Annotated in this window: 49 protein-coding genes (1 of these 49 running past the window's edge); 24 read left to right on the forward strand and 25 right to left on the reverse strand. The window is 64.3% G+C overall.

Annotated features, from left to right (window positions below; all coding sequences use genetic code 11):
* Positions 1-133 precede the first annotated feature (133 nt).
* From B7449_RS00590 to B7449_RS00620, 7 genes are all read left to right on the forward strand, one after another.
* Complete coding sequence (locus B7449_RS00590) at positions 134-877, forward strand: TlyA family RNA methyltransferase (protein ID WP_039735403.1); 744 nt, start codon at positions 134-136, stop codon at positions 875-877.
* A gap of 105 nt (positions 878-982) precedes the next feature.
* A complete protein-coding gene (gene rlmN, locus B7449_RS00595; protein WP_039735402.1) occupies positions 983-2,236 on the forward strand; it encodes a 23S rRNA (adenine(2503)-C(2))-methyltransferase RlmN in 1,254 nt (417 codons plus the stop codon).
* Between the two features lie 109 nt (positions 2,237-2,345).
* Complete coding sequence (locus B7449_RS00600; protein ID WP_039735401.1) at positions 2,346-3,575, forward strand: argininosuccinate synthase; 1,230 nt, start codon at positions 2,346-2,348, stop codon at positions 3,573-3,575.
* A gap of 48 nt (positions 3,576-3,623) precedes the next feature.
* Positions 3,624-4,121, forward strand: coding sequence for an FKBP-type peptidyl-prolyl cis-trans isomerase (locus B7449_RS00605; RefSeq protein ID WP_010513995.1), 498 nt, complete (start codon positions 3,624-3,626; stop codon positions 4,119-4,121).
* Positions 4,122-4,200: 79 nt separating this feature from the next.
* Positions 4,201-4,689 carry a c-type cytochrome gene (locus B7449_RS00610; protein ID WP_039735399.1) on the forward strand — a complete coding sequence of 163 codons (489 nt, stop codon included), beginning with the start codon at positions 4,201-4,203 and terminating at the stop codon, positions 4,687-4,689.
* Between the two features lie 48 nt (positions 4,690-4,737).
* On the forward strand, positions 4,738-5,733 hold the full coding sequence (gene trpS / locus B7449_RS00615; protein ID WP_039735405.1) for a tryptophan--tRNA ligase: 996 nt from the start codon (positions 4,738-4,740) through the stop codon (positions 5,731-5,733).
* Positions 5,734-5,750: 17 nt separating this feature from the next.
* Positions 5,751-6,170: a secondary thiamine-phosphate synthase enzyme YjbQ gene (locus B7449_RS00620; RefSeq protein ID WP_039735398.1), complete on the forward strand. Its 420-nt coding sequence runs from the start codon at positions 5,751-5,753 to the stop codon at positions 6,168-6,170.
* A 20-nt stretch (positions 6,171-6,190) separates the two neighbouring features.
* Here the strand turns inward: B7449_RS00620 and fghA are convergent, their stop codons facing one another.
* Positions 6,191-7,045 (reverse strand): S-formylglutathione hydrolase, encoded by an 855-nt coding sequence (gene fghA, locus B7449_RS00625; protein ID WP_039735397.1) that lies wholly within the window; start codon positions 7,043-7,045, stop codon positions 6,191-6,193.
* A gap of 3 nt (positions 7,046-7,048) precedes the next feature.
* The gene (locus tag B7449_RS00630; RefSeq protein WP_039735396.1) at positions 7,049-8,164 is read right to left on the reverse strand and encodes an S-(hydroxymethyl)glutathione dehydrogenase/class III alcohol dehydrogenase; all 1,116 of its coding nucleotides are present in this window, start codon (positions 8,162-8,164) and stop codon (positions 7,049-7,051) included.
* 240 nt (positions 8,165-8,404) lie between these two features.
* Between B7449_RS00630 and B7449_RS00635 the strand changes: the two genes are divergently transcribed.
* The gene (locus tag B7449_RS00635; RefSeq protein WP_039735395.1) at positions 8,405-9,280 is read left to right on the forward strand and encodes a bestrophin family protein; all 876 of its coding nucleotides are present in this window, start codon (positions 8,405-8,407) and stop codon (positions 9,278-9,280) included.
* Between the two features lie 142 nt (positions 9,281-9,422).
* On the forward strand, positions 9,423-10,019 hold the full coding sequence (locus tag B7449_RS00640) for a CarD family transcriptional regulator (protein ID WP_026018640.1): 597 nt from the start codon (positions 9,423-9,425) through the stop codon (positions 10,017-10,019).
* A gap of 112 nt (positions 10,020-10,131) precedes the next feature.
* Here the strand turns inward: B7449_RS00640 and B7449_RS00645 are convergent, their stop codons facing one another.
* From B7449_RS00645 to B7449_RS00655, 3 genes are read right to left on the reverse strand one after another with little or no spacing between them, the layout of a single operon-like run.
* The gene (locus B7449_RS00645) at positions 10,132-11,337 is read right to left on the reverse strand and encodes an MFS transporter (RefSeq protein ID WP_039735394.1); all 1,206 of its coding nucleotides are present in this window, start codon (positions 11,335-11,337) and stop codon (positions 10,132-10,134) included.
* Between the two features lie 30 nt (positions 11,338-11,367).
* Positions 11,368-15,576: a translocation/assembly module TamB domain-containing protein gene (locus B7449_RS00650; protein ID WP_039735393.1), complete on the reverse strand. Its 4,209-nt coding sequence runs from the start codon at positions 15,574-15,576 to the stop codon at positions 11,368-11,370.
* On the reverse strand, positions 15,576-17,534 hold the full coding sequence (locus tag B7449_RS00655; RefSeq protein WP_039735392.1) for an autotransporter assembly complex protein TamA: 1,959 nt from the start codon (positions 17,532-17,534) through the stop codon (positions 15,576-15,578). The genes B7449_RS00650 and B7449_RS00655 overlap by 1 nt, the downstream gene beginning before the upstream one ends.
* A gap of 411 nt (positions 17,535-17,945) precedes the next feature.
* Between B7449_RS00655 and miaB the strand changes: the two genes are divergently transcribed.
* The 6 genes from miaB (at position 17,946) to B7449_RS00685 (ending at position 27,285) form a co-directional block, all read left to right on the forward strand.
* Positions 17,946-19,352 carry a tRNA (N6-isopentenyl adenosine(37)-C2)-methylthiotransferase MiaB gene (gene miaB, locus B7449_RS00660; protein ID WP_039735391.1) on the forward strand — a complete coding sequence of 469 codons (1,407 nt, stop codon included), beginning with the start codon at positions 17,946-17,948 and terminating at the stop codon, positions 19,350-19,352.
* Positions 19,353-19,441: 89 nt separating this feature from the next.
* A complete protein-coding gene (locus B7449_RS00665; RefSeq protein ID WP_039735390.1) occupies positions 19,442-20,497 on the forward strand; it encodes a PhoH family protein in 1,056 nt (351 codons plus the stop codon).
* A gap of 52 nt (positions 20,498-20,549) precedes the next feature.
* Entirely contained in the window at positions 20,550-21,062 is a 513-nt protein-coding gene (ybeY, locus tag B7449_RS00670) for an rRNA maturation RNase YbeY (protein ID WP_039735388.1), read from the forward strand.
* The gene (locus B7449_RS00675; RefSeq protein ID WP_039735387.1) at positions 21,059-21,973 is read left to right on the forward strand and encodes a hemolysin family protein; all 915 of its coding nucleotides are present in this window, start codon (positions 21,059-21,061) and stop codon (positions 21,971-21,973) included. Before ybeY ends, B7449_RS00675 begins: the two co-directional genes overlap by 4 nt.
* A 133-nt stretch (positions 21,974-22,106) precedes the next feature.
* Positions 22,107-22,730 carry a thioredoxin domain-containing protein gene (locus tag B7449_RS00680; protein WP_039735386.1) on the forward strand — a complete coding sequence of 208 codons (624 nt, stop codon included), beginning with the start codon at positions 22,107-22,109 and terminating at the stop codon, positions 22,728-22,730.
* Between the two features lie 16 nt (positions 22,731-22,746).
* Positions 22,747-27,285 carry an AAA family ATPase gene (locus B7449_RS00685; protein WP_039735385.1) on the forward strand — a complete coding sequence of 1,513 codons (4,539 nt, stop codon included), beginning with the start codon at positions 22,747-22,749 and terminating at the stop codon, positions 27,283-27,285.
* 193 nt (positions 27,286-27,478) lie between these two features.
* Here the strand turns inward: B7449_RS00685 and B7449_RS00690 are convergent, their stop codons facing one another.
* Positions 27,479-28,996 (reverse strand): acetyl-CoA hydrolase/transferase family protein, encoded by a 1,518-nt coding sequence (locus B7449_RS00690; RefSeq protein ID WP_039735384.1) that lies wholly within the window; start codon positions 28,994-28,996, stop codon positions 27,479-27,481.
* 548 nt (positions 28,997-29,544) lie between these two features.
* On the opposite strand from B7449_RS00690, the gene B7449_RS00695 reads away from it, so the two are divergent.
* The 4 genes from B7449_RS00695 to gltA all read left to right on the forward strand — a co-directional run bounded on the left by B7449_RS00695 (position 29,545) and on the right by gltA (position 32,756).
* Entirely contained in the window at positions 29,545-30,312 is a 768-nt protein-coding gene (locus B7449_RS00695; RefSeq protein WP_082084709.1) for a metallophosphoesterase, read from the forward strand.
* Between the two features lie 50 nt (positions 30,313-30,362).
* Positions 30,363-30,680 carry a chorismate mutase gene (locus tag B7449_RS00700; RefSeq protein ID WP_039735590.1) on the forward strand — a complete coding sequence of 106 codons (318 nt, stop codon included), beginning with the start codon at positions 30,363-30,365 and terminating at the stop codon, positions 30,678-30,680.
* A gap of 6 nt (positions 30,681-30,686) precedes the next feature.
* A complete protein-coding gene (locus tag B7449_RS00705; RefSeq protein WP_039735591.1) occupies positions 30,687-31,238 on the forward strand; it encodes a SixA phosphatase family protein in 552 nt (183 codons plus the stop codon).
* Positions 31,239-31,457: 219 nt separating this feature from the next.
* On the forward strand, positions 31,458-32,756 hold the full coding sequence (gene gltA, locus B7449_RS00710; RefSeq protein ID WP_039735592.1) for a citrate synthase: 1,299 nt from the start codon (positions 31,458-31,460) through the stop codon (positions 32,754-32,756).
* 162 nt (positions 32,757-32,918) lie between these two features.
* On the opposite strand, the gene B7449_RS00715 is transcribed toward gltA, so the two are convergent.
* Positions 32,919-33,173, reverse strand: a complete 255-nt coding sequence (locus B7449_RS00715; RefSeq protein WP_010508037.1) for a hypothetical protein — start codon at positions 33,171-33,173, stop codon at positions 32,919-32,921.
* 226 nt (positions 33,174-33,399) lie between these two features.
* Here B7449_RS00715 and B7449_RS00720 point away from each other — a divergent pair, with 226 nt between their 5' ends.
* Positions 33,400-34,161 (forward strand): orotate phosphoribosyltransferase, encoded by a 762-nt coding sequence (locus B7449_RS00720; protein WP_039735593.1) that lies wholly within the window; start codon positions 33,400-33,402, stop codon positions 34,159-34,161.
* A 15-nt stretch (positions 34,162-34,176) separates the two neighbouring features.
* The gene (gene murI, locus B7449_RS00725; protein WP_039735595.1) at positions 34,177-35,007 is read left to right on the forward strand and encodes a glutamate racemase; all 831 of its coding nucleotides are present in this window, start codon (positions 34,177-34,179) and stop codon (positions 35,005-35,007) included.
* Between the two features lie 213 nt (positions 35,008-35,220).
* On the opposite strand, the gene B7449_RS00730 is transcribed toward murI, so the two are convergent.
* Entirely contained in the window at positions 35,221-36,225 is a 1,005-nt protein-coding gene (locus B7449_RS00730) for a polyprenyl synthetase family protein (RefSeq protein ID WP_039735596.1), read from the reverse strand.
* A 199-nt stretch (positions 36,226-36,424) separates the two neighbouring features.
* On the opposite strand from B7449_RS00730, the gene B7449_RS00735 reads away from it, so the two are divergent.
* The gene (locus B7449_RS00735) at positions 36,425-37,177 is read left to right on the forward strand and encodes a tRNA1(Val) (adenine(37)-N6)-methyltransferase (protein WP_048883119.1); all 753 of its coding nucleotides are present in this window, start codon (positions 36,425-36,427) and stop codon (positions 37,175-37,177) included.
* Positions 37,178-37,287: 110 nt separating this feature from the next.
* Here the strand turns inward: B7449_RS00735 and B7449_RS00740 are convergent, their stop codons facing one another.
* From B7449_RS00740 to uvrC, 7 genes are all read right to left on the reverse strand, one after another.
* Positions 37,288-38,295, reverse strand: coding sequence for a ribonucleotide-diphosphate reductase subunit beta (locus B7449_RS00740; RefSeq protein WP_039735615.1), 1,008 nt, complete (start codon positions 38,293-38,295; stop codon positions 37,288-37,290).
* 210 nt (positions 38,296-38,505) lie between these two features.
* Positions 38,506-40,437 (reverse strand): ribonucleoside-diphosphate reductase subunit alpha, encoded by a 1,932-nt coding sequence (locus B7449_RS00745; RefSeq protein WP_039735598.1) that lies wholly within the window; start codon positions 40,435-40,437, stop codon positions 38,506-38,508.
* A 225-nt stretch (positions 40,438-40,662) separates the two neighbouring features.
* Positions 40,663-41,127, reverse strand: a complete 465-nt coding sequence (locus tag B7449_RS00750) for a molybdenum cofactor biosynthesis protein MoaE (RefSeq protein WP_039735599.1) — start codon at positions 41,125-41,127, stop codon at positions 40,663-40,665.
* A gap of 7 nt (positions 41,128-41,134) precedes the next feature.
* Positions 41,135-41,389, reverse strand: coding sequence for a molybdopterin converting factor subunit 1 (moaD, locus tag B7449_RS00755; RefSeq protein ID WP_039735600.1), 255 nt, complete (start codon positions 41,387-41,389; stop codon positions 41,135-41,137).
* A gap of 49 nt (positions 41,390-41,438) precedes the next feature.
* The gene (locus B7449_RS00760; protein ID WP_235721070.1) at positions 41,439-41,936 is read right to left on the reverse strand and encodes a hypothetical protein; all 498 of its coding nucleotides are present in this window, start codon (positions 41,934-41,936) and stop codon (positions 41,439-41,441) included.
* A 92-nt stretch (positions 41,937-42,028) separates the two neighbouring features.
* Positions 42,029-42,628: a CDP-diacylglycerol--glycerol-3-phosphate 3-phosphatidyltransferase gene (pgsA, locus tag B7449_RS00765; RefSeq protein WP_039735601.1), complete on the reverse strand. Its 600-nt coding sequence runs from the start codon at positions 42,626-42,628 to the stop codon at positions 42,029-42,031.
* A 92-nt stretch (positions 42,629-42,720) separates the two neighbouring features.
* A complete protein-coding gene (gene uvrC, locus B7449_RS00770) occupies positions 42,721-44,607 on the reverse strand; it encodes an excinuclease ABC subunit UvrC (protein WP_048883120.1) in 1,887 nt (628 codons plus the stop codon).
* A gap of 379 nt (positions 44,608-44,986) precedes the next feature.
* Here uvrC and B7449_RS00775 point away from each other — a divergent pair, with 379 nt between their 5' ends.
* Positions 44,987-45,781 (forward strand): exodeoxyribonuclease III, encoded by a 795-nt coding sequence (locus tag B7449_RS00775; protein ID WP_199858387.1) that lies wholly within the window; start codon positions 44,987-44,989, stop codon positions 45,779-45,781.
* Positions 45,782-45,860: 79 nt separating this feature from the next.
* Here B7449_RS00775 and B7449_RS00780 read toward each other — a convergent pair whose 3' ends face one another.
* Complete coding sequence (locus tag B7449_RS00780; protein WP_039735604.1) at positions 45,861-46,580, reverse strand: response regulator transcription factor; 720 nt, start codon at positions 46,578-46,580, stop codon at positions 45,861-45,863.
* Positions 46,581-46,800: 220 nt separating this feature from the next.
* On the opposite strand from B7449_RS00780, the gene B7449_RS00785 reads away from it, so the two are divergent.
* Positions 46,801-47,256 (forward strand): L,D-transpeptidase family protein, encoded by a 456-nt coding sequence (locus tag B7449_RS00785; RefSeq protein ID WP_039735605.1) that lies wholly within the window; start codon positions 46,801-46,803, stop codon positions 47,254-47,256.
* On the opposite strand, the gene B7449_RS00790 is transcribed toward B7449_RS00785, so the two are convergent.
* The 9 genes from B7449_RS00790 to B7449_RS00830 all read right to left on the reverse strand — a co-directional run.
* Complete coding sequence (locus tag B7449_RS00790; RefSeq protein ID WP_039735617.1) at positions 47,243-49,108, reverse strand: cation:proton antiporter; 1,866 nt, start codon at positions 49,106-49,108, stop codon at positions 47,243-47,245. The two genes, B7449_RS00785 and B7449_RS00790, sit on opposite strands and share 14 nt — an antisense overlap.
* A gap of 113 nt (positions 49,109-49,221) precedes the next feature.
* A complete protein-coding gene (locus B7449_RS00795; RefSeq protein ID WP_039735606.1) occupies positions 49,222-50,517 on the reverse strand; it encodes an RsmB/NOP family class I SAM-dependent RNA methyltransferase in 1,296 nt (431 codons plus the stop codon).
* Between the two features lie 37 nt (positions 50,518-50,554).
* Positions 50,555-52,057 carry an IMP dehydrogenase gene (gene guaB / locus B7449_RS00800; protein WP_039735607.1) on the reverse strand — a complete coding sequence of 501 codons (1,503 nt, stop codon included), beginning with the start codon at positions 52,055-52,057 and terminating at the stop codon, positions 50,555-50,557.
* A gap of 207 nt (positions 52,058-52,264) precedes the next feature.
* Positions 52,265-53,050 carry an MBL fold metallo-hydrolase gene (locus B7449_RS00805; protein ID WP_039735608.1) on the reverse strand — a complete coding sequence of 262 codons (786 nt, stop codon included), beginning with the start codon at positions 53,048-53,050 and terminating at the stop codon, positions 52,265-52,267.
* Between the two features lie 3 nt (positions 53,051-53,053).
* Positions 53,054-53,851, reverse strand: coding sequence for a TatD family hydrolase (locus B7449_RS00810; protein ID WP_039735610.1), 798 nt, complete (start codon positions 53,849-53,851; stop codon positions 53,054-53,056).
* The gene (gene metG / locus B7449_RS00815) at positions 53,848-55,386 is read right to left on the reverse strand and encodes a methionine--tRNA ligase (protein ID WP_048883123.1); all 1,539 of its coding nucleotides are present in this window, start codon (positions 55,384-55,386) and stop codon (positions 53,848-53,850) included. The genes B7449_RS00810 and metG overlap by 4 nt, the downstream gene beginning before the upstream one ends.
* Positions 55,383-56,345, reverse strand: coding sequence for a DNA polymerase III subunit delta' (locus B7449_RS00820; protein WP_039732638.1), 963 nt, complete (start codon positions 56,343-56,345; stop codon positions 55,383-55,385). The genes metG and B7449_RS00820 overlap by 4 nt, the downstream gene beginning before the upstream one ends.
* On the reverse strand, positions 56,338-56,982 hold the full coding sequence (gene tmk, locus B7449_RS00825; RefSeq protein ID WP_039732637.1) for a dTMP kinase: 645 nt from the start codon (positions 56,980-56,982) through the stop codon (positions 56,338-56,340). Before tmk ends, B7449_RS00820 begins: the two co-directional genes overlap by 8 nt.
* A gap of 3 nt (positions 56,983-56,985) precedes the next feature.
* A protein-coding gene (locus tag B7449_RS00830) for a D-alanyl-D-alanine carboxypeptidase family protein (protein WP_039732635.1) crosses the window boundary here: on the reverse strand, positions 56,986-57,671 show its 3' portion. The gene runs 592 nt beyond the window's last position; 686 of the gene's 1,278 nt are visible here — the last part of the coding sequence; the start codon falls outside the window, past its right edge; it ends in the stop codon at positions 56,986-56,988.

Consider the following 57,671-nt stretch of genomic DNA (forward strand, 5'->3'; position numbering starts at 1 on the left):
CACAACACCCAGGCCGCCCAGTACCATGAGGCCGGGCTGGATGCGCCCGCCATTGTCGCCACCGCGCTGTCCGCCCTGGGCGTGCCGCAGTCGCGCCAGATGGCCTGACCACGCCGGAAAGCAGGCACCACGCATGGCAAAACGTCGCGTTGACCAGATGCTGGTGGATCGGGGGCTGGTGGAAACCCGCACCCGGGCGCAGGCGCTGATCATGGCCGGTCTGGTCCACACGCCCGACCGGCGCATTGCCAAGGCCGGGGAGCAGATCCCCGAGGAGACGCCCCTGACGCTGAAGGGGCAGCACCATCCATGGGTCTCGCGCGGCGGGATCAAGCTGGCGCATGGGCTGGAACATTTCGGCCTGTCGCCCGCGGGCCTGACCTGCCTTGATGTCGGCGCGTCAACCGGCGGCTTTACCGATGTGCTGCTGCATGAAGGGGCGGCGAAGGTTTACGCCGTCGATGTCGGGCATGGGCAGCTGGCATGGAAACTGCGCAGCAATACCGAACAGGTTGTCGTGCTGGAAAAGTGCAATGCCCGCGCGCTGGACACCACCATCATTCCCGACCCCATACAGGCGCTGGTCTGTGACGCCAGCTTCATTGGCCTGCGCACTGTCCTGCCCGCGGGGCTGGAACTGTGCGTACCGGGTGCGTGGGCCATTGCGCTGATCAAGCCGCAGTTCGAGGCCGGACGCGATGCGGTCGGCGCAAAGGGCGTCGTGCGTGACCCGACGGTACATGACGCCGTATGCGCCATGATCCATGAATGGTGGTCCGGCCTGCCGGGCTGGAGCGTGCTGGGTATTGACCCCAGTCCCATTACCGGGCCGGAAGGCAACCGGGAATTCCTGATCGCGGCGCGTAAGGACGGCTGATCGAAAGTCGCCCATCCGCCCCCTGCCGTGATAGACAGGGGATGGCAAATGGGGATATTCCTCCCCTCCCCCATAAATGACACGACGAACATAGGCAGCACCGGTATGTCCGCAGCCCCTGCAACTTCACCTTCCCGGTCACGCGACGGGACGGCGGCCTCGCTTCTGAATGATGAGGAACGCACGCGTATCCGTGCGAAATCCGCCCAGTTCGCCCCGCCGCCTGCCGCCCTGCCCGATGGCAGGCGCGACCTTGTTGGCCTGTCGCGTGAGGAACTGACGGACATCTTGGTCGAGATTGGTGAAAAGCCATTCCGCACCAAGCAGCTGTGGCACTGGATCTACCATCAGGGCGCGACCGATTTCTCACGCATGAGTTCCATCGCCCGTCCGTTGCAGGAAAAGCTGGCCGAACGCTTCGTCATCGGCCGCCCCGGCGTGGTGACCGAACAGACATCGCAGGATTCCACGCGCAAATTCCTGTTCCGTTTCCGCGACGGGCAGGAAGCCGAAACCGTGTACATTCCCGACCGACAGGAAGACCGTGGGGCGGTATGCATTTCCTCGCAGGTGGGGTGCACGCTGTCATGTACCTTCTGCCATACCGGCACGCAGGCGCTGGTGCGCAACCTGGGGGCCGCCGAAATCGTGGGCCAGTTCATGGCCGCGCGCGACAGCTACGGCGAATGGCCCAGCCCGAAGGGCGAGACGCCGCGCCTGCTGTCCACCATCGTGCTGATGGGCATGGGCGAACCGCTGTACAATTACGACAACGTGGCCAAGGCCATGCGCATCATCATGGATGGCGAGGGCATCGGGCTGTCACGACGGCGCATCACGCTGTCCACATCCGGCGTGGTGCCGATGATGGACCAGTGCGGGGCGGAACTGGGCATCAACCTGGCCGTGTCACTGCACGCCGTGCGCGATGACCTGCGTGACGAGATCGTGCCGCTGAACCGCAAATATCCCATCCGGGAAGTCATTGCCGCCTGCCGCCGCTATCCCGCTGCCAGCAACGCCCGGCGCATCACGTTCGAATACATCATGCTACGCGGCATCAATGACAGCGAGGCCGATGCGCGTGAACTCGTGCGCCTGATTTCGGGCATACCGGCGAAGGTGAACCTGATCCCGTTCAACCCATGGCCGGGCAGCAGCTACCGCCCGTCCACGCGTGAACAGCTGGACCGGTTTGCGAAGATCGTGATGGACGCGGGCTTCGCCTCCCCCATCCGCATGCCGCGCGGGCGCGACATCCTGGCCGCGTGTGGCCAGCTGCGCACCGAAAGCCAGCGCCTGCGCCGTGCCGCAGGCCAGCCGGACGCCGCGCCGGGACCACAGGACGCGGGGTCGTAAAAATCCGGCCTTAACTTCTGGTCGGCCACGCCGTGGGATGCTAGGAGGACAGGCCGCCGGTTCACCCGGCAAAGTATTGTCCAGAGTTTTTCGACAGGAGCGTTCTCCCATGGCCGCCAGGGATGTCAAAAAGGTCGTTCTCGCATATTCGGGCGGTCTTGATACTTCCGTGATTCTGCGCTGGTTGCAGACCACCTATAACTGTGAAGTCGTGACGTTCACGGCCGACCTTGGCCAGGGCGAGGAACTTGAACCCGCCCGCCGCAAGGCCGAAATGTTTGGCGTGAAGGAAATCTTTGTCGAGGACCTGCGCGAGACCTTCGTCAAGGACTTCGTCTTCCCCATGTTCCGCGCCAACGCGCTGTACGAGGGGCAGTACCTGCTGGGCACGTCCATTGCCCGTCCCCTGATCGCCCAGCGCCAGATCGAGATTGCCGAGCAGGTCGGCGCCGACGCCGTGGCCCATGGCGCCACCGGCAAGGGCAATGACCAGGTCCGTTTCGAACTGGCCTATTACGCGCTCAAGCCCGACATCACCGTGATTGCGCCGTGGCGTGAATGGGACCTGACATCGCGCACCCGCCTGCTGGCCTTTGCCGAGGAACACCAGATCCCCATCGCGAAGGACAAGCGCGGGGAAGCCCCGTTCTCGGTCGATGCGAACCTGCTGCACTCCTCTTCCGAAGGCAAGCTGCTGGAAGACCCGGCAGTCGGCCCCGAGGAAATCGTGTTCCAGCGCACCATTTCCCCCGAAGCGGCCCCTGACAGGGCCACCGAAATCACCATCGATTTCGTATCGGGCGACCCGGTGGCGATCAATGGCGTGGCCATGTCGCCCGCTACGCTGCTGACGCGGCTGAACGAACTGGGCCGTGACAACGGCATTGGCCGGCTTGACCTGGTGGAAAACCGCTTTGTCGGCATGAAGTCACGCGGCATTTATGAAACGCCGGGCGGCACGATCCTGCTGACCGCGCACCGCAGCATCGAAAGCATCACGCTCGACCGCGAGGCCATGCACCTCAAGGACAGCCTGATGCCGCGCTATGCCGAAATCATCTATAACGGGCTGTGGTTCTCCCCCGAACGGCACATGCTGCAGGCGCTGATCGACCGCAGCCAGCATTCCGTGACCGGTCGCGTGCGGCTGAAGCTGTACAAGGGCAACGTGATCTGCGTTGGCCGTGAAAGCCCCAACAGCCTGTACGACACCCGTGTCGTGACGTTCGAGGATGATGAAGGCGCCTACAACCAGGCCGACGCGCAGGGCTTCATCAACCTGAACGCGCTGCGCCTGCGGCTGGGGGCCAAGATTGGCCGACGTGGCGGCGCGCTGTAATCTTTCACCCGATCCTTCGTGTTCATTCCAACGACCTGCCGAGGTGTCATGAAACGATTTTCCCGTGTCATTCCCCTTCTTCTTGCAACTGCCGTGGCGTTGCCGCTGGCGGCATGCGGGGGCAGCAAGAAGGATGACCAGCCGGAACTGACCCCGGCAGAGTTCATGGACAACGTGCGCAAGCAGCCCGGGGTCAAGACCCTGCCGGACGGACTGGCTTACAAGGTCCTGAAATCCGGGCCGAAGGACGGCGCGCAGCCCACCATCAATGACAGCGTGATGGTCATTTACGAAGGCCGCCTGCCTGATGGCGGCATTTTCGACAGTTCCGAGCAGCACGGGCATGGCGCATATATGCAGATGCCGCTGGAAATGGTGATCAAGGGCTGGCAGGAAGCCGTGCCGCTTATGCATGTAGGCGATACATGGATGCTGTATGTGCCGCCCGAACTGGGTTACGGACATAAGTCCATGGGCATTATCCAGCCCGACAGCCCGCTGATCTTCAAGATACAGCTTCTGGGCGTCGCACCCGGCGGCCATTAAGGAATGCACAGGGCCATTCATCCACCGGGTGAATGGCCTTTTTTCATGACATAACGGGACAGGAAACCGGATAACCGACATGGGTACTGGGACCGGGCGCATGGCGTCCGTACTGCGCGGGGCCTGCATGGTGGGCACGATGGCGCTGCTGGCGGCCTGCACGCGCCACGGCCACGAAGGCTATGCACGATACCGCACCAATTGCGGCATATGCCACCATGGCGGGGAAGGCATGAAGGGGGAAATCCCGCCTGTATCGGGCCGCGTGGACAAGATCGCCTCCACCCCCGAGGGCAGGCAGTACCTCATGCATGTACTGCTGAACGGGCTGAATGGTCCGCTGCAGATTGACGGCGTGCGCTACAATTTCTCCATGCCGCCATTCCGCGCCCATCTGTCGGATGAGGAAATCGCCTCCATCCTGACCTATCTGGCCACGCGTGGCGACACCCGCCCCGCCCCGGTGTTCAGGGCCGCGGATGTCGCCGCGGAACGCGCCCACCCGATGACCACCACCATGGTGGCGGAAGAACGTCGCCGCCTTGACGCCATCCACCCCCTGCCCTGACAACCTGGCATCTTGACCACCACGGGCAAAAAAACGGAAAACGCTTTCATGCAACGCCTATTTTCCGGCATTCAGCCGACCGGTATCCCGCAGCTTGGCAATTACCTTGGTGCAATACGCAACTGGGTTGCGCTGCAGCGTGATCATGAATGTATCTTCTGCCTGGTGGACATGCACGCCATCACCACGTGGCAGGACCCTGCGGTGCTGCGCCAGCAGACACTGGCGCAGACGGCGGTCCTGCTGGCGTCGGGCATAGATGTGCAGCGGCATATCCTGTTCAACCAGTCCGCGGTCAGCGCGCATGCGCGGCTGGGGTGGATTTTCAACTGTGTCGCCCGCATCGGCTGGCTCAACCGCATGACGCAGTTCAAGGACAAGGCTGGCAAGGACCGCGAGAAACATTCCGCGGGCCTGTATGTCTATCCCGACCTCATGGCCGCCGACATCATGGCGTACAAGGCTACGGTCGTGCCGGTGGGCGATGACCAGAAGCAGCACCTTGAACTGACCAACGACATTGTCCAGAAATTCAACCATGACTACGGGACGGAATTCTTTCCGCAGGTCGAAGCCCTGATCCCGCCGCAGGGCGCGCGCGTCATGAGCCTGCGTGACGGCACCAAGAAAATGTCAAAGTCCGATCCCTCCGCACAGAGCCGGATCGAGATGACGGACGATGCCGACGCCATCGCCAACAAGATCAAACGCGCCAAGACCGATTCCGAACCGCTGCCATCTGAGGAATCCGGCCTTGAAAACCGGCCCGAGGCCCGCAATCTGGTAACCATCTACGCCACGCTGTCCGGCACGACGGTCGCCGGGGTGCTGGCGCAGTTCGGTGGTCAGGGTTTCGGGCCGTTCAAGGCGGCGCTGACCGACGTGGTGGTGGGGGCGATCGCCCCGATTGCCGAAGAAACCGGACGCCTGCTGAAAGAACCCGGTTTCCTGTGCGACACGCTGCGCGATGGCGCGAACCGGGCCCGCGCCATTGCCGAACCCATTGTATCGGAAGCGGAATCCCTGATCGGCTTCCTGAAGTAAACACGAAAGGCAGCACCATGCGCCAGGATCTGCACAGCCTTGTGGTCACGACCCGTGGCAAGGGACTGGTCCCGATCGACCGGCCGGTTCTGGACTGGGTAAGGCAAAGCGGGATCGAGACCGGCCTGCTGACGCTATGGTGCCGCCATACCTCCGCATCGCTGACGGTGCAGGAAAACGCCGACCCGACGGTGCGCGAGGATATCGAGCGGTATTTCGAAACCCTCGTGCCTGAACAGCCGGGGCGTTACATTCATGAAGATGAAGGGCCGGACGACATGCCCGCCCACCTGCGCGCCATGCTGACCAATACCCAGCTTTCCATTCCGGTGGCGGATGGGCGGCCGGTCCTGGGCACATGGCAGGGTCTGTACCTGTTCGAGCACCGTGCGCGCCCCCACCGGCGGGAAATCGTGCTGCACCTGATCGGTGACTGATCCCCGCCCGCCCGACGTGCTCAGAGCGCGTTCAGGATGGTGGCGTGGTGGTCAAGATGATCGGCGATGAATGACTGGATGAACCAGTAGGAATGGTCGTAGCGCGGATGCAGGCGCAGGCGCAGGTCCTGCCCCGCCGCGCCAGCCGCCGCCGCCAGCAGTTCGGGCCTGAGCTGGTCATGCAGGAATTTGTCGCTTTCCCCCTGATCCACCAGAATTTCCGTGGGATGGGTATGCCCCGCTTCCAGCAGCAGGATCGCGTCATGCCGTGCCCATGTGGCGCGGTCGGGCCCCAGATAGGCGGTAAAGGCCTTCTCCCCCCACGGTACGACAGCGGGATGGCAGATCGGGGCAAGGGCCGAAACCGATTTCCATGCCTGTGGCGCGCGCAGGGCATGGACCAGCGCGCCATGCCCGCCCATGGAATGCCCCATGATACCCCGCCGCGCGCCATCAATGGCGAATTCAGCCTGCGTCAGTTCAGGCAGTTCGTGGCTGACATAGGTGCCCATGCGGTAATGCCTGCGCCACGCGGGCGTCGTGGCGTCAAGGTAGAAGCCTGCACCCGTGCCAAGGTCATAGGCGTCGTCTTCCCCTGCAACGCCCGCGCCACGCGGCGAGGTATCGGGTGCAACCAGCGCGATGCCATGACGGGCCGCGAACTGCACGGCATTGGACTTGATCAGGAATGTCTCCTGCGTGCAGGTCAGCCCCGCCAGCAGGTGGATGACGGGCACGCGTTCCCCCGCCAGCGCGCGTTCGGGCAGGAACACGCCAAAACGCGCCTCCAGCCCGAGACTTTCGGAGGGGTGGCTGTAAAAGCCCACCCGTCCGCCACAGCTTGCATGTTCCTCAAGCGTCGTGATCCGGCTCATGGATCAGAACTCGACAACCGTGCGGATGCTCTCGCCCTTCGCCATCATGTCAAAGCCTTCGTTGATACGCTCCAGCGGCAGCCTGTGGGTAATCAGGCTGTCGATATCGATGCGGTTTTCCATGAACCAGTCCACGATGCGCGGCACGTCCGTGCGGCCACGCGCGCCGCCAAAGGCCGAACCGATCCACCGCCGCCCCGTCACAAGCTGGAACGGCCGCGTGCTGATTTCCTGTCCTGCGCCCGCGACCCCGATGATGGTTGATACCCCCCATCCGCGATGCGCGCATTCCAGCGCCTGCCGCATGAGCGTCGGGTTGCCGACACATTCAAAGGAATAGTCCACGCCGCCACCGGTCAGTTCAACGATATGGCCAACCAGGTCGCCGTTGGGCCCGAGATCCTTCGGGTTGATGAAGTCGGTCATGCCGAATTTACGGCCGATGGCTTCACGCTCGGGGTTGATGTCGACGCCGATGATCCGCTCGGCCCCGACCATTTTCGCGCCCTGAATGACGTTCAGCCCGATCCCGCCCAGACCAAACACGGCAACCGTGCTGCCTGTCTCGACCCTGGCGGTGAACAGCACCGCCCCGATGCCGGTGGTGACGCCGCAGCCGATGTAGAACACCTTGTCAAACGGAGCGTCGGGCCGGATCTTGGCCAGCGCGATTTCCGGCAGCACCGTGTAGTTGGCGAAGGTGGAACAGCCCATGTAATGATGGATTGGCTGCCCCCTGAACGAAAAGCGCGACGTGCCATCGGGCATCAGCCCCTTGCCCTGCGTGGACCGGATGGCCGTGCACAGGTTGGTCTTGCGCGACAGGCAGGACTTACATTCCCGGCATTCGGGGGTGTAAAGCGGGATGACATGGTCGCCGGGCTTCAGATGCTTCACACCTGCGCCGACTTCCACCACCACACCGGCCCCTTCATGACCCAGAATGGCGGGAAACAGACCTTCCGGATCAGCACCGGACAGGGTGAACTTGTCCGTATGGCACAGGCCGGTGGCCTTGATCTCGACCAGTACCTCACCCGCGCGTGGACCTTCAAGCTGCACGGTCTCGATTTCAAGTGGTTTGCCTGCCTCGAAGGCAACAGCTGCCCTTACGTCCATGAACCCGGTCTTTCCTTCAATACGTGGGCCCCGCGCGGGGGCTTTTGTCCGTAACGATTAAGGGCATCATCGCCGCCTGCGTCAATGTCATGTGGCCGTGCGGGTACTGACGATATTTTCAGTGACAAAACATGCCACCCGCCCACTCCCGGTGCCGCAACGCCGGCGTGATGTGATAAGCGGCACAAGGGGGCCGGTGCGCGGCCCCGTATCTTACACTAGATGAACCGGGAACCTTGCATGGTCATTGATCGCAGAATTGGTTTGTGGATCCTGCTGCGCGAAAGCGTGCTGTCACTGGTTTTCCTGTGCGCGTGGGACATTGTCGTCGTGGTGATGTTCCAGATCTTCCATCAGGAATGGATGGAACAGCCCACCCTGCCCATATCGCTGATCGGCTCGGCGCTGGTGCTGTTCATGAGCTTTCGCAACAACACCGCCTACAACCGCTGGTGGGAAGGACGGACGCTGTGGGGGGCGGTCACCAACAACAGCCGCTCCTTCGCGCGCCAGGCGGGCACGATCCTGCGCGGGTGCCCGGACCTTGCCCGCGCCATGGCGGCCTATCCCTATGCCCTGCGGGGCGCGCTGGGGCGGCTGGACGCAACCGATGACATCATGCGCCTGCTGCCCGATTCCATGAAGGCGGGGATCAGGGACAAGGCCAACATCCCCGCCGCCATCCTGTTTGAAATCGGGCTGCGGGTGGACGCGGAATCGCGCAGGCTGGGCATTGATGGCGCGCTGCAGGGGCAGATCGACCGCATCCTGTCGGACATGAGCAACGCGCAGGGCGGGCTGGAACGCATCCGCAACACGCCGCTGGCCATACAGTTTTCCGTCCTGCCGAAGGTGGTGGCGGTGGTCTTCTGCATCATCCTGCCACTGTCCATGGTGCAGACGCTGGGATGGATCACGCCATTGGGGTCATCGCTGGTGGGGCTATTGTTCGTGGCGCTGGACAAGATCGGCAACGACCTGCAGGACCCCTTCAGCGCGACACCGCATGGCATGCCGATGCTGGCCATTTCCCGCACGATCGAAATCGACCTGCTGCAGTCCTGCGGCCTGCCCGCCCCGCCGCCGCTGACACCCGTGGGTGGCATACAGGCATGATGCGTCGCGCCTGACGGGTCGGCCAGCCCGTACCCCACAGGCATGGCGGACGCCGCGCCGCCATCGGGATGCAATATTTCCCGGACCGGAACCGTTATGAAGGAAGCAAGACAGAAGGGCGGATTTATGCTATATGGGTGGCATGAGCATGTTCAGAACCACCCAGAAGGGCACTGTGACCGATGCAATGGCACGGACGGCCGCAGCTGCCACGGCAGCCGAGGCAAAGTCCAGCAAGGCCGTAAAAGACGAGGATCCATTCCGCGAGGGCGACGCCATTGTGTATGCGGCACATGGCGTCGGCCGTGTTGACCGGATTGGCGTTGACGAAATCGCGGGCACCAAGCTGGAAATGATCCAGATCTCCTTCCCCGGCAACCAGATGACGCTGCGCATCCCGCTGTCCAAGGCGCGCAAGTCGGGCCTGCGCAAGATTGTATCAAGGGAAATCGTGGACAAGGCGATGGCCATCATCAAGGGCAAGCCGCATGTCAGCCGTGGCATGTGGGCGCGCCGCGCGGTCGCCTATCAGGAAAAGATCAATTCCGGCGATCTGGTGCAGATTGCCGAAGTACTGCGTGACCTGCGCCGCAATGTGGACAGCCTTGATGGCAGCTTCAGCGAACGCAAGCTGTTCGAGGCGGCACAGGAACGCTTCGTGGCCGAGGTCGCCGTGCTGGAAGGCAAGGAGCCGACCGAAGTGCTCGAAAAGCTGACCGAGGTCATGAAGGCGGCCTGATCGCCCCCTGCCGCCTTTCCCGTCATAACCCCAGCCCCATCCATGCCGCCGGCCCCTGTGCCGGCGGTTTTGTCATGCGCGCCCTGCGCCATGAACCGGATGCTGCCAATGGCTATGGCGCCCTGCCCGTATCCGGGTTGCGGATCACCAGCATGAGCATGCTGCCCGCGACCGCCGACAGCATGGCCAGCACGAAGGGGCTGCGTGGTCCCGCCACCCCCGCCAGAACACCGGACATGACCGCGCCAGAGCCCGCGGCAATGTCAAAGAACACATCAAACAGCCCGATCGCCGATCCTGCGGCGCCAGGGGGCGCCTGCCGCAGCACCGGCAGCGCCAGCAGCGGGTAGGTCAGCGAAAACCCGAACCCGGTCAGGAAACTGCCGGCCGCCGCCCATGCCGGTCCCGGCGCAAGCCAGATCAGGATCAGGCCCAGCGCCTCCACCAGCATGATGGCGGCCACCATCGGCCGCACGTCGTCACGATCCACATGGGCACTGCCGACCAGTCGGGCAATGACATGCCCCGCGCCAAACAGCCCCAGCGCCCAGCCGCCGCCATGCCAGTCCTTCGCGGCATAAAAGATGACCAGAAACGACGAAATCGCGGCAAACCCCACTGCCGAGAGAGCCAGCGTCACCCCCCATGCCCAGGTATGTCCGATCAGGTGCTTCCACCGCATGCCCCCTTCGTGCCCGCCGCCGTGCAGGCGCGGCGGCGCGGGCAGCAGCAGGGTCAGCCCCATGCCCGCCACCGGCAGGGCAATGGCGACAAGGCACAGCCGGGCGAAACCGGCATGGATCTCGATTACGTCACCCAGTGCGGTGCCCACGCCCAACCCGGCGAAAATGGCCAGCCCGATCCATGACATCGCGGCCCCTGCCTTCTCGCTGCCTGCCAGGCTTACGGCCCATATGCCACCACCCGTCACCATCAGCCCCTCGCCCAGCCCCATGGCCAGACGCCCCGCCACGATCATCGCCTGCTGCATGGCGGGCGACAGGAGGGGCGCCAGCGCAAGGCTGTAGGCCAGACCGGAACATGCCGTGCACAACAGACCGCACAGCAGCGTATCGCGCCCGCCGCGCCGGTCGGCCATCCGCCCCGCCCACGGGCGCGACAGCAGGGTGGCGGCGGCCTGAATACCCATGACCAGACCGATCACGGTCGTCCCGCACGCGAAACGCGACTGAAGTTCCAGCGGCAGGGCAGGCAGCGCCACCCCCATCGCCAGCATGCCGCTGGTCATGGCCAGCATGATGGGCAGCAGGCCACCACGGGCCGTAACACGATCAATCATGCCGGGACCGTAATGCATTTGTCCCGTGGGGAACAGGTCAGCGCATGATCAGTATTTGAACTGGTACAACAGGCCCACACTACTGCCCGGATCGTTTTCCGGCGTGGTGAAGCCGGTCACGTTGCCGCCGGTCCCCACCGTGGTGTTGAGCTTCAGCCGCCTGGTCAGATCAACCTGCACCTGCGCCTGCGTGCCCGAACCCGACGTCGCCTGCTTGGCGCCCACGTATACGCGGCGCATGACGTATTTCCCCGCCTCGATCGACCCGGTGTCATTGCTGCCCGACCCGTTGGATGAACTGCTCATCTGCAACCGGTCCAGATGCAGCGTCTTGCGCACCATGCCCAGCGGGTCGAAGGCGGACCCGCCGCTCAGTGTCGCGACGGCCGCCGCGATGGACGCCATCTGCGTGGGCGAAAGGGACTGCGTATCCGACCCGAACAGGAGAATGGCCAGTATCTGGTCCTGTGACAGTGGCGGCGTGGAGGAAAACGAGATTTTCGGCGCGCTGGCGTACCCGCCCACGTTCAGCCGCGCCGTGCCGTCATTCGTGCTGCGCTCGGCCACGAAATCCAGCGTGGGATCAATCGCATGGGTTACGCCCATGCCGTTGAACCCCACCTGCCCCTTGCTGAAATCAAGTGAGATCCCGCCCAGCGAGAACCCGCCCTTGACCAGCGAGAACCCACCCGTCACCACCGGCGTCGCACTGGTGCCGCCGGCATGGATGCTGCCGTGCATTTCCGTGTTCAGCCCGTGCCCGCGCACATAGAACTGCCCCGGCGAACGCACATCGAGGTTCAGCCCGATCACCAGCGGGGCGGTATGGACCACCTTCTGCTGCGCTGCTTCATCCTCGGGGCGGATGACATCCAGATGCGCAACCGACGTGGGCAGTGAATCCGGGATATTGATATCCACGCGCCTGAGCGTGATGGCCCCCGTCGCATCGATCCGGCTGGCAAGCTGGCCCTTTATGCCCATATCCCCGTTTATGGTCGCGGTCACGAGGTCACTGGCCAGGGGGCGGGCATCTTCGGCATGGATCCGCAGGTCGATCGGCTGCCCGGGTTCCAGCACTCCGTAACTACCGGTGACGCCGATTGTCCCCTTGCCCGCCTGCGCATTCAGCTCGGCAATGACCAGCCGGTCCCCCAGCGCATTGACCGTGCCATGCATGTTGGACAGCTGTATCCCCTGCCCGAAATCATGGAATACGCCATTGGTCAGGCCCAGCGTGCCGTTCAGGCGCGGCTGCTGTGGCGTGCCACGCACGCCCAGCGCGATCTGCAGCGCGCCGCCCGCCTGCATGCCCTGTGCGCCCAGATAGGCATTGGCCACCGCAAGGTCCACGTTCCCGTCCGCCTGCAACGTGATCTGGCCCGCCCTGTACGCCGGGGCCGTGCCATGCAGGCCAAGGTTGACCTGCGCGCCCGCGCGTACCTGCGCATCCACCCGCGCCATGCCGGCTGTCAGGTCCGCCGTTGCCTCCACCGAGGCCGGGGCAAGGGATGATGTGTAGTCGGTCTGGTATTTCAGGTCCGCGCCATGCAGCGTGACCCGGCCGGAGGGGCGGTCCGTCGTGCCGGTCAGCCGTGCTTCGGCCGCCAGTGTTCCCTGCGCATGCAGCGTGGGCACGAAGGGGGCCAGCAGGTCGGGCGAAAGGCGGCTGATCACCGCATGCAGGTCCAGCGTGGGCATGATCCTGCCGCTGACCTCCACGCTGCCCGACTGCCCACGTGGCGGCGTCAGGCTGACGCGCAGATGGTCGATCGCGGTTTCCCTGCCATAGGTCACCGTAGCGGGGGCATCCAGACGGATCACCTCACGCCGTGCCTGCGCTTCCAGCCTGCGTATGTTTACCGAAGCTGCGGGAATGTTGGACACGACCGCCGCATCAATGGTGGCCGGGCCGGTCCACGGCGTATCCAGCCCCGACTGCGCCACCACGTTCAGGGCGGAAAACGGCCCCTTCGCGGTCACATGCGCATGCCCGCCCATATCGCGGAAATGCGCGTTATCCACCACAAGGTCCAGATCGGTGACCGGCGCATCCCCCGTCGGGTCCTGCACCCTGCCCTTCAGCACCAGCCGGTCCACCCGCGCCATTGCGGCGCTCAGCGCGCTGTCCACGTTTACGCTCAGGGCGGCGGGACTATCGGCGGTGGCGCTCGTGCTGTGCAGGGCGGCGGACAGGTGCCCGCTTATGTCCTGCCCCACAAGGTCACGCAGGTCCGCCAGCCGCGTCATGCGCAGGTCCAGCGTGCCCGACGGCACCACATGCCCGTCAGGCAATGTCATATCCGCCTGGCCCATCAGGCTTTTCCAGTTCAGGTGCGCAAGCTGGAGGTGGCGGCTGTCATCACCGCCATTGCTGTCCAGATGGGCAGTCACCTGAATGGGCGCGCGGTCCACCGTGCCCGATACATCCAGTTCCCCTTCCCTGACCTGCGGCAGGTGGCGCATGGTCAGGCTGGCCTGCACATTGCCCGCCGCCGTGTTGCTGGCCGCCATGCTGGCCTGCGCCTTCAGGCTGGCCGCAAGGTCCGTGACCGGACCCGCGGCATGCAGGTCCGCCTGCGCCTGCCCCTTCAGCGTGGGGGCCAGCACATGCAGGTCCGACAGGGCCAGATGCGCCGTGGCGTCCACCTGCATCGGGCTGCCCGTCACCAGCCGGGTTGGCGTTGCGTCAAGATGCAGGGTCCGCCCCTCCGCCAGCAGCGACGTGAACGTGACCGTATTGCCGCCACCCGGCCCGCTGGCGATGGTGCCCGCCACGTTCAGGTGCCCCCTGTCCCCGATCAGGCCGACAGCCACCGGCAGCCCGCCATCCAGCACGATATGACCATCCAGCGCGAACGGCCCGGGCTGTCCGGTTGCGGGAAGCGTCACGCTGCCATCCAGCCCGGCATGGCCATGCAGCTGCGTGCCGCCCACCGCTGCCAGCGGGGCAAGATCAGGCAGGTCGGCATGGAAGATCGCCGCCATGGGCCGGGCCGTGGTGACCCGTCCGGTCAGTTGCGCCAGCGGGTGCGACAGCGACAGGTCCACCGGCCCGCCCGACGCATCGGGGCGCCACAGCACATCCAGCCGCAGCGGGTCGGATGCGAACAGCGTGGGCTGGCCGCCCGGAATGCGCAGTCCCGTCACGGTGGCGTGCAGGCTGGCGTGTTCCGCCTGTCCTCCGTCCGCCTGCCCGCTCAACCCCTCGGCCACCATGTGCAGCGTGGAAAAACCGGCGTCGTCATAGGTCAGGCGATCAATATCCAGCGTGCCATTGCCGGTCGGCCGGTCCACCGTGCCGCCCACATGCGCGGCAAGGTTCATGCCCTGCCAGTTCGCGCCGCTGATCGTGACCGGATCGCTTTTGCCGGACACATCCAGCGCCATGCGGTGCGTGACCAGCCCGACCTGGCCTGCCGCCTGAAGGTGGATGGCCCCGACCACCGCCGCAAGGGAAAGCGCCGTCGCATCACGCGGGCCATGCAGCCCCAGCGACAGGTCCAGCGGCGACAGGGCGGGCAGGCCGCTCAGTGTCGCGACGAAGCCCTGCGCCTCCTCATGCGCATGCAGGTCCAGTGCGACAGTGCTGCGGTCCAGCCGCGTGGTCAGCGACAGGGCGCCGGGCTGGTCCAGCCGCTTCAGGTCCAGCGCGATACTGGCGGGCGGCAGGGTGGCGACGGAAAAATGGTCCAGCACCGGGGCGATGTCATCCAGGCTGGCATGGCCGTTCAGGCTGAAGGCCGCAGGTATTCGGGCAATGGCCGCGCCAACGTCAATCCGCGCCACATGCACCGCGCGGATGTCGACCCCCATATGGACGCTGTCCGATGAGTCCTTTTCCGGCTTCGACGGGTGGGCGGGATCATCCTCGCTCAGACGCGGAATGGACAGCCGCGCCATGGACAGGTTGCTGATGACCGCACGCCGCGTCAGCAGCCGCAGTGGCGACCAGTCCAGTTGCAGGTCATCAATCGACAGCCATGCGCCTTTGTAGTCATCCAGTTCCAGATGCCGGACATGCAGCGCATCGGGAAACCGCCCGCCCAGGCCCGACAGGTGGACGCTGCCGCCGGTCAGTCCCGGCAGGCGACGTTCGATTTCATGCTGGCCCGCCCCGGTATTGGCCACCACCAGCACCACGCCCAGCGCCACCGCCACCAGCCCCGCCGGAATGCCCAGCGCGAAAGCCCCCGCGCGCAGGATACGCCGGGCCGTGCCGCGCGCGGGTGTCGGGGTGGCTGTCGGATCAGGCATCAGAACGTTTCCCCCAGACCCACATACAGTTCCCACTTGTCGCCCCGCGCGGGGCGGTTGAGCGGCACGGCCACATCCAGCCGCACCGGGCCGATGGGCGTGTAATAGCGTGCCCCGGCCCCCGCGCCCACACGCAGCGTGCCCTGGAACGGCGTACGGTCCGCCGTGACCTGACCTGCGTCGATAAAGCCGACCGCGCCAAATTTCTGCATGATGCGCTGGCGGTATTCAAACGACCCCGCGTCCATGGACGTGCCGCCAATGGCGTAGCGCGTGTTGGCGAACTGCGGCCCCACCCCCTGATAGCGGAAGCCGCGCACCGTGGCGGACCCACCGGCATACAGACGCTGGTCGGGCGGAATGTCAAAGGTCGATGCGCCCTCCACGTTGCCAATGGTGCCACGCCATGCCAGCACGCTGCGGCCGGGACGCGACAGGCCGAAGTTCTTCAGGTCGAAATAGGTCGAGACCGTCGCCTGCATGATCACGAAAAATGACGTGCCATCCGTCAGCGATGCGGAAGGCGTGATGCTGGCCCCCATCCGCACCCCGTGGGTCGCGGGGGTGATGGGGTTGTCGACCCCCGTGCCATCGTAATTGGCGGTAAGCGGCAGGGCGGCGATGAAATAGCTGTTGGTGGTGCCCATCTGCTGGATCTGTTCCTGCTCGATCTGCCCGCCAAAGGATACGTTCCAGTGGCGGTTGACGCGGCGGACAATGCCGATACGCGCCAGCAGCGCGGTCTGCCGGTAGGAATAGAGTTCCTGCTTGATGCCTTCCAGGCGCGCGCTCATGTTCTGGTTGCGCGACCCGAAATCGGGCTTCAGCAGGTCGGCATAGAAATCATAGCCCAGCCCCTGCTCCGCCGAGCCGCCAAGCCCGGTGATCAGCGCGGTCAGCCGCAGCCGCTCGGCATTGCCGAACAGGTTGTTATGCGTCCATGTCACGCCCGCGCGGCCGCCAAGGTCGGTGGAATAGCCGCCTTCGGCGCCCACGCTGTGGCGCTTGCCCTCACGGAAGGCGAAATCAAGCGGCATGGACCCGTCGGATGCCAGCGTGTCGCCATGGTTGACCTGCACGTCGGCAAACAGCCCGGTGGATGCAATGTCCTGCCGGGCGCGTTCAATGCGGGAAGGCTGGTACAGCTCCCCCGGCGCGATGGTCAGCCTGCGCGCGATATAGGCCGGATGCGTGCGCTGCAGCCCCGCGAAGTCGAACGCCCCCAGATTGACCACCGGCCCGCGGTGAACGGTATAGGCGATATCGAGCGTATGGGTCGCGGGCCGCAGCCATGCCTGTGGCTTGCTGACATGGGCCAGCGCGTATCCTTCTTCCGTCAGCGCGGTCTGCAGGGTCACGCCTGCGGACAGGACATTTTCGGCCTGTGCGGGCATGCCGGGCTTCATGGCGAAGGCCTTTACCTCGTCCGCATTCAGGTTGACGGGCGGATCACCCTTATCGGGGTTCAGCGTCACGACGCCGATGCGGAACTGCACACCGGGCTGCGCACTGATGGTGATCTGCGCCCTGTGCCCCGCCGGGATGGACTGCATCCATTCAGGCAGGTCGGGATCGCGCCCGTCATGGCTGCCCGCGGCGGGGGCACCGGACTTCCCGCCACCATCGGTCACGGTGATGGTGATGGCGCCCGCGTAATAGCCATAGCTTTCCAGCGCGCTGATCAGGCGGGAATAGTCGTTATGGATGCGCCCGGTCAGCGCAAAGGGGCTGACGGCCTGCGTCTTCTGCAGCGACAGCAGGTCGGACGACGCCCGCAGCGCGTCATCCAGATCGGCATTGCCGGTCGGGCGCAGGGTGGTGGTGTAGTCCTGCGGGTCCGCCGCCCGCGCCGCCGGCCCCCATGACACAAGGACCGTCACGACGGCACACAGACTTGCATAACCGGCACTGCGCCTGGCACGCGCATGACGGCTGCGTGCCAGGCGGGAATGACGCAATCCTGTCAAACGGTGCCGCCCCTGTTCCTGTCTTCCGTGCGGTTAGCTTCCCACTGTGTGATAACTGCCATTCCCGGCATGCATGATCAAACCGATATTAACGTCGCTGCCTTAATAAGTTCCGAATATGTCATATCGGGGCCCAAAACGGTTGGATCGTGTTGCAAACTGTCTCCATTACACGGTTCTTGTCTTGACACACCCCCGATTCCGCCGGGCATGATCGCCATGGGCAGGAAGGGTTGCCGTGCCCGGCACCCCGCCACATGCGAACCGGGAGCGTCGATGGGCCAACCGTTTGTTCCTTGGCATATCCACAGCAAGGCACTTGACCGCGCGCAATCGAACACCGATGTCTTGCGCCCGTTGTGCGGGCACGTGCCCGCGATGATGCCCGAGGATACCTGACCCGTGAACAGCCTGTCTCCCCCTTCCGGCGCGACCCTGCCGCAACCCAGCACATCGTCCACAAGGGGGCTTCATGTCATCACATGGGGCTGCCAGATGAACGTGTATGACAGCGAGCGGATGTCCGACGTGCTGCGTCCGCTGGGCTATCGCGCCGTGGGCACCCCGGATGATGCGGACATGATCATCCTCAACACCTGCCACATCCGCGACCGCGCGGCGGAAAAGGTCTTTTCCGAACTCGGTCGCCTGCGCAAGGTCAAGGAAGCCCGCGCCGAACGGGGCGAAGGCACGGTCCTGGCCGTGGCGGGCTGTGTCGCACAGGCGGAAGGCCGGGAAATCCTGTCGCGCGCGCCATATGTCGATATCGTGCTGGGGCCACAGACCTATCACCGCCTGCCCGAAATGGTCGCCCGCGCGGCCCGTGCGGCAGGGGCGGTGATCGAAACCGACTTCCCCGTCGAGCAGAAATTCGACTTCCTGCCCGCCGACCGCGCGGCCCCCGCGGGCGGTGCCGCGTTCCTGACCATTCAGGAAGGGTGTGACAAGTTCTGTTCCTTCTGCGTCGTGCCCTATACGCGCGGGGCCGAAAGCAGCCGCCCGGCGCAGGCCGTGATCGCGGAGGCCCGGCAACTGGCGGCGGCTGGCGTGCGCGAGATCACCCTGCTGGGCCAGAACGTCAACGCCTACCATGGCGACGGCCCCGATGGCCGCACATGGGGGCTGGCGCGCCTTGCCCGCGTGCTGGCCGATGACGTGGGAATCGCGCGCATCCGTTACACCACGTCGCACCCGCGCGATATGGAAGATGACCTGATCGCCGCCCATCGCGACCTGCCGCAGCTCATGCCGTTCCTGCACCTGCCGGTACAGTCGGGGTCCGACCGGGTGCTGGCGGCCATGAACCGGGGGCACACGGCGGATGAATACCGCGCACTGGTCGGCCGCCTGCGCGACGCGCGGCCCGACCTTGCGCTGTCATCCGATTTCATCGTGGGCCACCCCAGCGAGACGGATGCCGACTTCGCCGATACGATGCGCCTGATCGACGATATCGGCTTCGCGCAGGCGTATTCCTTCAAATACTCGTCCCGCCCCGGCACCCCCGCGGCAGGGGCCGGCGGCCACGTGCCCGAGGACGTGAAGGATGCCCGCCTGCAGGAACTTCAGGCCGTGCTGCGCGTGCAGCAGGATACATTCAATGACGCGACCATCGGCCTGACCGCGCCCGTCCTGTTTACCGGGCGCGGGCGCAAGCCGGGACAGCTTTCGGGGAAAAGCCCGTGGCTGCAGGCCGTGAACGTGGACGGGCCGGACAGCCTGATCGGGCGTATCGCCAACGTGGATATCCGCCACCGTTACACCAACTCGCTGGGCGGTGTCCTGACAGAGGAGACAGACAGGGCTTGAGAGAACAGACACAATCCACGCTCCACGCGCCCCGTCGCGGTGGACGGCGTCCTCCCTCCCCCGGTGCGGCTGCGGCGAATGACCGCACCGTGACCCTGCAGTTTGAGGATAACGCGCTTCTGGCGCAGCTTGTGGGGGATCATGACCGTCATCTCCTCCATCTTGAACGTGGATTTGATGTCCGGCTGTCCTGCCGCGGCAACCGCATCGCCATTACGGGCGCGGCCCAGCGGGTGGGGCTGACGCAGGGCACGCTGACCGAACTCTACCGCCGCGCCCGCGCGGGACAGGTGGTGGATACCGCCGCCGTGGACACCGCCATCCGCATCGCCGCCCACGCCCTGTCGGCCCCATCCCCCGCGACAACGGACATGCCCGCCATGACAGATGCACGCACCCCCGTGGCCCCCGCCCGCCCGTCGCTTGCGGACCTGCCCACCATCATGACCCGCCGCGGCCCCATCGCCCCGCGTTCCGTGGGCCAGGGGCAGTACATGGACATGCTGGCACGGCAGGAAATGGTGTTTGGCCTGGGGCCTGCGGGCACGGGCAAGACCTATCTGGCCGTGGCGCAGGCGGTGGCCATGCTGCAGGCGGGACAGGTGGACCGGATCGTCCTGTCGCGACCTGCGGTCGAGGCGGGCGAACGACTGGGCTTCCTGCCTGGTGACCTGAAGGAAAAGATCGATCCCTACCTGCGCCCGCTTTATGATGCGCTGCATGACATGATGCCGGGCGACCAGATGATCCGGCGCATGGGCACGGGGGAAATCGAGGTCGCGCCGCTGGCGTTCATGCGCGGGCGGACGCTGGCGCACTGTTTTGTCATTCTGGATGAGGCGCAGAACACCACCCCCGCCCAGATGAAGATGTTCCTGACCCGCATGGGGGAAGGCACGCGCATGGTCATTACTGGCGACCTGAGCCAGGTTGACCTGCCGCGTGGCGTGACATCCGGCCTGCGGGAAGCCGTCGAAACGCTGGACGGCCTGCCCGGGATCGGCATGATGCGATTTGAATCGCGTGACGTGGTGCGCCACCCGCTGGTGGCGCGTATAGTGGAGGCATACGATCAGCGCGCCGGGGCAGAGCACCGCCCCCGGCACGCGCGATCGCAGCAGGAGAACGATGAAACCTCGAAGTAGCACAGGCCCCGCCCATTCCGGCGGGGTCGCGGATGCAGCGGGACGGGCTGGCATGCCCGTCCTTCCGGCCGGACAGGACGGCCCCGACATAACCGTGGCGGACCGGCGGTGGAACCGCGCCGTCCGGCATCCGGCGCGGCTGGTGGCGCGCGCGGCAGGTGCCGCGCTGCGGGCCACGGGCTGCCACGGACCGGTCACGGTCGTACTGGCCGATGACCGCACGGTGGCGCAGATGAACTGGCGTCATCGCGGGCGCAACAAGCCCACCAATGTCCTGACATTCGAATACGCCCCCGTCCATGCGGGTGGCGGCCTGTGGGGTGGTGACATCATCATCGCGTTCGAAACGGTGGTGCGCGAAGCCCGCGCGGCCGACCGGACGGTTGCCGCCCATCTGGCCCACCTTGTCATTCACGGCGTCCTGCATCTGGCCGGGCATGACCATCACCACCCCGGCGAAGCGCGGGAGATGGAGATGCTCGAAGCCAGCACCCTCTCCACCCTTGGCATCGCCAACCCGTGGAAACAGGGCCGCATGGCCACCACCCGGGGGATACGGTCATGAGCCGTAATGGCAGTGAGGCGGGCGGGGAACCTCCGTCCGGGTCGCGCGGCAAGGGATTCCTGTCGCTGTTCAGCCGCAAGCGCGGCGAACAGGGACTGCGCCATTCCATTGCCGCGCTGGTCAAGGAAGCCGATGACGCGGCGGGGGACGAGGCCGATCCCCGGTCATCCGAACTGGACCGGCAGGAACGCGCCCTGCTGGCCAATGTCCTGCGCCTGCGCGGGATCACGGCGGATGACGTGATGATCCCGCGCGCCGATATCGTGGCCATGCCCGTCGATATCAGCCTGGACGAGGCACTGGCCATGATGCGCCGGGAAAACCATTCCCGCATGCCGGTCTATCGTGACCAGCTTGATGATATCGTGGGCATGATCCATGTGAAGGACCTGATCGCCTATGTCGGCACGTCCGAAGCCTTCCGCATGGAGCCGCTGCTGCGCCAGCCGCTTATGGTGGCCCCGCAGCTGCCGGTGCTGGACCTGCTGCTGCAGATGCGCCAGCGCCACGTCCACCTTGCGCTGGTGATTGATGAATATGGCGGCATCGACGGGCTGGTCACCATCGAGGACCTGATCGAGACAATCGTGGGTGACATATCGGACGAACATGACGAACCGACGGTCAACATGATGCGCGACAGGCCCGACGGCACGCTGGATGTGGACGCCCGCACCCCTGTCGCCATGTTCGAGGAAAAGGTCGGCCCGATCCTGACGCGGGAGGAACGCGAGGCCGAGATCGAGACGGTGGGCGGCCTTGTCTTCCGTCTGGCCGGTCACGTGCCGACGCGTGGCGAGGTCGTCACCCACGAAAGCGGCATGGTTTTCCGTATCCTTGAGGCGGATGCCCGCCATATCCGCCGCGTGCGCGTGCGCCTGCCCCCGCACGAGGCGCCACCGGCCACCTGACAGGCCGGCACGCCCGTGCCCGCGGGCGTGCCCTTGCCGCGTGGAATGGATTTACGCGCGCCCGTCGCCTCTTTACACTCGCCGCGCCGGGGATTTATCCCCCACACAGTTCCACACCGGAGAGTGACCCGTGATGCCCATCAAACGCCGCACCCTGCTTGCCCTTGCCCCCGCGCTGATCACCAGCGGCGGCCTGCTGTCCGGCAGGGCCGTGGCGCAGGCCGCCGACCCTCGCCTGTCCATCCGCGCGGTGGGCAACCCGTCGGCCAAGGTGCATGTGGAGGAATGGTTCTCCCTGACGTGCACGCACTGCGCGCGCTTCGCCGCCGAGGTATTTCCCGAAATCCGCACCAGGCTGGTCGATACGGGACGCGTGTACTACATTTTCCGTGATTTCCCGCTGGACCAGGTGGCGCTGACCGCATCCATGGTGGCGCGCGCCCTGCCACCCGAACGATATGAACCCTTCGTGCTGGCCCTGCTGTCCAGCCAGGACCGCTGGGCATTCGGCAAGGACGTGAACCCCGAAGAGCAGATCCAGAAAATGGCCGCGCTGGCCGGCATGTCCGCCGATACGTTCCAGCAGACCGTTCATGACGACAAGCTGCGCCACGCCATCATGGACGAGGAAGACCGCGCGCAGACGCAGTACAAGATCGACGGCACGCCGACCTTCCGCTTCAATGACAAGGAACAGGTGGCGCAGGAACTGAATTACGAGGAGTTCGCCAAAAAGGTCGAAGCGGCCGCACAGTGATCGGGGCCATTCCGTTATGACCGCCCGTTTCGTCCGGCTGCGCATTGCAGGATTCAAAAGCTTCGCCGACCCGGTTTCCGTCGATATCCTGCCAGGACTTACGGGCATTGTCGGGCCGAATGGCTGTGGCAAGTCCAACGTGGTCGAGGCCCTGCGCTGGGTCATGGGGGAAACCAACGCCCGCTCGCTGCGCGGCGGGGAAATGGATGACCTGATCTTCGCCGGGACCACCGCGCGCGCAGCACGGAACATGGCCGAGGTCACCCTGACGCTGGATGGCGCGGCCGACGTCGCGCCCCCGCCCTTTCAGGGGCAGGACGAACTGCAGGTCTGCAGGCGGGCCGAACGGGGCGCCGGCAGCGGCTACCGCATCAATGGCCGCACCACGCGCGGGCGCGACGTGCAGACGCTGTTTGCCGATCTGGCGTCGGGTGCGCGGTCATCGGCCATGGTCAGCCAGGGCCGCGTCTCGGCGCTGGTCAACGCACGTCCCGAAGAACGCCGCACCATTCTGGAAGAAGCCGCGGGCATTACCGGCCTGCATGGCCGTCGGCACGAAGCCGAACTGAAGCTGCGCGCGACCGAAGCCAACCTTGCCCGCGCCGAAGACCTGCGCATCCAGCTTGAGGCCCGGCTGGGCGACCTGCAGGAACAGTCCGAACAGGCGGGCCTTTACCGGGAACTGTCGCAGGGGCTGCGGGAATCGGAAACCGCCCTGCTTGCCCTGCTGCATGCCCGCGCGCACAAGGCCGTGGCCGACAGCGAAACCGCGCTGCATGCCGCACGCCGCGACCTGAAAGCCGCCGAGGAAGTGACCGAAGGTGCGGTAATCGCGGATTACGAAGTCACCCGGACGCTGCCCGCGCTGCGTGAGGAACTGGATACGCGCCGCACCGAACTTGAACGGTTCAAGGTCCGCGCCGAAACCATTGCCGAAGAACTGGCCCGCGCCGAATCCGCGCTGGAAACAGCCCGCACGCGGCTTGCGGAATGCGAAACCGTGCATGCGGCGGCCCTTGCCCGGCGCGATGACGCCACCATCATGCGCGACCGGCTGGCGGCGGAACGCACGCAGGTGGAAGAGCGCCTGTCCGCCCTGCCCGCATTGTGTGAAACGGCGCAGGCGGAACGCGCGGAACTGGCGCAGGCCATGACGGATATGGCCGCGCGCGTGGAACAGGCGACCACCACCCTGCGCGAAGCCCAGCTTCAGACCACGCAGGCGCGCGACGCGCTGGATGCCGCGACCACGGCGCATGAACGCCTTGTGGCCCAGCAGACGGAACTGGCCGCCGAAATCACGGACCTTGAATCCGCCATGCCGACCGAGGCGGCGATTGCCGAACATGACGCACGGATAGCCCGGGCCGAACAGGACGCGACCGCAGCGCTGGCCACGCGTGAAGCCGCAACCCACGCCCATTCTGAAGCCGTGCTGCAGGCTGGCCTTGCCCGCAATGCCGCCACCGAAAGCCGCCGCGTGCATGAACAGGCAACCCATGACGCCAATGCGGTGCGGGACCGGCTGGACACGCTGGAACGCAATATCGCCAGCGTGCGCACGCATGTGGAAAAAGCCCGTGCCAGCCTTGTGCCCGAAACCGAGCGCCAGCGCCTGACGCAGGTGGTGGGGGACGCGGAGGCCGCGCTCGCCGCCATCCGCGCCGAACTGGATGGCGCGGAAGAAGCCCGCGCGCAGGCCACACAGGCGGACATACAGGCCAATGCCCGGCTGAAGGATGCCCGATCTGCCCGGCAGGGCGCGGAAGAAGCCCTGCGTGCCGCACGCGCGGCACGGCAGCGCGCACAGGATGAAGTGGACACGCTGGCCGCCAGCATGGAACGCCTGCGCGCGCAGGCCGTGCCGGATGCGGACCTGCAGTCCCTTGTTACCCGGCGCGAAGCTGCCGAAGACGCGCTGGAAACGGCGCGCCAGCACATGGCCACGACCGAGGCGGCCGCCGTTGCCGCCACCCGCGACGACGAAGCCTGCGCCAGCCGCCTGTCGCAGGCACGCGCCACGCTATCGGGTCTTGAAGCGGAAGCCGACGGCCTTGCCCGTGCATTGCAGAGCGATAGCGATACGGAACACGCGCCGGATTCCGGGGTGACGCTGGCGGAAAGCCTGCATGTCCCGACCGGGCTGGAAACGGCGCTGGCCGTTGTGCTGTCGGACGGGCTGAATGCAACGCTGAAGGGCAAGGCCCCGCGTGAATGGCATGACCTGCCCGCGACCTCGCCCGCCCCCTTCCCCGCGGCTGGCATCCAGCCACTCTCCGCCCTGCTGGACGCGCCGCCCGCCCTGTTCCGCGCACTGGGTGCTGCCGGACTGCTGCCCGATGGCATGGATGGGGCCGGACTGCAGGCCGCCCTTGCACCGGGGCAGTGCCTTGTCACGCGCGATGGCGCACTGTGGCGGTGGGACGGCTATGCACAGGCCCCCAACCTGCCCGGACGCGCGGCACTGCGGCTGAAACAGCTTGGCCGCCTGCGCACGCTGCGCACCGAACTGGAACAGGCACGCACGGAAGTCCCGGCGCTGGAACAGGCCGCCACCGCCGCAGGCCAGACCCGCCAGCAGGCGGCGCAGGCACTGGAGAGCGCCCGCACATCCCGCGCAGGTGCTGAAAACACGCTGGAAACCTGCCGCACGCAGGAAGCCGACCTGTCACGGCGGCATGCAACTGTCGCCGCCCAGATCGATACGCTGGCCGTGCAGCAGGATACGGCGAACGCCGCGCTGAAGGAATCCGAAGCCGCCTGCGCCCGCGCCCAGACACAGGAAGCCAGCCTGCCGGATCTGGCACAGCTGGAACAGGCACAGCAGGCCGCCAGCGCGCAGGCCACGCAGGCACAGGCACATGAAAGCGGGCTGCGCACCGCCCGACAGCAGGCCGAATCCCGGGTGGAACAGGCCCGTCAGGCCCTGCAGGCCACCATGTCCAGCCATAGCGAGGCCGAAACCCGCCTGCAGGCGATGCAACCCGAACTGGCGCGGCTGGAAGCCGACCGTGACGCGCTGGCGACCGAACTGGCAACCCGTCGCGAACACCTTGCCGCCCTGCCCGCCCCCGACATTGCCGAAGGGACCGCGCAACGGGCCGCGAGTGCCGCCACCGACGCGGAGCAGGCCCTGCGGCAGGCCCGCGACGCGGTGGACACCACGACCGCGCAACTGGACCATGCACGCGCCACCCGCGCGGCCATGGACCAGAAAATGCGCGAAACCGGCGCACGGCTGGATGCCCGCCGTGCGCGGATGGCGGATCTGTCCCTTGCCATGCAGCAGGCGGATGAGGCGGTAAGCGCCGCACGGACGCGGCTGGCGGCCCTGCCGGACATTGCCGGACTGGACCACGCGCTGGCTGAACTGCGCACGCACGATGAAGCCCTGCGCACGCAGGACCATGAACGCCGCGACATGCTGGCGCGCCTGCAGGCGGAAGACGCCAGCCTGCGCCAGCGTTTCGAGGCATCGGCGCAGGAAATGGCACAGTGGACCGCCCGTGTCGAAGCAGCAATGCTGGAAGCCGAAGCCGCCCTGGCCCGGCTGGGCAATGCGCAGGCCGAATATGAACGCCTGGCGCCGGAACCCGTGGCCGTGCGCGCGCGGCGCGATGCCATTGCAACCGAACTGGAACAGTATGCGGCCAGCCACGACGTGGCGGCAACCGCATTGCAGCAGGCACAGGACCGCCAGTCCGAACTGCAGGCAGGCCGTCGCACGGCAGAGGACGTCCTGACCGCCGCGCGTGAGGAACTGGTCCGCGCGGAAGGCAGGCGTGAACAGGCGCAGGTGATTCTGGCGCAGTTACAGGCGGAATCGCAGCCACCTGCCGGCGTGATCCCTGCGGACCTGAGCGTGAACGCCGAAACCAGCCTGCGCCGCAAGGTGGCCCGCCTGACGCGCCAGCGCGACGATCTGGGCCCCGTCAACCTGCGTGCCGAACTTGAGGCGCAGGATGCGTCCGGCAGGATCGACACCATCCTGCACGAACGCGACGAACTGCAATCCGCCATTGCCCGCCTGCGCGGCATGATCGGCCAGCTGAACCGTGAAGGGCGCGAACGGCTGATGGCCGTGTTTTCCCAGATCGACCAGCATTTCCAGTCCCTGTTTTCGCGCATGTTCAATGGCGGACGGGCGCATCTGGGCATGGTGGGCAATGACGATCCGCTGCAGGCCGGGCTGGAGATCTATGCCCAGCCACCGGGCAAGAAACTGGCGACGCTGTCCCTGCTGTCGGGCGGGGAACAGGCGCTGACGGCGCTGTCGCTGATTTTCGCGGTCTTCCGCTGCAACCCGGCCCCCGTCTGCGTGCTGGATGAGGTGGATGCACCGCTGGATGACGCCAATGTGGGGCGTTTCTGCGCCCTGCTGGGCGACATGGTTGCCGAAGCGGGCACGCGCTTCCTTGTCGTGACCCACCACCAGCTGACCATGGCGCATATGGACCGGCTGTATGGCGTTACAATGCAGGAACGCGGTGTCAGCCGCGTGCTGTCGGTCGATCTGGAACGCGCCTCTGAAATGGTGGACACACCCAACGCGTAAAATACTGTTACTAAAAGATAAAAGCTTTACCAAAAGCTTCCGACTTTTAATCCGGCATCCGGTCCGGAATAAAAAAGGCCTGTGGGAACCATTCTCCCGCAGGCCTCTTTATACAGTAAGACGTACCTGTGTGGGAAAGGGCGGTCACAATCCGCCACCTTCCCCGCAGGCATGCCGTTTCCATGCGGAATGATTACGGCATCATGCTGCCGGTATCGATAAAGCGCTGGTGCCACGACAGGGCTTCGTTCAGCAGATGCGGCGACTGCTGGCCGAACGAACCCGCACGGGCGCGCTTGTAATAATCCTGCAGCATCGGGCGGTAGTCGGGATGCGCGCAGTTGGCGATGATGACTTCAGCGCGCTGCTTGGGCGACAGGCCACGCAGATCGGCCAGGCCCTGCTCGGTCACCAGCACCTGCGAATCCTGCGTGATGTGGTCAACATGGGACGCCATGGGCACGATGGCCGAAATCTTGCCACCCTTGGCGGTGGACGGCGTCATGAACACGGAAATATAGGCGTTACGGGCAAAGTCACCCGATCCGCCGATGCCGTTCTGGATTTTCGAACCCATGATCTGGGTCGAATTCACATTGCCATAGATATCCGATTCGATCAGGCCATTCATGGCGATACAACCAAGGCGACGGATCAGGCCGGGATGGTTGCTGATATCCTGCGGGCGCAGGATGATCTTCTTCTGGAATTCCCGCATGCGGGCATTGAGCGATTCCGCGGCTTCCGGGCTGAGGGAGAACGCGGTGGCCGACGCAACCCGCATCTTGCCCGTTTCCAGCATGCCCAGCATGCCGTCCTGAATGACCTCCGTATAGGCGGTCAGGTCATTGAACGGCCCTTCTTCCAGCCCGCCCATGACGGCATTGGCCACGTTGCCCACGCCGGACTGCAGCGGCAGCAGCGACGGCGGCAGGCGGCCCATTTTCACTTCGTGGCGGAAGAATTCCATAAGGTGGCCCGCGATGCCGCGCGCGGTCTCGTCCGGCGGGGAGAACGGGGCATTGCGGTCTGGCGCGTTGGTTTCGACAATCGCCACGATCTTGTCGGGGTCCACCTTCAGCGACGTGCCGCCAATCCGGTCATCGGGGCGCAGCAGCGGGATGGGCTGGCGATGCGGCGGCAGGGCCGCGCCATACCAGATGTCGTGCATCCCCTCCAGCGCCGCGTCCTGCCAGCTGTTGACCTCGATGATCACCTGTTTGGCGGTGTCGAGCCATGTCTTGGAATTCCCGACGGAGGAAGACGGCACGATGCTGCCGTCTTCACGGATGGCGGTAGCTTCGATGATGGCGGTGTCGATCTCACCAAAGAAGCCCGCCCATGCCATGGGGGCCACGTGGCTGAGATGCATGTCGAGGTATTCCGTCTCGCCCTTGTTGATGCGCGCACGCAGGCCGGGATCGGAATTGTACGGCATACGGAAGGAGATACCGTTGACCTTGGCCAGCGCGCCATCAAGTTCCGGTCCGGTTGACGCCCCGGTCAGCAGGCGGATGCGGTACTCATTACCCTTGGCGTGTTCACGTTCCATCAGGGCGGCAAGCGCCTGCGGCACGGCCTTGGGATAACCCGCGCCGGTAAAGCCGCTGGTGCCAACCGTGCTGCCCGGACGGACAAGGGAGGCCGCCTGCTCGGCGGTAGTGATCTTGGCCCGGAGCGCCGCATTCCGGATTCGGGTGTGGTCGATCATGAACTTTCCCTCAAAACTTTTATCGTTATGTCCAGCCTGCGCCGGATATGTCGTATGCCTCAGCCACGGTCGGGCGGGGCCTGCATTGCCCCATACTGCCTTGCACCGGTCCGATATGCCTAGCCGCCACATGCGCTGTGGGTATTCCCTTTGCACCGCATGCGCAGGCGTTGCGTTTCACTTCAGCATGACGCCATCATCTGTTCTCCCTCCGGCAGGCGACGTCACAACAAAAGAGTGTGACACGGCGCCCTGACTCCGGTGACTGGTTTCACGTTTGCTCCATCACGAAGCGGGTATGCGCGGGGTGTATTTTTGGTATGTATTTTTAGCAATATGTCCTGCTGCACGGCAGAATTGTCGTTACCCGTATGCAACCGTTTTGTGTCATTAAAGATACATTCCTGGCCAGTCCCCTAGTGCAAGGCGGCCAATCTTGTGAATAATAGGCAACAGGACACAATCAGGGGGCACCGGCACACGGCACCGCCATAAAAGCAGGAGAGGATTTTCGTTTGAGACGCCGATTTCCCTCTCACAGGCCTGTCATGGCACGGGAAGGCACGCCCCCGCCGCCCCCGGCGAGGGAGCCACCACCATCCCCCGCCCTGCCGACGCATCCGCTGAGGGACCTGCTGGCCGGACGCCCCCTGCGCGTGGTGGGGGACGTGCATGGCGACCTGTATGCCTTCCGCCACGCAGCGGCGACCGACCGGTTTGTCATACAGCTGGGAGACCTGGTGGATTACGGTCCCGACAGCGCGGGGGCGTTCCGCCTGATGCAGCAGCTGATTGATGAACGGCGCGGGCTGTTCATACTGGGCAACCATGACCGCAAGCTGGCCCGCGCGCTGCAGGGCCGCAAGATGCGTCGCGACCCGCCATTGATGGAAACGCTGACCCAGTTCACGGCGGAAGAAAACAGCGACGTGTTCCAGCGCGCGCTGGCGGACCTGTCGCATGCGCCCGCGTGGATCGTGCTGGGGCAGTCGATATTCGTGCATGGCGGTTTTCACGTGCGCATGCTGGGCGAACTGCCGCCGCCGGGGCTGGGAACCGTAACCCCGCTGCTGTCGCGCGCGCTGTTTGGCGAGACGACGGGCCGGATGCAGAAAGACGGCTATCCTGAACGCCGGCTGAACTGGGTCGATCACATCCCGGCGGGCTACACGGTCTATTGCGGGCATGACCGCCGGTCCACGGACGGGCGGCCATGGGTCCGGCAGGGCAGGATGGGCGGACGGGCCATCTTTACCGATACCGGCGCGGGCAAAGGTGGCCATCTGGCATGGATCGACCTGCCGCCCATCGTGTAAGAACCCGGCAGACCACAAGAATTCCCATACCTTCAGGAGAGCCTTCCCCCATGAACACCACCCAGGCCACGCAGGACGCCGCGCAGTCCAAGCTGGAGGAACTGCGCCGCAGCATCGACAATATCGATGCGGCCCTGATCTATATGCTGGCCGAGCGTTTCCGCCATACGCAGGCGGTGGGAAAGCTGAAGGCGACCAACCACATGCCCCCCGCAGATCCCGCGCGGGAATCCCGTCAGGTCGCGCGCCTGCGCCAGCTGGCCCAGTCAGCGCAGCTGGATCCGGATTTTGCCGAAAAATTCCTTGCCTTCATCATCCGCGAGGTCATCCGCCATCACGAAGCCATTGCCGCCAGCGAAGGGCGATAGTTCCCCATGGCCGACATGCCCGCAGGCAGCCCGCCAGTCGCCCGGCGGATGGTGCTGATGCGCCACGCGCAGGCCGCCCCTGCCCCATTTGGCGAAATGGGCATGCAGGCGGACCTGACCCGTCCCCTGACGCCACACGGCCGCCAGAGCGCCGCCCGTCAGGGCGCGGTGCTGCGGGCGCGGCATTTCGCGCCCGACCTGATCATGGTCAGTCCGGCAATGCGCACGTGCCAGACGCTGGAGGCGATCGGATCATTTTATGGCGATCGGCAACCCGATATCCGATATGTGAACGCGCTGTATGACGCAGCCCCGCAAACCATTCGCGACCTGCTGTATGAGGTGCCGGATAAAGTAAACAATATCATGATATTAGCCCACAATCCCGGTCTGCAGGCACTGGTTGCGCACTGGGCTGCGCGTCATTGTCCGCCCGATGCGGAAAATGCGCTGCATCAGGGCTTCCCACCGGCCGCAATGGCCTGCTTTACCGCCACGAAAGCCTGGAATCAGGCAGAAGACGGGGATATCCGCCTGCAGGACCTGTCTTGCCAATAATGTCATTGCCTCAGGCGGGGGGGACGGATTGCCACGACGGGGTTTTCGTTCCTATCGTCAGTGCCAAGGCCCGCTGAGCGCCGCCCCTGCGGCGCACGGGCATATAAATTTGGGCAGACATACCAACTGTCGCACGAACGACAGGATGCCCGGAGGTTGGAGACATGTGCCGCCCTGCCCCGATGTGCGCGGGACCGGCACCCAAGAGGAGTGTTGTAGATGAGCGAGTCCGGAAAAAGCGCCACAATCTCGCTGAACGGCAAGGATGTTGCCCTGCCGGTGCTGTCAGGCACGCTGGGGCCGGATGTCATCGACATCCGCAAGCTGCCGGCGCAGGCGGGGGTATTCACCTATGACCCCGGTTATGGCGAAACGGCTTCATGCTCCAGCAAGATCACGTTCATTGACGGTGAAAAGGGTATCCTGCTGCATCGCGGCTACCCCATCGCGCAGCTGGCCGAACAGGCGACCTTCATGGAAGTGGCCTACCTGCTGCTGAACGGCGAACTGCCGGACACGGCGCAGTATGACGGGTTTGTGAATTCCATCAAGCATCACACCCTGCTGCATGAACAGATCCGCAATTTCTTCAACGGTTTCCGTCGTGACGCCCACCCCATGGCCATCCTGTGTGGCACGGTGGGGGCGCTGTCCTCCTTCTATCATGAAGGGCTGGATGTCTCGAACGCGGCCACCCGTTACCAGTCGGCCATGCGCATTATCGCCAAGATTCCGACCATTGCAGCATGGGCCTATAAATATACACAGGGCGAAACCTTCATCTATCCGCGCAACGACCTGTCATATGCGGAAAACTTCCTGTCCATGATGTTCGCCGTTCCCAGCGAACCGTACAAGATCAACCCGGTTCTGGCGCGCGCCATGGACCGTATCCTGATCCTGCATGCGGACCATGAACAGAATGCGTCCACGTCCACCGTGCGTCTGGCCGGTTCCACCGGGGCAAACCCGTTCGCATGCATTTCCGCCGGTATCGCAGCACTGTGGGGGCCTGCCCATGGCGGCGCCAACGAGGCCGTGCTGAAAATGCTGGCCGAAATCGGGCACAAGGACAACATTCCCGAATTCATCGCCAAGGTGAAGGACAAGAACAGCGGCGTGCGCCTGATGGGCTTTGGCCACCGGGTGTACAAGAACTTCGACCCGCGTGCGAAGATCATGCAGGCCACCTGTCATGAGGTGCTGGGCGAACTGGGGATCAAGGACGATCCGCTGCTGGATCTTGCGATCGAACTGGAAAAGATCGCCATCCACGACGAATATTTCGTCAAGCGCAGCCTGTATCCGAATGTCGATTTCTATTCCGGCATCATCCTCAAGGCCATGGGCATCCCCACCAGCATGTTCACCGTGCTGTTCGCGGTGGCCCGCACCACCGGCTGGATCAGCCAGTGGAAGGAAATGATCGAGGAACCGGGCCAGCGGATTGGCCGCCCCCGTCAGCTGTACACCGGATCGCCCGAACGCAACTTCGTGCCGTTTGACAAGCGGGGCTGACTGAATCCCCTGCCGGACGGATATCACATCCGTCCGGCAGGGACTGAAGAACGGACCGGATGATGCCAGGGCATCCCGCAGCATCATGTCCGGGTATATAAAAAAAGGCAGGCCAGTATGTGGCCTGCCTTTTTTTATATAAGTCTTCCCGACCCGGACGGATCAGTCACATTCACAGCCATTGGTGGGGCCAGGACGTTTCTGGATCACGTGGTGGTCGATCCATTCCGACACCAGTCGCCGCGCCTCGTTCAGCGAGGATTCGGGATGGTGGATACGGTACAGGGTGGTGCAGGCGTGGAAAGCCGACACATCGCTGGTCCCTACGCCACGCAGTTCCTGATAGGCGGTGATTACGGCACGCTCGCACTTGCGAGAGATGCGACTGTTTTCAACAGACACGATGCGATGACCCATTGGTGAGAATGATTATCAGTATTGGGATATTAGATCGAATACCCCCATGGGGCAAGGTACGCATGGCCTCACACTCGGCTGATCGGGTCACGTTATGTTTCCGACATGGCTTTTTTTGGCAATTCCGCCCACACCCCGCGCACATAGATGGATTTTCGCATCTGTTGCGGTTAATCGTCTGTGCTGTCATTGACGACACCACATATCATTTGGCCGGAGACAGGGTATGCACGACGCCACGGGGAACGGGGCTGGACTTTCAACAGGCACAACCGCATGGGATCGCGACGCCGCACTTATGACGGCGCGCCTGCTGCTGGAAATCAAGGCCGTCAACTTCCGCCCCGATGACCCATATACCCTGACATCCGGCTGGAAATCCCCGGTCTATATCGACTGCCGCCGTATCATCTTCTTCCCCCGCGCACGACAGAAGATCATGGAACTGGCGGTGGAAAAGATCGGCCGCCATGTGGGGTACGAAAGCATTGACGCCGTGGTGGGCGGCGAGACGGCGGGCATTCCCTTCGCTGCATGGATTGCCGACCGCATGATGGCCCCCATGGCCTATGTGCGCAAAAAGCCCAAGGGATTTGGCCGCAATGCCCAGATCGAAGGTGATGTGCCCGAGGGCATGCGCACCCTGCTGGTGGAAGACCTGACGACCGACGGGTCATCCAAGGTGCAGTTCGCCAATGCCCTGCGCAAGGCGGGCGCCATCGTGGACCACACGTTCGTGGTCTTCTTCTACGGCGTGTTCCCCGGCGCCTATCGCACGCTGGCGGACATGGACATCAGCCTGCATGCGCTGTGCACGTGGTGGGATGTGCTGGAGGCCTGCGCGGGCAAGCCTTACTTCTCGGAACAGGATGCCGCCGAAGTCCGCCGCTTCCTGGAAAATCCCTGCGCATGGTCGGCCAAGCATGGCGGCGTGGGCAGCGCGGAAGAAGCCCTGGAACTGAAGGCCAGACGGGACGCCGGGGCCTGAACCACGGACGGGTCGATGGCGCGTATCCTCGCTTTTGATTCCGGTATCGGGGGGTTGGGAATTGTCGCCCGCATCCGCGACCTCCTGCCCGGGATCACAGTCGATTATCTGGCGGATACGGCTGTCTTTCCCTATGGTGAACAGGCTGATGGGCCGCTGCGGCAGCGAATCGTCCGCCTGCTGGGTCAGGCCATTGCCCGCCTGCGCCCCGATGTGGTGGTGGTGGCCTGCAATACCGCCAGTACGCTGGCGCTGGACAGCCTGCGGGCCACCTATGATGTTCCGTTCGTGGGGTGTGTGCCCCCGATAAAATGGGCGGCGGACCATACCCGCACCGGCACGATCGGCCTGCTGGCCACGCGCGCCACAGTAAGGCGTCCCTACCTGCATGACCTGAGCGTGCGTTTCGCGCCCGACTGCACCCTGCTTGCTTATGGCGCGCGGGGACTGGCCGACATGGCGGAAGCCTCCTTCCGCGGCACACCTCCGGACCGGCAACAACTGAAGACAGAACTTGATGGCCTGTTCCGCCAGCCGGGCGGGAACCGGATTGACGTGGTCGGGCTGGGCTGCACGCACTACACCTTCCTGCTGGACGTGATGCGTGACACCGGGCCTGCACATATCATGTGGCTGGACCCCGCCCCGGCCGTTGCGCGCCAGACCGCCCGTGTGCTGACCCAGTGCGGCGGCGCAGCCCCATCCGTCCGGTCACCGGAACCGGAACGGGTCTTTTTTACCGCGATGCCGACCGACCTCCCTGCCCTGCTGCCCGGCCTGCGCAGGATGGGTTACGCAGCAGATGCGCCCTTCCTGTTTGGGGAGGACCTGACCCTCCTTTCCTGAACGGGCGGGAACTGATGGGTCAGCTTTGTTTCAGAAAGACGACATTTCCCGAAGCTGTCGGAAAAACGGTCACGAGAAACTTTTCGATAATCTGCAGATCTGCCCAAAGGGCAGGCTTCCAGATGGTCCCCATAAAAAAATGCCGCCTTCCCGAAGAAAGGCGGCATCCGGAAACTGTCCATTCCTGTCAGACGGTCAGCCTGAAACGTCCGCTTAACGCAGGCGGTTGACCGTATAGCTGGCCGTATCCTGCAGAAGCTGGCGCAGGCGGGTGGGTGGGAAGATGTCCAGCGCCTCGCGTGCGGCCGTGGCGTATTCCGTTGCCCGGTCAAGGGTAATGCGGATGGCCCCGGTTTGCTCGATCAGCCTGAGCGCGTGGTCAAGGTCTTCGGGACGCTGTTCACTTTCCTCAATCACGCGATGCCAGAAGGCACGGTCTTCCTCCGACCCGGCGGCATAGGCCGCCAGCACCGGCAGGGTAATCTTGCCTTCGCGGAAATCATCGCCCACCGTCTTGCCCAGATGGGCCTGATCGGCTGCATAATCCAGCGCATCATCCACCAGCTGGAACGCCATGCCCAGATTGGTGCCGTAGGATTCCAGGGCATGCTCTTCCGCCCCTTCCCGGTTGGCCACAACTGCGCCAACACGGCAGGCAGCAGCGAACAGCGCCGCAGTTTTGCCATGAATGACTTCCAGATACTGATCAATCTGCGTGGAAAGATCATTCTGGGTGGACATCTGCAGCACTTCCCCTTCCGCGATCGTGGCGGAAGCGGATGAGAGGATATTCATGACCTTGAGCGAGCCATCATCCGTCATGAGCTGGAAGGAACGGGCGAACAGAAAGTCGCCCACCAGCACCGATGCCTTGTTGCCGAATACCGCATTCGCGCTGGCCATGCCGCGACGCAGCGAACTTTCGTCCACCACGTCATCATGCAGCAGGGTCGCGGTATGAATGAATTCCACGCATGCCGCCAGCGCCACGTGCCGCTGGTGCGTGGCGTCGGGCTGGTAGCCGCACAACCGTGCGGACGCCAGCGTCAGCAGCGGCCGTAACCGCTTGCCACCCGCGGCGACCAGATGGGCTGCCAGCTGGGGAATAAGCGCAACCGGGCTGTCCATCCGCTCGACAATGGCGCGGTTACACGCGGCCATGTCGTCTGCAAGATATTCCGCCAGCTCACGCAGGGCGACTTCTGATCCATCTGCCATCGGGCGGCGAGCCCCTTCGTCTTTCTGACTTGCCGTTTCGTCGGATTCCGGCAGACTAACTGCTAGGGCCAAAAGGTTACTCTCCCGGTTCCGAATGTATGAACATAGATATGAGTATATGGGCGGCGCTGGAATAACGGTCAAGCCAGACCACGCACACACACCGCATGGGACTGATGGTACGCAGTCCCTGCCCCCCATGGGCGACGCCCCGGTCACGACGGGCACTTTGCTGGGGGGAAAGGTGGTCTATCGCCAGTTTCCGACCGGAAACAGGACTGGATTGGAACCGGTTCTGATGGCCGCTTTCGTGCCTGCACGTGCCGGAGAGGTCGTGCTGGAAGGCGGGTGCGGCGCGGGCGCGGGACTGCTGTGCCTGACGAATCGGGTACCTCGCCTTGCGGGAGTCGGGCTGGAACAGGACCCCGCCACCGCCAGTCTGGCCCGGCACAACCTGGCACTGAACGGACGCCACGACCTGCGCGTGCGGGTGGCAGCCATTCCGGCCCTGCCCGATGACCCGCTCCTGTCGGGTCCAGGCATCCGGCGCATCGACCATGCCTTCGCCAATCCGCCATGGCATGGGCATGACTCGTCGCCTTCCCCACACATGCAGCGTGACCTTGCCCGTCGCCTGCCCGCAGGCATGCTGGCGGCGTGGGTGGGTGCGCTGTCAGACCAGTTGCGCCATCATGGCACCCTGACACTCGCCCTGCCCGCCAGCCTGCTGTCCGCGGGCATCGCGGCCATGGAACGCGCGCGGCTTGGCCGCATCCGGATTTTTCCCTTCTGGCCGCGTCAGGGACATGCCGCGCGGATCGTGCTGGTGCAGGGCCGCGTGAATTCCCGCGCCGGCAGCGAAATGCTGCCCGGCCTGATCCTGCATGAAGGAAATGGTGAATTCACCCCTGCCGCCCGTGCGGTGCTGGAAGATGGCGTAGCCCTGCCGTAAGGCGCGTTGCGGAATATCCTGCACGCCACAACGATTCGGTCAGCGCCGCCTTTTTGAAAAAGCCAGCATCCGGAACTTCTGTTTTTCAGTCAGTTGTAAGGTTTTATCCTTCAGTCCGCGAACGCTTCGTCCCACGATCCGGTGGTTGCCGCGCGGCTGTATTCCGTTGCGCGATTTTCAAAGAAATTGGTGTGTTCGACCGCGTTCACCATCTCATCCACCCATGGCAGCGGGTTGGCGGCAATATCATAAAGGCCATCCAGCCCAAGCTGGCCCAGCCTGCGATTGGCGACAAAGCGGATGTACTGCCTGACCTGCGCCGCATCCAGTCCCTCGACCGCGCCCATCTCAAACGCAAGGTCGATGAATGCGTCCTCGTGCTCGACAATGTCCCGACAGATCTGGCGGATGTCATCACGCAGGGTATCGGTCCAGATTTCCGGGTTTTCCTGAATGAACACGCGGAACAGGTGGGCCATCGAATCACAGTGCAGCGATTCATCACGCACCGACCACGACACGATCTGCCCCATGCCCTTGAGCTTGTTATGGCGGGGAAAGTTCAGCAGGATGGCGAAGGACGCAAAAAGCTGCAGCCCTTCGGTAAACGCGCCAAAGGCAGCCAGCGTCCGGGCGATCTGGTAGGTATCGCTGACGGTGAACTGCTGCATGTAGTCATATTTATCCTTCATTTCCTTATATTTAAGGAACGCGGAATACTCGGTCTCGGGCATGCCGATGGTGTCGAGCAGATGACTGTAGGCAGCAATGTGGATCGTCTCGATATTCGAAAACGCCGACAGCATCATAAGCACTTCAGTCGGCCTGAACACCTGGCTGTAGTGCTTCATGTAGCAGTTGTTCACCTCCACATCCGACTGGGTAAAGAAGCGGAAGATCTGGGTCACCAGATGCCGTTCCCCGTCCGTCAGCGTGCGATGCCAGTCCTTCACATCATCAGCCAGAGGCACTTCTTCAGGCAACCAGTGGACACGCTGCTGCGTCAGCCAGGCATCATAGGCCCAGGGGTAACGGAACGGCTTGTAGACGGGACTGGCGGTCAGCAGGCTGGGTGCGTACTGTATCCTGACATCCGCGCCGGGGGCTGTATCGGTCATGGCCATGCCTGTCCTGTGCATGTTTCCAGGGCGCCGGGCAGAGTCCCGACACCCAAAACGATAGACAGCACGTCAATCCCATGTCCAGACACAATAATGATTTAAAAAACGGGCCGCCCCATACATGGAAACAGCCCGTTCAGGTCATTCAATATATTAAAACCAGAAATTTATATAAATGAATTCAGATCAATACATGAAACCGTTGCCTTACTGGCAGGCCAGACATTCCTCGTAATCCGTGGTCGTGGCTGGCGGCGTATCGCCTTCCGTTTTCGTCATGTCGCGCTTTTCCTGTCCGTCACTGACGGCGTCGGCACGCTGGATGGACAGCGAACGGCAGTAATACAGGGATTTCACCCCCCGCTTCCACGCCATGTAGTGGATCTGGTGCAGGTCGCGCTTGTGCACGTTGGCCGGCAGGAAGATGTTGATCGACTGCGCCTGACAGATGAAGGGCGCGCGGTCGGCGGCATGTTCGATCACCCAGCGCTGATCCAGTTCGAACGCGGTCTTGAACACGTCCTTTTCCTGCTGGGTCAGGAAGTCGAGATGCTGCACGCTGCCCTTGTTCAGGGTGATGGAAGACCAGACCTCGTTCGTGTTCTGGCCCTTCTGCGTCAGCAGGCGGTCAAGGTGGCGGTTGCGCACCGTGAACGATCCCGACAGCGTTTTCTGCAGGAACACGTTGGCCGCAATCGGTTCGATCCCTGGGCTGGCATTGCCCGCGATAATGGAAATCGACGCGGTGGGGGCGATCGCCATCTTGTTGGAAAAACGTTCCATCACGCCGTAATCGGCGGCGTCGGGGCATGGCCCGCGCTCTTCCGCCAGCTTGCGCGACGCGGCATCGGCCTGCGCGCGGATATGCTTGAAGATCCGACGGTTCCAGCTTTTGGCCACCACGCTTTCAAAGGGTACGTCCCTGGCCTGCAGGAAGGAATGGAATCCCATGACCCCCAGCCCCACGGACCGTTCGCGCATGGCGGCGTACCGGGCGCGTTCCATGTCGTCGGGCGCACGGTCGATGAAATCCTGCAGCACGTTGTCAAGGAACAGCATCACGTCCTCGATGAACTGCGGATTGTCCTTCCACTCATCCCACGTTTCAAGGTTGAGCGACGACAGGCAGCACACTGCCGTGCGTTCGCGCCCGTGCTGGTCCATGCCCGTGGGCAGGGTGATTTCCGCGCACAGGTTGGATGTCTTGACCTCCAGCCCAGCCAGCTTGTGGTGTTCGGGCCGGGCATTGTTCACATGGTCGGAAAAGATGATGTACGGCTCACCCTGTTCCATCCGCGCGGTCAGGATACGGATCCATAGCGAACGGGCCGAGATCTTGCGGATGACCGTATTGTCCTTGGGCGACAGCAGCGCCCATTCATCATCATCGGCCACCGCGCGCATGAATGCATCGGGCACCAGCACGCCGTGGTGCAGGTTCAGCGCCTTGCGGTTGGGATCGCCACCCGTAGGGCGACGCAGTTCAATGAATTCCTCGATTTCGGGATGCCAGACCGGCAGGTACACCGCAGCCGACCCACGACGCAGCGACCCCTGGCTGATCGCCAGCGTCAGGCTGTCCATGACGCGGATGAAGGGAATGACGCCCGATGTCTTGCCATTGCGGCCGACATTTTCACCAATCGAACGCAGGTTGCCCCAGTAGGAGCCGATGCCCCCGCCTTTGGACGCCAGCCAGACGTTTTCGTTCCACAGGTCCACAATGCCGCGCAGGCTGTCATTGGCTTCGTTCAGGAAGCACGAAATCGGCAGGCCACGCGTGGTGCCGCCATTGGACAGCACCGGCGTCGCCGGCATGAACCAGTGACGCGAGATATAGTCATACAGCCGCTGCGCATGGGCAGGATTCGCCCCGTAATAGGACGCGACCCGTCCAAACAGGTCCTGATAGCTTTCACCGGGCAGCAGATAGCGGTTGTCCAGCGTCGCCTTGCCAAACGCCGTCAGCAGCGCATCACGGGAATGGTCCACGCGAACGGGATGGTGGCCAGGCAACTGGACCACGTTATCCAGCATGTCAGACATTTCAGACATCGTCGTACTGTCCTTTCCCTGGATGGTCCCGTCCACACTGGCCGAACGATCGGGCATGCCTCCAGATACGTCATCCAGGACCATTTACATTCTCCGTCATTGGCTCACGCCAACGCACAGGGCCTTTCGATCCTGTGCCGTGCGGTGAGGTTTTATGATTTTGCCCCCTATATATGGAGTAAACGGTACCGCATTGCACTACATAATGTGTGGGGACAAATTGTGGACTGATCTTCCGAATCAGCGGGCAAGCTTGCGTCAAGACATGAAATGGGGAGAATATTTTTTAAATTTTCCTCCCCCTTCCCGTCATGTTCCCAGCGTGCCCCACCGTGCCGTCGCGGCATCATCCTGCGCGCGGGGCTGGACCCATTCACTGCGCCCGTTTGAGAATTCTTCGCGTTTCCAGAAGGGTGCACTGGTCTTGAGCCAGTCCATCATGAACTCCGTCCCCTCCAGCGCCGCCTTGCGGTGTGCTGCCGCACACAGCACCAGCACGATGGGCATCCCCACCTCCAGCCGGCCGACGCGGTGGATGACAGTGCAGCCGGTCAGGCCGAATCGCGTGCAGGCCGATTCGGCGATCTGCCGCATCATGGACTCGGTCATGCCGGGGTAGTGTTCCAGTTCCAGCGCCACCAGCCCGCCGCCCCCGCGGACAATGCCGGTAAACGCGCCCACCCCCCCCACGTCGTCACGCCTGCGCAGCAGCAGCGCAGTTTCGTGGGTGGCATCGAATGTGTCGGCCTGAACACGAACCGTAACGCAGGACATGATGGCGTCAGCCCCCCGTGACCGGTGGGAAAAAGGCAATTTCGTCATTGGCCGCAACAGGGGCGTCAACCGTGGCGAAACTGTGGTTCACCGCGACGCGGATCAGTTCGGGCCTGGCGAATATTTCCCCATACGCTCCGCCACGCGCGCGCAGCCGGTCGATCAGGTCCTGCACCGACCGCACGCCCTGCGGCAGGGGCAGCGTCTCCCCGGGGCAGCCCAGCTGGTCGCGCAGCCATGCGAAATAGAGAATGCGCAGCATTCCGGTTTCATCTCCCTGTGCCACAGCGTCCCCATGCGGCCTGTCCGCGTCATGGGGCCTGCTGTTCCTGAACCGTGCCGTCAGACGCGACCACGGTGGTGGTGCCATCGCCGTTCGGGACGACAATGGCCGAATCCGATACGCCCTTATGCGTTGCCGAAGGGCCCGAAGACAATGCGGAAACGTGCCCCCCACCTGTCGGGGCGCCATCGGGGTCCGCATCGTTGCCGATCCGCATCTCGCCCCCGGCGGGCAGGTCGACCTCACGTTCCACCAGTTGCGAACGCGCGCCAGCACTGGCGCCGTCCGCCCCGATCGCGACCAGCACCGACTGGCCCGAACGCACGACCGGCCAGATATTGCGTTCCTGCGGCATGATGGGCAGCACCTGTGGCGCCTGCCCCGCCACGCGGCGCATGTTCTCGACTTCCGCATGCGGGGTATTGGGCAGGCTGCCGGGCAGTTCCGTATTTTCGGACAGGATATGGCCAAAGCCCCCACACCCCGTCAGCCCCACCAGCAATGACAGCACCATTGCGTTGCGCACCGCGTTCTCCCCCTGACCTGTCTGGCACCGGACGGACCAGACGGCCCGCACAGGAGAGAGCAACCACGTCGCGCGTTAATTTTTCATGTAGGTCAGGAAGATAATTTCGTGGCCCCTGTCGTGCCACGGTTGACGTGGCGCAGGCCGGTGGACAGGTAGTCCCACCCGGTAATCAGGGTCAGCACGGCGGCGATCCACATCATGACCGCGCCCATCACGTCAACCGGCAGCCAGCCGATATGCAGCAGTCCCGCAGTGCTGTCGCCCGCCAGCAGGAAGCCGATGGCGGTCATCTGGAAGCCGGTTTTCCATTTCGCCAGCCGCGTCACCGGCAGGCCCACCCGCGTCGCCGCAAGGTATTCCCGCAGCCCGCTGACCAGGATTTCACGCGAAAGGATGATGATGGCCGGATACAGGCAGCCATATGGCAACCGCCCCAGCCCCGCCAGCACCATGAGCGACGCGCCCACCAGCAGCTTGTCCGCAATGGGGTCGAGCATGCGGCCCAGGTCGGAATTCTGGTTCCATGCCCGCGCCAGCTTGCCATCAAGGTAATCGGTGATGCCCGCCAGTATGAACAGCACGCACGCCGCGCAGTCGGTCTGCGGCGTATGGATGACGACAAGCCCGACAACGATGGGGACCACGACAATACGGGACAGGGTCAGGAGATTGGGCAGGTCGGTAAGCATGCTGGTACTGCTATAACGAAAGATGGGAAAAAACCGAAATACTGATAACGCCTGTCAGGCAGGTCATATGCTCACATCTGCATGACAGCCGATCACTCCCCTGTCCAGCCGGGATGGAAATATCCGTATATGGCGCGCGCCATGTCGCGATTGATGCCCGGTGCATTTTCCAGTTCCCCCAGGCCGGCCTGCCGCACGCTGCGCGCCGATCCGAAATGGTTGAGCAGCGCGCGCTTGCGTGCAGGCCCAACGCCGGGAATATCGTCCAGTTCCGAGCGCACCAGCGTTTTGGACCGCCCGGCGCGATGGGTGGTGATGGCGAAGCGGTGCGCTTCATCACGCAGGCGCTGCAGGTAATACAGCACCGGGTCACGCGGCGGCAGCTGGAATGGGGGACGGCCCTCGGTATGGAACCATTCGCGCCCTGCATCCCTGTCCGGCCCCTTGGCGATGGCGACCAGCGTCACCCCCGTCACACCCAGTTCATCCAGCACGCCGCGCACCGCCGTGTACTGTCCCGCGCCGCCATCAATCAGCAGGATGTCGGGCCAGTCCTCGGGCCGCACGCCCTCCTCCCTGTCCTTCAGTGCACGGCGGAAGCGACGTTCAAGCACCTCGCGCATCATCGCGAAGTCATCGCCCGGGGTGACCGGGCCCTTGATGGAGAATTTGCGGTAGGCGCGCCTGTCAAACCCTTCCGGCCCGCCAACCACCATCACGCCATAGGCATTCGCCCCCTGGATGTGGCTGTTGTCATAGGTCTCGATCCGGCGCGGCGGCGCATCCAGCCCGAACAGGTCGGCCACCCCCTGCAACAGCCGCGCCTGACCCGCGCTTTCCGCCAGCTTCCGCTCCAGCGCCTCGCGCGCGTTGAGTTCGGCATGTTCGATCACCGCGCGCTTTTCCCCGCGCTGCGGATGCGTGATCTCCACCCTGCGGCCCCGGCGCAGCGTCAGGGCGGATGTCAGGACATCCAGTTCCGGCAGGTCCTGGTTGACCAGCACATGGGCGGGCGGTGGCTTGTCGTCATAAAACTGGCCAATGAAGGCGGCCAGCACGTCGGGCGCGTTCTCGTCGCGCGCGTGACTGGGGAAAAACGCGCGGTTGCCATTGTTGCGTCCGGCACGGATGAAGAACACCTGAATGCACGACTGCCCCGCGATCTGCCAGATCGCGATGATGTCCGCATCCGTCACGGTGGAGGGATTGATGACGCTGGAATCCTGCTGCAGCGCCGACAGGCCGCGTATGCGGTCACGGATGGCGGCCGCGCGCTCGAACTCCAGCGCCTCGGCCGCTTCTTCCATCTCCCGCCCCAGTTCCTCGCGCATGTGCGGGTTCCGGCCCGCCAGGAAGTCGCGTGCCTGACCGGCCAGTTCGGCATAGTCCTCCCGGCTTATGCGGTCGGTGCACGGGGCGGAACAGCGGTGGATCTGGTGCAGCAGGCATGGGCGCGTGCGGCCCTGCATCTCGCTATCGGAACATGACCGCAGCAGGAAGGTGCGCTGCAGCAGGTTGAGCGTCTGGTTGACCGACCATGCGGATGCAAACGGTCCCCAGTACGACGCCCCCTTCACCGGCTTGCCGCGATGTTTGCTGATCTGGGGAAAATCATGCTTGTCCGTCAGCATGATCCATGGGTAACTTTTATCATCACGCAGCAGGATGTTGTACCTGGGCTGCATGCGCTTGATGTAGTTGGCCTCCAGCAGCAGGGCCTCGGCCTCGGTATGGGTCGTGACGATTTCCATGCTGCGGGTTTCGGACACCATCCGGCGCAGGCGCTCGGTCAGGCGGCCGATATGGGTGTAGGAGGTGACGCGCTTCTTCAGGTTCAGCGCCTTGCCGACATACAGCACATCACCCTTTGGCCCGAGCATGCGGTACACGCCCGGCGACTGCGGCATGGTCTGCAGGGCGTGGTGAATCGCCTCCACCCCCACGGGGCGGACGGGGGCGGTCGAAATGGCGGTTGTCATGGATGGCAGCCGTTCATCCACCGAAGGTGTGGATAAGTCTGTGGAGCAGCAGCAGAAAAAAACGTGCGGATGGCGGTTTTCCTTTCCTGCACTTGGATTGCCCAAAAAAACATCACTAACAATAACCCATTGTTTTAAAAAGATTATATCCCACACCCCAAGGGCCGGAAAAAAAATCCCACCCCACATGAACCCATAATGGCCCTGTCAACCCCACAGGTGGACAAATTATGGCATCTCCGTGGTGGAAAACCCGGTTTCCATTTTGCGCGGAATATCAGCCGCCTTTTGTAATTCGTTCCTGTTTTTGTCCCCCGCCGTGCAACGGATGGGCAAAAATATTCTTGTCAGCCCGCGTCCGATCGGCAATGCACCCGATATGCGTATTGTGACATGGAATATCAATTCCCTCCGCCTGCGGATGCCCCTGCTGGCCCAGCTATGCCGGGACACATCCCCCGATATCGTCTGCCTTCAGGAAACCAAGGTGCCCGACAGCCTGTTCCCGCTTGATGCGGTACAGGCGCTGGGGTTCGACCATGTCGTGTTCCGCGGCATGAAGGGCTATAACGGGGTGGCGATCCTGTCACGCCAGCCCGTAACCGTGCTGGAGGACGCGCCGGACTGGTGCCAGCGTGGGGACTGCCGCCATATCGCCGTGCGCCATGGTACGGGCGCTGACGCGATTGACGTGCATGATTTCTATGTCCCGGCGGGCGGCGATATTCCCGACCCGGTGGAAAATCCCAAATTCGCGCACAAGCTGGCGTTCGTGGAAGAAGCCCGCCAGTGGTTTTCCGGCCGGAACATGCGGCGCACCGTGCTGGTGGGCGACCTGAACATCGCCCCGCTGGAACAGGATGTATGGAGCCACAAGCAGCTGCTGAAGATCGTCAGCCATACGCCTGCCGAAACCGAGCGCCTGCTGGCATGGCAGCAGACCGGCTTTGTTGACGCCATGCGCCACTTCGTCCCCGCGACCGAGAAGCTTTATACGTGGTGGTCCTACCGCAACCGGGACTGGAGCAAATCCAACCGTGGCCGCAGGCTGGACCATGTCTGGATCACGCCTGACCTGAAGCCCGCCCTGCGTGGCATGGACGTGCTGCGCGCGGCGCGTGACTGGGACAAGCCATCGGACCACGTGCCGGTCATGATCGACCTGGACGCCTGAAAAAACGGCCCTGAACGCGACCGGGCCGCCCGAAACCGGGCGGCCCGTCAGGAAAGCCTGCAATGCGGGCCATCACCCATCAGGCGACGGCGGTCTTGCCCCCTTCGGGGTCGAGGCGGTAACCGCCCCCTTCCGTCACCAGCAGGGTGGCGTTGGTGGGATCGGGCTCGATCTTCTGGCGCAGGCGATAGATGTGCGTTTCCAGCGTATGCGTGGTAACGGCGGCATTGTAGCCCCACACCTCGTTCAGCAGCACCTGCCGCGGCACGGGGCGCGTACCCGCACGGTACAGGAACTTCAGGATCGCAGCCTCTTTTTCCGTCAGGCGGATACGACGATTCTTGGCCGTTTCCTGCAGCAGCTTGGCGGAGGGGCGGAAAATGTACGGCCCGATCGCAAAGACCGCGTCCTCGCTGTTTTCAAAAATACGCATCTGCGCGCGCAGCCGGGCCAGAAGCTCGGCAATGCGGAACGGCTTGGCGACGTAATCATTCGCACCGGCGTCAAGGCCGCGCACGACGTCCGTCTCGTCATCGGAACCGGTCAGGATGATGATGGGAATACGCTTGCCCTTGCGACGCAGGTCGGCGCAGAAATCGCGGCCATCCCCGTCCGGCAGGGAAACATCGAGGATGATCGCATCGAAACGCGCCCCCGGTTTCTGCAGTTTTTCCCAGGCCTCGGCGACGGAGCCGGCCTCGATCGCTTCAAATTCACCATCAATCTGCAGCTGTTCAACGAGCATTTGACGTAACGTCTGATCGTCGTCCGCTATCAGTATGGGACGTGCTCCTGCCATCGAACCCTCTTTATCACTTTAGTCCCGTCCCGTTAGCGGGGCGGTCTCTGTCTTGCTGTTCATGTCCGGCCACACCACCGACAGGCCACCGGCCCGACGGCCATAATGCCGTATGCTGCCGGATTAGGCCGGAGTATCATAAATACGACCCGATCCAGAGGAATTCATGATACGCGCTATTTTACAAACGAATACAGGGCTGGATGCACAACTGCATTGCATGCGCGAAATCATCCCCGCCATTATCGGCGCGGGTGGCGTCAAAAACCGCAAAACAGAGGGAGATCACGCCACTCCCAGCGGTATTCTGCCCTTACGGCGCGTATTCTATCGCGCCGACCGGGTGCCATCACCTGTTTGTCATCTGCCCGTGGAACCGCTCTCCCCTCTGGATGGATGGTGTGATGATCCTGATCATCCTGATTATAACCGATATGTAAGCCTGCCCCACCCCGCCCGGCATGAACGGCTGTGGCGTGAAGATCACGTTTACGACATCGTGGTGGTTCTTGGTTATAACGACGACCCGGTTCATTCTGGTGCGGGGTCCGCCATCTTCCTTCACCTGCCGCCAGACGGGGGGCGACCGACGGAAGGCTGCATCGCCCTGCCCGAACCCGTGCTGCGCCGCCTGCTGGCGGCGGGGCTGGGGGAAATTGACGTCAGGCCGGTATAGGTTCGGGGGCCGGTGGCACGGCAGCAGCCACCGGGGCCGCCGGGGCCACTGCGGGCGGCAGCAGCATGACGATGATGTCGCCCGCCGCCGGTTCCGCCGGAATCGCATCCTCGGCAGAGAATATCCATATCGCGCTGCCCTTGCGGATGATCATGAACAGCATCCCCGGCCCGTCCAGCAGGTCGGCTTCCTCCACATGCTCTTCCATGACATGGCTGCCAAAACGCCAGCCCTTTGCGTACAGGGAATCGATGTAGGAGAAATTCCACCCCGGTTCCCCCAGCACCTTGCCACGCGAATCCCGGCTCAGCCCGTGGTACAGGTCCAGCCTTGCCAGACCGGGACTGACCTGGAACACGCGCTGCCGCCCCAGGTCGGGCGCCATGCGCGCACAGACAAGCCCGTTATAGATCGCGTCCGGCGTGGTGGCGATCAGGTAGTCCGCCGGGCGTTCCTCCAGACTTTCCTGCCCTTCAACCGACAGCAGTTCCGCGCGCAGGATCGGGATGCCGAATCCCGCCGCCTTGTTCAGGGCGGGAGCATAGGTATCGACCATCAGCACCGGCACGCCACGGTCATGGACGGCGCGCGCCAGATTGGTGGACCACGCATTGGCGCCCATTATGGCCAGCGCGGGTTCATCCGACAGGGTCAGCCGCAGCGCACGCGCCAGCGGGCGGAGGGAAAACCCATGCAGGATCATGGTCGACGCGATCAGCGCGAACACGGCGGGCGTGATCAGGTCGCCGCCGGGATACCCAGCTTCGTGCAGTTGCAGGCCCACGACGCCCGCCACTGCCGCCGCCACGATCCCGCGCGGCGCGATCCAGCCCACGAACAGCCGTTCCTGCCATGACATGCTGGCCCCGATCGTGGACAGGAAAATACCCAGCGGCCGGACCACGAACATGACGGTGAACGTCAGCGCCATGATGGGCAGCGACAGTTCGGTCAGCAGCGCGCGCGGCAGGTCGGCCGTCAGCAGCACGAACAGGCATGACACCACGATCACGCCCAGCGATTCCTTGATCCGCTGCAGTTCCGACATGCCGGTCACATGCAGGTTGGCCAGCGCCATGCCGAACACGGTAGCCGCCATCAGCCCCGCCCCCTGCATAAGCAGGTTGCACACCGCCGCCACCCCCATGGCGAAGGCAAGGATCATGGGAATACGCAGGATTTCGGGCAGCATGTCGCGCGCGGACAGGAACTTGATCAGCACGGCGGGGAAAATGCCGCACGCAATGGCAAACATGGTGGCGAACAGCAGGTGTGGCCCGATTTCCATTGCCGCCAGCGACATGCCCCCCGTATGCAGCGGCCGGATCAGCAGGCATTCCAGCACCAGCGTCGCCAGGATGGCCGCAATGGGGTCATTGACGATGGCTTCCCACCGCAGGAAGGCCGCGACCCGTGGCCGCAGTTTGGTATGACGCAGCAGTGGCAGCACAACCGTCGGCCCCGTCACCACCACGATCGCGCCAAACAGCCATGACGTGCCCCATGGCATGTGCCCGACATAATGCGCGGCCAGCGACCCCAGCACCCAGTTGATGGGCAGGGCCGCCGCCGTCAGGCGCAGCACGCCCTCGCCCGATTCACGCCACTGGCGGAAATCAAGCGCGAGGCCGCCCTCGAACACGATGAAGGCCACGGCCATGGACACAAGCGGATGAAAATATGGCCCGATCGCCGCACCGGGGTGCAGGATGCCCAGCCCCGGCCCGAATACCAGCCCCAGGGAAAACAGCAGTACGATGGCCGGCAGCTTGAACCGCCACGCCACCCACTGGGCCGCGATCCCGCCGCCCAGCACGCACAGAATTCCAATTGCCAGGTTTGTTGCCTGCATTCCCATGTCCCGCGTTGTTGCATGTGCAAACGCAAACGCCCCTGCCGCGCGCCAGATTTATGTCATGGCCCTGGAATGCGATCGTAGCGTGTCGTTTCGCCTGTTGGATTATATCAGGAATCGCGCTGCATGATGGCAGCAAAAAAACCATCCGTATGATGCTGTCGCGGCGTCAGGCACACCTGCCCCGCCTGCGCCAGCCCCGGTGGCAGGTCATCGTGCACCCCATCAGGCGTGACCAGTGAAAAAGCGGGGTTGCGCGCAAGGAAGGCGGTGATCTGGTCGCCGTTCTCCTCACGCAGGACGGAGCATGTGGCGTAGACCATGCGCCCACCGGGGCGGACAAGGGCCGCCGCGCGGTCCATGATGTCGGCCTGCTTGGCTGTCAGTTCCAGCAGGTCCTGTTCACGCAGGCGCAGGCGCGCGTCGGGATTGCGCCGCCATGTGCCCGTGCCGGTGCATGGCGCATCGACCAGCACCCGGTCGAAACTGCCGCTGCGCCGACGCGCCCAGCGGTCGCCCGAAACCAGCAGGTGACGCTCGGCATTGTGAACGCCCGCACGGCGCAGGCGGCGCACCGCGCCCTCCAGCCGGGGTTCGGAAACATCGCACGCCACGATATGGCCGCGATTCTCCATGGTCATGGCCATACCCAGCGTCTTGCCTGCGGCCCCCGCGCAGTAATCCAGCACGCGCATGCCCGGCCGCGCGCCCACGGCGGCCACCACAAGCTGGCTGCCTTCGTCCTGTATCTCCACCATGCCACTGCGGAAGGCGGCGCATGATGTCACGGGCTGACGCCCCGCAAGCCGCAGCCCCCACGGCGACAGCGTGGTGTCCTGCGCGGCGATGCCCTCCGCCTCCAGCGCCGCGCGCGCGGTGGGCCGATCGGATTTCAGCAGGTTGACACGCAGGTCCAGCGTCGCCTCCCCCTCCATCGCGGCGAGTTCGGCCTCCAGTCCCTCGCCAAACGTCCGCTCCAGCCGGGGCAGCAGCCAGTCGGGCACTTCCAGCGCAACAGCACGCGGCATGTCGGGGTGGGTCATCTCCCTGTCCCGAAGCTGGTCGTACAGCCGTCTTTCCGGCCCGGTCAGGCCCAGCGGGGCGTAGCGTTCGCCCGTAAACAGGTCATCGGGGTTTTCGCGCCCCAGCGGTTCCACCGCCATCATCGCCAGCGCCAGCAGGCGTGGCGTCGGGTGCATGTCGACACGTTCAATCCACCACTGCAACCGCCGCCAGTGCCGCAGGATCCGCCACACACGCGCCGAAATGGCCCGGCGGTCGCCGCCGCCGATATACCGCCGTTCGCGGAAAAAGGCATTGGCCAGCGCATCGGCAGGCCGCTGTGGCGTCTCCTCCATTGCGGAAAGAAGGTCAATGGCGGCGGAAAGCCGTGCGCTGGGTGTCATGGATTATTGAACCGTTACTGTCATGAAACCGGCAGGATCAGTCCTGCCGGTAGTTGGGGGCTTCACGTGTGATGGATACGTCATGCACATGGCTTTCACGCAGGCCGGCCCCCGTAATGCGGCGGAAACGCGCACGCTGCTGCAGGTCGGCAATGGTGGCCGAACCGGTATAGCCCATGCCCGCGCGCAACCCGCCCACCAGCTGGTGGATGACCGCGCCCATGGCCCCCTTGTAGGCCACGCGCCCCTCGATCCCTTCGGGGACCATCTTGTGCGTGTCCTTGATGTCCTGCTGGAAATAGCGATCGGCCGACCCGCGGGACATGGCCCCGAGGCTGCCCATGCCGCGATAGGATTTGTAGGTCCGGCCCTGATACAGGAACACCTCGCCCGGGGCTTCTTCCGTCCCGGCCAGAAGCGAGCCGATCATGACCACGTCGGCCCCGGCCCCGATCGCCTTGACGATATCGCCCGATGTCCGCACGCCGCCATCGGCAATGGCGGGCACATCCAGTTCATGGCAGGCGGCGGATGTTTCCATCACGGCGGAAAACTGCGGCACGCCCACACCGGCAACGACGCGCGTGGTACAGATCGACCCCGGCCCGATCCCCACCTTCACGCAGTCGGCGCCCGCGCCGATCAGCGCCTGCGCGGCCTCGGGCGTTGCGACATTGCCCGCGATGATCTGGATGTCGTTTTCAATCGCACGGATCCGCTCGATGCTTTTCAGCACGCCTGAGGAATGGCCATGCGCGGTGTCGATCACCACCACGTCCACCCCGGCGGCGATCAGTTCGCGCGCACGCGCCACGCCATCATCACCCACGCCGGTCGCCGCTGCACACAGCAGGCGGCCAAGGCTGTCCTTGTTCGCCTGCGGATACTGCACCGCGCGGTCCATGTCCTTGACGGTAATCAGGCCGATGCAGCGGTCTTCGTCATCAATGACCAGCAGCTTCTCGATGCGGTGGCGGTGCAGCAGCTGCCGGGCCTGATCGCGATCGACACCGTTGCGCACGGTCACCAGGTTTTCGCGCGTCATCAGTTCATAGACCCGCTGTGCCGGGTCGGTGGCGAAGCGGACATCGCGGTTCGTCAGGATGCCGACCAGACGGTTTGTCTCGCGCTCGACCACCGGCAGGCCACTGATCCCGTGACGGGACATGGTCGCGTTGACTTCCGCCAGGGTCTGGTCGGGATAGACCGTGACGGGATTGACCACCATGCCCGATTCGAAACGCTTTACGCGGCGGACCTGCTCGGCCTGCTGTTCGATCGTGAGATTCTTGTGAATGACGCCAAGCCCGCCGTTCTGGGCCATGGCAATGGCCATGCTGTCCTCGGTCACGGTGTCCATGGCGGACGAAATCAGCGGGATATTCAGCGTGATCCTGCGCGTCAGCCGGGTTTTCGTGGATGTCTGCGACGGCAGCACATTCGATTCGTCGGGAACAACCAGCACGTCATCAAAGGCAAGGGCTTCGCGGATGCGGTCCTCAAGCCGGGGAGCGGATGTGTTTTTGGGGATGGAAGACATGATGCAGGGGCCTCGTCAGCAGATGGCGGCTTCCCCGCGCCTCGGGTCACCGACCGTTGGCGCTCCCTCTTACGGGGCTGCGTGCCCGCTGGCAAGCCTTACGCGCAGGCCTGATGCGCTTTATTGCGCAAAATACGCGACGGAACGCCGCCTTTGGTGAAAAAAAGGCAGCACCCGGAAACGGTCATCATTGCCTGTCACGCGCCCTTACGCATGCAGGCGCAGGCCATCATACGCAGCCTCGACACCGTCGGGCAGGTTGGCCTGCATCCAGCCCCAGTCCATGTCCGGCCCCATATGGGTCAGCACCGTACGCCGTGGCCGGATGATGTCGCGCCATTCCAGCACCCGCGCCAGCCACCCGTGGGAGGAATGGGCATCACGCTGGAAACAGTCGACAACCCACGTATCCACACCCCGCAGCGTATCCAGCGCCGTATCATCCATTTCCGCCACATCGGTGCAGTAGGCCATCGGCCCCACGCGCAGGCCCAGCGTCTCGGTCCTGCCATGGCACTGCCCGAACACGCTGACCTCCATCCCCGCCATGACCTGGGTGGAGGGAAGCGTCACGTGATTGACCTCCAGAATGGGACGGAAGATGTGGGGCGGCGTCCATGGGCGGAAGGCGTAGTCAAAGCGGATGCTGATTTCATCCATCACCTGCCGCGTGCCGTAAACCGGCAGCGCGCCGCCAATGATGCGGTTGATGGTCCGCAGTTCATCCAGCCCGGCAATATGGTCGGCATGGGCATGGGTGTACAGCACCGCGTCCACCACGCCGACCCGCTGCGCCAGCAGCTGGTCACGCAGGTCCGGCCCCGTATCCACCAGCAGCACCCGCCCCGGCCCGTCATTTATGATCACGGATGAACGCGTGCGGCGGTTACGCGGCTCGTTCGGGTCGCATTCGCCCCAGTCCCCTGCCCCGTCCGGGCCGCCCAGCATGGGCACGCCAGCCGAGCCGGCGCAGCCAAGAATGATCATTTCCATACGTCAGGCCGCCCGGCTGAACAGGCGGCTGAAATTGCGCGTGGTCAGTTCCGCGAACGCGGCATCCTCCATCCCGCGCAGGTCCGCCAGCACGCGTGCGGTGTAGGCCACGTATCCCGGCTCGTTCCGCTTGCCACGGCGCGGCACCGGGGCAAGGTAGGGTGAATCGGTTTCAACCAGCAGCCGGTCCGCGGGCACGTCCTTCGCCACATCACGCACCGACTGCGCGCGGTTGAACGTCGCAATGCCGGAGAAGCTGATATATCCCCCCAGTTCCAGCGCCCCGCGCGCAAGGTCCGGCCCGGATGAGAAGCAGTGAATCAGGAACGGGAACGCCCCGTTGCGCGCGGTCTCGTCGCGCAGGATGCCCAGCGTATCATCATCGGCCTCACGCGTGTGGATCACCAGCGGCAGGCCGGTGCGGCGCGCGGCGTCGATATGCACGCGGAAGCTTTCGTGCTGTCTGGGCCGGATGTCGGGCTGGCCATGGAAATAGTCCAGCCCGCTTTCCCCGATGCCCACCACGCGCGGGTCATCGGCCATCGCCACCAGGTCCGCAACGTCAGGCAGCACTTCCTCATCCACATGGTCGGGATGGGTGCCGATCGTGCACCACACCCGCAGGTCGGGCGCATCCAGCGTGGCCAGCTTCTTCTGCTGGTCCGCGCGTGACAGGCGGGTGCCGATGGTCACCATGCCATCCACCCCGGCCTGCCGCGTGCGGGCCAGGATGTCAGGCATTTCCTCATCGGAAAAATGGTCGAGGTGACAGTGGGAGTCGGTCAGTCCCGTACGGGTCATGAAGCCTCCGGTTCGACATAACGGGGGAAAATACCCTGTGGCGCAGGCAGTTCACGGCCCGCGGGCAGCGGGGTGTCGAGGGATGCGAAGTCCCGCGCATCGTCCGGCACGCCAAGCTGGGTCAGCATTTTGTCCATGCTGCCGGGCATGTAGGGCTGCAGCACGGTCGCTATGGTACGCAGCGCATCAGCCAGCACGCGCAGCACGTCGCCCATGCGGGCGGCATCGGTCTTCTTCAGCTTCCACGGGGCCTGATGGTCGATATAGGCGTTACACGCGCGGATGACCTTCCACACTTCCTCCAGCGCGTCGGTCAGGGCCTGCCGGTCGATCTGGTCATGCATGATCTGCGGCAGCAGGCTGGCGGCGGCCAGAAGCTTCGTATCCTCGGCCGTGCGGGTGCCCTGCGGCGGCAGCCTGCCATCGCAGTTGCGCGCGATCTGCGACAGGGTGCGCTGGGCCAGGTTGCCAAGGTCGTTGGCCAGTTCGACATTCATGCGCGAAATGATGGCGCGGCGACTGAGGTCGCTGTCCCCGCCAAAGGGCATTTCGCGCATCAGGAAAAACCGGATCGGGTCGAGGCCGAATTCCGTCACCAGTTCGCGCGGGTCCACCACGTTGCCCAGCGACTTGCTCATCTTCTGGCCTTCGATGGTCCACCACCCATGCGAGAACACGCGGTCCGGCAGGTCCAGCCCCGCCCCCATCAGCAGCGCGGGCCAGTAAATGGCATGGAAGCGCAGGATGTCCTTGCCCACCAGGTGCAGGTTGGCGGGCCAGAAATCCCGGCGCGGGGCCGTCTGGTCCGGATACCCCACGGCGGACAGGTAGTTGGCCAGCGCATCCACCCACACATACATCACATGCTTCGGGTCGCCCGGCACGGGAATGCCCCAGTTGAAGCTGGTGCGGCTGATGGACAGGTCACGCAGGCCCTGCCTCACGAAACTCGCCACCTCGTTGCGGCGGCTGGCGGGTTCGATGAAGCCGGGGCGGGTTTCATACAGTTCCAGCAGCCTGTCACCGAATTCGGACAGCCTGAAGAAGTACGACGGTTCCTTCACCCATTCCACGGCGGCGCCCGTGGGGGCGACCTTCTTCCCGTCCGGGCCGTCGATCAGTTCTTCCTCGCCATAGAAGCACTCGTCACGCGTGGCGTACCAGCCTTCGTACGCGCCAAGGTAGATGTGGCCGTTTTCCTCCAGCTTCTTCCACAGCGCCTGCGCGCCATCGGCATGGCGCGGTTCGGTGGTGCGGATGAAATCGTCGTACGAAATCGCCATTTTATCGTACATGTCACGGAAATCGGCGGCAACCCGGTCGGCAAAGGCAATGGGGGTCATGCCTGCCGCCTGCGCCGCCTGTTCCACCTTCTGCCCGTGTTCGTCCGTGCCGGTCAGGAAGAAAACGTCAAACCCCGCCAGGCGCTTGAACCGCGCGATCACGTCGGCCGCGACCGATGTATAGGCGTGGCCAATATGCGGCGCCCCGTTCACGTAATAGATTGGTGTTGTGACGTAGTAGCGCCGTGTCATGTTCCACTCACCCGCGCAAGCGCCGTCAGGACCGCCTGCAGTTTATCCAGATTGAATTGTTCGGTTTCCGCGCGCAGCCGTACCATGTCCTGCCACAGCAGGGCCAGTCGGGCCGGATGCGGATCCCCCTCGCGCCCCCGCTCCGCGCCGAGGGCCAGATTACGCGTCCTGTCTGATATGGCATCACACAGCAGATCGAAAAAGACGCAAAAGCCATTTTCGCGCCGGACCACCTGTTCGGCAATGTCATATCCGGCCGCGTCCCCCACCGTGCCATCCATCACGGCAGTCACGATATTGGCCAGGTCCGCCGCATTCCCCGCCAGCAGGCCAGCCGCCCGCCCCGGCGCGCCATGGGCCAGCGACAGGATGCGCGCGGCCTGTTCCGCCGGGGGGGGGGATGGCATGTCCATCAGCACCGCGCGCATGGCCGCGTCATCCAGCGGGGACAGCGCCAGCACCCGGCAGCGGCTGCGGATGGTGGGCAGCAGCCGGCCGGGCACCGATGTGGTCAGGATCAGGATCGCGCGTTCGGGCGGTTCCTCAAGGATCTTGAGAATGGCGTTGGCCGCCGTGCGGTTCATGTATTCCGCGCCATCAACAATCACGACGCGCCAGCCCCCTTCCGCCGCCGTGCGGCGCAGGAAGGCAGATATGGGGCGGATGTCATCACCCACGATCTCGCGGCGCAGGCGATGGCGCTTTTCATCCATGCCACGCGCAACCACCAGCAGGTCGGCATGGGTGCCCGCCGTAATACGCCGGCCCACGGGGCTGTCATGGTCCTGCGCGCCCAGCAGGGTACGCGCCATCATGAAGGCCATGGTGGCCTTGCCGATCCCCTCCGGCCCGGTCAGCAGCCAGGCATGGTGAAGCCTGCCGCTGCGGATGACCGACAGGAATTCCCGCCATGCCGCGTCATGCCCCAGCAGCCGGCGGCAGGCGCGTGGGTCAGGCATTGGCGACCCGGTTCAGGTACGGGGCCACAATGGCGCAGATGTCGTCGTGCACCGCCCCGGTTGCCGCACTGGCGTCAATCCGGCGGCACCGCGTGCCGTCCCGTCGGGCAATGGCGTCAAACCCCGCCGCCACGCGGGCGTGAAAGGCGGTGTCCAGTGCCTCATACCGGTCCGTGCGGCCATTGCCGCGCGCGGCCATGCGGGCTGCGGCAATGGCGGGCGGCACCTGCAGGACAAGGGTCAGGTCGGGCACGACCGGGATCAGCGCGCTCAGCCGGGCAATCATGTCCAGCAGCGCGGGCTCCCCCTGCCCCAGACCGCATCCCTGATAGGCTTCGGTGGAATCGGTGAATCGGTCGCACACCACGACCTTTCCCGCAGCAAGCGCCGGGGCGATGCAGCGGTCGACATGGTCCGCGCGGGCGGCGAAATGGGCCATGACCTCGGCCCGGGGCGACAGGTCGTGGCCGCCAAACAGCAGGAAGTCACGCAGCGCCTCGGCCCCCGGCGTGCCTCCCGGCTCCCGTGTCAGCTCCACATCCAGCCCCAGCGCGCACAGGTGATCGGCCAGCAGCCGGGCCTGCGTGGACTTGCCCGCCCCCTCGCCGCCTTCAAACGTAATGAACAGACCGGACATGGCCTATCCGTGACCCAGCTTGCGGCCCAGTACCGCCGTCGCACGGCCCATAAGCCCCAGCTTGGGCACCGCCGCCCCCGCGACCAGCGGAATCCGGATTTCCGCAAGGCCCGTATTGGCAATGACCAGTTCACCAAGCTGCTGTCCCGCCGTGACGGGGGCCGGCACCGGGCTGCGGTAATCCATGCTCACATGCACCCGGTTCTGCCAGCCATGGGGCAGCGTAAGGGTCACGTCACGGGTGGCGACCACCGGCACGGTCGGGGACTGTCCCAGCCAGACCGGGATGTTATCCACCACCGCGCCGTTATGGATCAGGGTCGCGTTTTCAAAATTGACGAATGACCATTCAAACAGCCGCTCCCCTTCATTGGCGCGGGCATTGCTGCTGGGCAGGCCATTGATGGCCATGACTACGCGGTTGCCGCCCCGTTCGGCACTGGCGCACAGGCCGAAGCCACCGGCATCGGTATGGCCGGTCTTCAGCCCGTCGGCGACCCCCCTGACCACCAGCGCGTTGCGGTTTTCCTGAGATATCTTGTTGAAGGTGAAGCTTTTTTCCGAGAAGAAATGATAATACTCGGGGAAGTCGTGGATCAGGTGCATGGCAATGGTCGCCACATCCCGCGCCGACATGTAATGCCCGTCCATCGGCCAGCCCGTGGCGTTCAGGAAATGGCTGTTGGTCA

Origin of the sequence: Komagataeibacter intermedius TF2, assembly GCF_000964425.1 — a bacterium.
Taxonomy (GTDB): Bacteria; Pseudomonadota; Alphaproteobacteria; order Acetobacterales; family Acetobacteraceae; genus Komagataeibacter; species Komagataeibacter intermedius.

Bases quoted from the DNA above. Each gene is read 5' to 3' on its own strand.
- B7449_RS00590 (WP_039735403.1), top strand. From the start codon at position 134: ATGGCAAAACGTCGCGTTGACCAGATGCTGGTGGATCGGGGGCTGGTG.
- rlmN (WP_039735402.1), top strand. From the start codon at position 983: ATGTCCGCAGCCCCTGCAACTTCACCTTCCCGGTCACGCGACGGGACG.
- B7449_RS00600 (WP_039735401.1), top strand. From the start codon at position 2,346: ATGGCCGCCAGGGATGTCAAAAAGGTCGTTCTCGCATATTCGGGCGGT.
- B7449_RS00605 (WP_010513995.1), top strand. From the start codon at position 3,624: ATGAAACGATTTTCCCGTGTCATTCCCCTTCTTCTTGCAACTGCCGTG.
- B7449_RS00610 (WP_039735399.1), top strand. From the start codon at position 4,201: ATGGGTACTGGGACCGGGCGCATGGCGTCCGTACTGCGCGGGGCCTGC.
- trpS (WP_039735405.1), top strand. From the start codon at position 4,738: ATGCAACGCCTATTTTCCGGCATTCAGCCGACCGGTATCCCGCAGCTT.
- B7449_RS00620 (WP_039735398.1), top strand. From the start codon at position 5,751: ATGCGCCAGGATCTGCACAGCCTTGTGGTCACGACCCGTGGCAAGGGA.
- fghA (WP_039735397.1), bottom strand. From the start codon at position 7,045: ATGAGCCGGATCACGACGCTTGAGGAACATGCAAGCTGTGGCGGACGG.
- B7449_RS00630 (WP_039735396.1), bottom strand. From the start codon at position 8,164: ATGGACGTAAGGGCAGCTGTTGCCTTCGAGGCAGGCAAACCACTTGAA.
- B7449_RS00635 (WP_039735395.1), top strand. From the start codon at position 8,405: ATGGTCATTGATCGCAGAATTGGTTTGTGGATCCTGCTGCGCGAAAGC.
- B7449_RS00640 (WP_026018640.1), top strand. From the start codon at position 9,423: ATGAGCATGTTCAGAACCACCCAGAAGGGCACTGTGACCGATGCAATG.
- B7449_RS00645 (WP_039735394.1), bottom strand. From the start codon at position 11,337: ATGCATTACGGTCCCGGCATGATTGATCGTGTTACGGCCCGTGGTGGC.
- B7449_RS00650 (WP_039735393.1), bottom strand. From the start codon at position 15,576: ATGCCTGATCCGACAGCCACCCCGACACCCGCGCGCGGCACGGCCCGG.
- ybeY (WP_039735388.1), top strand. From the start codon at position 20,550: ATGCCCGTCCTTCCGGCCGGACAGGACGGCCCCGACATAACCGTGGCG.
- B7449_RS00675 (WP_039735387.1), top strand. From the start codon at position 21,059: ATGAGCCGTAATGGCAGTGAGGCGGGCGGGGAACCTCCGTCCGGGTCG.
- B7449_RS00680 (WP_039735386.1), top strand. From the start codon at position 22,107: ATGCCCATCAAACGCCGCACCCTGCTTGCCCTTGCCCCCGCGCTGATC.
- B7449_RS00685 (WP_039735385.1), top strand. From the start codon at position 22,747: ATGACCGCCCGTTTCGTCCGGCTGCGCATTGCAGGATTCAAAAGCTTC.
- B7449_RS00690 (WP_039735384.1), bottom strand. From the start codon at position 28,996: ATGATCGACCACACCCGAATCCGGAATGCGGCGCTCCGGGCCAAGATC.
- B7449_RS00695 (WP_082084709.1), top strand. From the start codon at position 29,545: ATGGCACGGGAAGGCACGCCCCCGCCGCCCCCGGCGAGGGAGCCACCA.
- B7449_RS00700 (WP_039735590.1), top strand. From the start codon at position 30,363: ATGAACACCACCCAGGCCACGCAGGACGCCGCGCAGTCCAAGCTGGAG.
- B7449_RS00705 (WP_039735591.1), top strand. From the start codon at position 30,687: ATGGCCGACATGCCCGCAGGCAGCCCGCCAGTCGCCCGGCGGATGGTG.
- gltA (WP_039735592.1), top strand. From the start codon at position 31,458: ATGAGCGAGTCCGGAAAAAGCGCCACAATCTCGCTGAACGGCAAGGAT.
- B7449_RS00715 (WP_010508037.1), bottom strand. From the start codon at position 33,173: ATGGGTCATCGCATCGTGTCTGTTGAAAACAGTCGCATCTCTCGCAAG.
- B7449_RS00720 (WP_039735593.1), top strand. From the start codon at position 33,400: ATGCACGACGCCACGGGGAACGGGGCTGGACTTTCAACAGGCACAACC.
- murI (WP_039735595.1), top strand. From the start codon at position 34,177: ATGGCGCGTATCCTCGCTTTTGATTCCGGTATCGGGGGGTTGGGAATT.
- B7449_RS00730 (WP_039735596.1), bottom strand. From the start codon at position 36,225: ATGGCAGATGGATCAGAAGTCGCCCTGCGTGAGCTGGCGGAATATCTT.
- B7449_RS00735 (WP_048883119.1), top strand. From the start codon at position 36,425: ATGGGCGACGCCCCGGTCACGACGGGCACTTTGCTGGGGGGAAAGGTG.
- B7449_RS00740 (WP_039735615.1), bottom strand. From the start codon at position 38,295: ATGACCGATACAGCCCCCGGCGCGGATGTCAGGATACAGTACGCACCC.
- B7449_RS00745 (WP_039735598.1), bottom strand. From the start codon at position 40,437: ATGGTCCTGGATGACGTATCTGGAGGCATGCCCGATCGTTCGGCCAGT.
- B7449_RS00750 (WP_039735599.1), bottom strand. From the start codon at position 41,127: ATGTCCTGCGTTACGGTTCGTGTTCAGGCCGACACATTCGATGCCACC.
- moaD (WP_039735600.1), bottom strand. From the start codon at position 41,389: ATGCTGCGCATTCTCTATTTCGCATGGCTGCGCGACCAGCTGGGCTGC.
- pgsA (WP_039735601.1), bottom strand. From the start codon at position 42,628: ATGCTTACCGACCTGCCCAATCTCCTGACCCTGTCCCGTATTGTCGTG.
- uvrC (WP_048883120.1), bottom strand. From the start codon at position 44,607: ATGACAACCGCCATTTCGACCGCCCCCGTCCGCCCCGTGGGGGTGGAG.
- B7449_RS00775 (WP_199858387.1), top strand. From the start codon at position 44,987: ATGCGTATTGTGACATGGAATATCAATTCCCTCCGCCTGCGGATGCCC.
- B7449_RS00780 (WP_039735604.1), bottom strand. From the start codon at position 46,580: ATGGCAGGAGCACGTCCCATACTGATAGCGGACGACGATCAGACGTTA.
- B7449_RS00785 (WP_039735605.1), top strand. From the start codon at position 46,801: ATGCGCGAAATCATCCCCGCCATTATCGGCGCGGGTGGCGTCAAAAAC.
- B7449_RS00790 (WP_039735617.1), bottom strand. From the start codon at position 49,108: ATGCAGGCAACAAACCTGGCAATTGGAATTCTGTGCGTGCTGGGCGGC.
- B7449_RS00795 (WP_039735606.1), bottom strand. From the start codon at position 50,517: ATGACACCCAGCGCACGGCTTTCCGCCGCCATTGACCTTCTTTCCGCA.
- guaB (WP_039735607.1), bottom strand. From the start codon at position 52,057: ATGTCTTCCATCCCCAAAAACACATCCGCTCCCCGGCTTGAGGACCGC.
- B7449_RS00805 (WP_039735608.1), bottom strand. From the start codon at position 53,050: ATGGAAATGATCATTCTTGGCTGCGCCGGCTCGGCTGGCGTGCCCATG.
- B7449_RS00810 (WP_039735610.1), bottom strand. From the start codon at position 53,851: ATGACCCGTACGGGACTGACCGACTCCCACTGTCACCTCGACCATTTT.
- metG (WP_048883123.1), bottom strand. From the start codon at position 55,386: ATGACACGGCGCTACTACGTCACAACACCAATCTATTACGTGAACGGG.
- B7449_RS00820 (WP_039732638.1), bottom strand. From the start codon at position 56,345: ATGCCTGACCCACGCGCCTGCCGCCGGCTGCTGGGGCATGACGCGGCA.
- tmk (WP_039732637.1), bottom strand. From the start codon at position 56,982: ATGTCCGGTCTGTTCATTACGTTTGAAGGCGGCGAGGGGGCGGGCAAG.